This is a genomic window from Pseudoalteromonas sp. T1lg122, assembly GCF_002964825.1.
In the GTDB taxonomy this organism is placed as follows: Bacteria; Pseudomonadota; Gammaproteobacteria; order Enterobacterales; family Alteromonadaceae; genus Pseudoalteromonas; species Pseudoalteromonas gelatinilytica.
This window is the reverse complement of sequence record NZ_PQCG01000034.1, coordinates 331664-389334: the sequence shown is the minus strand read 5'-3', so window position 1 is coordinate 389334 and position 57671 is coordinate 331664. Positions and strand designations below refer to the sequence as shown.

Here is a 57671-nt window from a genome sequence, read left to right as displayed (position 1 = left end):
TAAAGCACCTAGCTATCAGCAACAACAACAACCTGAGTATGCACACGCTCCTCGTTTTCAACAACAAGCAGCGCCTCGTGTGCAAACTCAAGCACATAGCTTAGGTTTTGATGACGACTTAGATTCTGGTTTTGATGATTTAGATTCACCTGCAGAGCACAAAAGCGCTGCGCCAGCTAATCAATCAGAAATGACGACCATGCGCGAAGAAATGAACGCGATCCGTCAATTACTTGAACACCAAGTTTCTGGCTTAATGCAACAAGACATGGCTCGTCGCGATCCGACTCGTGCGTGTATGATTGACCGTTTAGCAGGTATGGGCATTGAGCGTGATGTAGCAGAGCAAATGGCGTGTTTCATTCCTGACGATGTATCTCGCCAACAAGCATGGCAAGCATTACTGCAAATGGTTGAAAACCAAATGCATACAACGAATAACGAAATATTGCGTCAAGGCGGTGTATTTGCGTTAGTGGGTCCAACAGGCGTTGGTAAAACTACCACAGTTGCAAAACTAGCTGCATTAGGTGCGCAAAAATATGGCGCCGATAAAGTGGCGTTGATCACTACTGATACTTACAGAATTGGTGCCTACGAACAATTGGCGACTTATGGTCGTATTATTGGCTGTGGCGTAAAGCAAGTAAAAGATGCGAATGAATTAGCAGAAGTGTTATACCATTTACGTAATAAGCGTCTAGTATTAATAGACACAGCGGGTATGAGCCAACGCGACTTACGTTTAACTGAGCAATTAAACACCCTAATGCGTAATCAGCGTGTTGATATTCGTAGTTATTTAGTATTAAGTGCAACAGCACAGATTAATGTCTTGCAAGAAACCGTAAGACACTTTAAAAAGGTTCACCTAAGTGGCTGTATCTTCACTAAATTGGATGAATCTTTAAGTTTAGGTGAGATTATTAGCATAGCGATTCAAAATCGTCTGCCAATAGGGTATCTTACTAACGGTCAGCGCGTTCCTGAGGATATTCGCGTAGCGAATGCTGAAAAACTAGTGAAAAAAGCTGAACAATTGTATTTAAAACGAGCAAAAGCACAACATTCAAGACGTCAAGCAGTAGCGTCGAACACAGTAGGGATGTATGATTAACACAGTATTAGATCAAGCAAGCGGCCTGCGCAAAATGAATCAAAATAATAATAGTGGCGTTAAAGTTATCGCTGTTACTGGCGGTAAAGGTGGTGTGGGTAAAACCAACGTTTCACTCAATACCGCAATTGCATTAGGTCAGCTAGGTAATCGTGTATTAGTATTAGATGCCGATTTAGGTCTGGCAAACTGTGACGTAATGCTTGGCCTTCGTGTTGAACGTAACTTATCTCATGTTTTATCAGGCGAGTGTGAGCTTGATGAAATTCTTGTTGAAGGCCCTGCAGGCATCAAAATTGTACCAGCAACGTCTGGCTCACAAAGCATGGTGGAATTAACACCTTCAGAGCATGCAGGCCTTATTCGCGCTTTTAGCGAGTTAAACACCGAGTTTGATATTTTAATTGTCGATACCGCCGCGGGTATTTCTGACATGGTATTAAGCTTTTCTCGTGCAGCCCAAGATGTTGTTGTGGTTGTATGTGATGAACCTACCTCAATTACCGATGCTTACGCACTTATTAAAGTCCTGAGCCGTGAGCATGGCGTATACAAATTTAAAATCGTTGCCAATATGGTGCGCAGTATGCGTGAAGGGCAAGAATTATTTGCTAAACTTTCAAAAGTAACGGATCGTTTTTTAGATGTTTCAATGGAGTTAGTAGCAACCATTCCTTATGACGAGAACATGCGTAAATCAACGCGTCGTCAAAAAGTGATTGTTGAATTATTCCCGAACTCACCGGCAGCGGTGGCGTTTAAAACATTAGCAACAAAAGCAGTTAAGTGGCCGATCCCTAATCAACCGTCTGGCCATTTAGAATTTTTTATTGAAAAACTAGTAAACGGCTAACTATGACAACATCGGTGAATAAAGCGATGGGATATCAATCAGCACAGAATCTGAATGCGATTGTTGAAAAACATGCCTCTTTAGTTAAAAAAGTGGCGTGCCATCTAATTGCTCGTTTACCTGCCAGTGTACAACTCGATGATTTAATTCAATCAGGTATGATTGGCCTGATTGAAGCGTCAAAAAACTTTGATGCAAGCAAAGGTGCAAGCTTCGAAACTTTCGCAGGTATTCGTATTCGTGGTGCGATGTTAGACGAAATTCGTAGAGGTGATTGGGCTCCTCGCTCAGTTCACCGCAATGCCCGCCTTGTGGCTGAAACCATATCTGAATTAGAAAGTACGCTAAATCGTGAACCAAAAGACACTGAAGTAGCTGAAAAACTTGATATTACACTGGATGAGTACCATCATATTCTACATGATGTAAATTCGAGTAAAGTATTAGGTATAGAAGACTTAGGCGTAGATGAAGACGTCATCACACCAGTAGGTCAGGATTTAGGACTAGACAAACCGTTTAATAACGTTAAAAATGAGCGGTTTAACCAGTCTCTATTAACGGCAATCCAATCGTTACCAGAAAGAGATGCTCTTGTTTTGTCTTTGTACTACAACGACGAAATGAACTTAAAAGAAATAGGACACATACTCGATGTTAGCGAGTCGCGTGTGAGTCAAATACATGGTCAGGCGATGATTAAGCTCAAAGCAAAAATCAATGACTGGATTAATTAGTAGTAAGTAAATAAAGGTTCAAACCTCACCGGAGGATGTTTTGGATAAAAACATGAAAATTCTTGTTGTTGATGATTTTTCTACAATGAGACGTATCATTAAAAATCTATTAAGGGATTTAGGTTTTACCAATGTGCAGGAAGCTGACGACGGTTCAACAGCATTACCAATGCTACAAAATCAAGAATTTGATTTTGTTGTAACAGATTGGAACATGCCTGGTATGCAAGGTATTGATTTGTTACGCGCAATTCGTGCTGATGATAGCCTTAAGCATATTCCTGTATTAATGGTGACAGCTGAAGCGAAAAAAGAACAAATTGTTGCTGCTGCTCAAGCAGGTGTTAATGGCTATATCGTTAAACCATTCACTGCTGCGACACTTAAAACCAAATTGGAAAAAGTGTTCGAACGTTTAGGTTAATCTAAGGGGAGAGGCTTATGTCAGCACTTGCTGCGCCTCAAATAAGTTTAGAGCAAGCTCGTCAACTTGTTGAGTATCTTGAAAATGGTGAACAAGAAAAAGCCGATAAGCTGATTCTTGAAGCTGCATCGAAAGAACAATCAGAGTTGTTTGCTGAAGTCGGTAAATTGACGCGTCAGCTTCATGAAGCGTTAAAAAACTTTGACTTAGATACTCGTCTCGCCGATTTAACTACCGAAGCGATCCCAGACGCTAAGCAGCGCTTAAATTATGTTATGGAAATGACAGAAAGCGCCGCAAATAAAACCATGGATGCGGTTGAAGCAAGTTTACCGATTGCACAACAACTTGCTGATGAAATCGCAACAATAAAACCCACTTGGGATCGTTTAATGAGCCGAGAAATTGAACTCGGTGAATTTAAATCGTTATGTCATAGCTTAGATAAGTTCATGAATAACTCGCACACCAAAACCGACGAATTACAAGGTTTGATGACTAATGTGTTGATGGCTCAGGACTATCAAGACTTAACGGGGCAGGTTATCCGCCGAGTTATCGAATTAGTGCGTGAAGTAGAAGACAGTTTAATTAATCTCTTAACTGTGTTTGGCAGTCAAGAAGATGGTCATCAACAACAAGAAAAACAGGCCATAGAAAAAGCACCTGCGACCAGTGATACACTAGCAGGTCCTGAAGGGCCGATTATTGATAGTGAGTCTCGCGATGATGTTGTCTCAGGACAAGATGAAGTCGATGACCTATTATCAAGTCTGGGCTTCTAAGAGGAGAGTAGCTGCATGAGCTTTGAAGTCGATGAAGATATATTACAGGATTTCCTTGTTGAAGCAGGGGAAATCTTAGAGCTTTTGTCAGAGCAATTAGTCGAGCTTGAAAATAACCCAGAAGACAAAGATCTTTTAAACGCCATTTTTAGAGGCTTTCACACTGTAAAAGGTGGTGCAGGCTTCTTGAGCATGACAGAGCTTGTTGATGCGTGTCATGGTGCAGAGAATGTTTTCGATTTATTACGTCAAGGTGTGCGTACAGTTACACCTGAGCTGATGGATGTAATCCTACAGGCCCTCGACACTATCAATGAAATGTTCGCTACGATTCAAAATCGCGAACAACCAGAGCCCGCAGATCAAGCCCTATTAGATGTTCTTCATAAATTAAGCCAGCCACCTACAGCAGAAGAGCTCGCTGGTGAAGATATTTCTGTAGCAGGCGATGTTGCAGTTGCACCTGAAGAGCCTGTTATTGAAGAGCCAGTTGTCGATACGCCTGACGTTACAGCTGATATCGCGACAGATAATATTGATGAAGATGACCCATTTGCTTTCGACATGTTGTTTGATGGCGGTGGTCTTGCAGATAGCAAGCCTGAATCACAGAACATTGACGAAATCACCGAAGATGAATTTGAAAGCCTACTTGATGAGCTTCATGGCAAGGGGCAAGGTCCTGCTTCAACCACGCCAGATGTAATTAGTAGCGACAGTGACGACATCACTGATGACGAATTTGACAGCTTATTAGATGAGTTACACGGCGTTGGCAATTTCGGTGAAGTAAAACAAGATAAAGTTGCTCAGCCAGAACCTGTTAAAGCTGCTGAACCTGTTGCACCAACACCTGCTGCAGAAGCAACAAGTAGTGGTTCAGACGATGAAATTAGCGATGACGAGTTTGAAGCCTTACTTGACGAATTACATGGGAAAGGCAGTGCGCCACAGTCTTTAGAAACGGCAGCGCCAGAAAAAGCCCCAGAAACGCCTAAAGCGGAGCCTGCAAAACCTGCTCAACCAGCAGCTTCAAAACCTGCGGCTCAACCTGCACCAGCAGCAAGTAAACCAGCGCCAGCTCCAGCAAAAGCACCGGAAAAAGCTCCCGTCGCTGCAGCAGCGCCAAAGAAAGCGCCACCACCACAGGCTGAAACAACCGTACGTGTTGATACAAAACGCCTTGATGAAATCATGAATATGGTGGGTGAGTTAGTATTGGTTCGTAACCGTTTGGTAAGCCTTGCTAATAACAGCAACAGCGAGTCAATGGGTAAAGCTATTTCTAATCTAGATGTGGTGACAGCAGACTTGCAAGGTGCGGTTATGAAAACCCGCATGCAGCCAATCAAGAAAGTCTTTGGTCGTTTTCCACGCGTTGTTCGTGACTTAGCGCGTAGCTTAAGAAAAGACATCAACTTACAATTAGTTGGTGAAGAAACCGATTTAGATAAAAACTTAGTAGAAGCTCTGGCCGATCCTTTAGTGCACTTAGTGCGTAACTCGGTTGACCATGGTATTGAAATGCCTGATGTGCGTGAAGCTGCAGGCAAGCCGCGTACAGGTACTGTAACCCTGTCGGCTTCGCAAGAAGGTGATCACATCCTACTTACTATCCGCGATGATGGTGCGGGTATGGATGCAGAGAAACTGAAGAAAATTGCGATCACCAAAGGTGTTATCGACCATGACCAAGCAAGCCGTTTATCAGATACAGAAGCATATAATCTAATTTTTGCGCCAGGTTTCTCAACGAAAGAAGAAATCTCTGATATTTCAGGCCGTGGCGTGGGTATGGATGTAGTGAAAACTAAAATCACCCAATTAAACGGCTCAGTTAATATTCAGTCTGAATTAGGTGTAGGGACTGCACTTGAAATCAAGGTGCCGTTGACGCTTGCGATTCTACCAACCTTAATGGTTATTGTTGGTGAGCAAACATTTGCTTTACCACTTGCTGGTGTAAGCGAAATATTCCATCTTGATTTAACGAAAACAAACGTAGTGGATGGTCAGCTGACAATTATTGTACGTGAAAAAGCGATACCGCTTTTCTACTTACAACATTGGTTAGTAAAAGGAGCCAACCGCCAAGAGCGCAAAGCAGAAGGTCACGTGGTTATTGTTCAAATAGGCACTAAACAAGTGGGCTTTGTGGTTGACTCGTTAATTGGTCAAGAAGAGGTGGTAATTAAACCTCTTGATGCATTATTGCAAGGCACACCGGGTATGGCTGGTGCAACCATCACGTCTGATGGGGGTATCGCACTTATTTTAGACGTACCTAGCATGCTGAAGCACTACGTTGGCTAATAATAAATAGTAAAGTGCAGCGCTCAAGCTGCACTTTCAATGAAATAAAACAAGAGAGTGCCAATGGCAGTCAAAGTATTAGTTGTTGATGATTCAAGCTTTTTTCGCCGTAGAGTGAGCGAAATTTTAGAGCAAGACAGCAATATTCAGGTAATTGGTTTTGCCGTAAATGGTCGTGAAGCGGTAGATAAAGCCCGTGAATTAAGACCTGATGTAATTACTATGGATGTTGAAATGCCAGTTCTTGATGGCATTAGTGCCGTGAAAGAAATAATGGCAGCAACACCGACTCCTATCTTAATGTTTTCATCACTCACCCGTGATGGCGCAACAGCAACCCTAGATGCACTGGATGCTGGGGCGTTAGATTTTTTACCGAAAAAATTCGAAGATATTGCCCGCAATAATGAAGATGCAATTGCGCTTTTACAAAATAAAGTAAAAGAAATTGGTCGTCGTCGACTTTCTCGCTTTACGCGTCCAGCGCCAGTGACCAGAACAACACCGACATCTGCGCCAACTCGTAGCACAACGACCAGCAGCGGTATTGTTCAGCCTGATCGTAGCTTTAGTCGTACTGCGACAGCGCCTGCTAGTTCATCTGCTGGATCGTCTTCATCAGTGAGTAGTATGCGTGCCTCCGGTAAAAAATATCAGTTGGTTGCGATTGGTACTTCAACTGGTGGGCCTGTGGCACTGCAAACAATTTTGACTCAGTTGCCAGCTAACTTCCCACACCCTATTTTGCTGATTCAGCATATGCCAGCGGCGTTTACGCCAGCCTTTGCTGCAAGGCTTAATGGCCTATGCAAAATCAATGTGAAAGAAGCGCAAAATGGTGACCGTTTAGTGCCAGGGACAGCTTATTTAGCACCTGGTGGTCAACAAATGCTGATTGAAGGGCGCGGCGGCTCTCGCACATTACGTGTGTTTGAAGATGACAGCCCGCGTATTACCTACAAACCTAGCGTCGATGTCACCTTTGCGAGTGCCGCAAAAACCTTTGCCGGTGATGTGCTGGCGGTAGTCTTAACTGGTATGGGCGCAGATGGCCGTGATGGTGCACGCATGCTCAAGCAAGTGGGTGCAACCATTTGGGCGCAAGATGAAAAAACCAGTGTGGTGTACGGTATGCCACAAGCTGTTGCAAACGCAGGATTAGCGAGCGAAAGCCTCGCACTCAATGATGTTGCAGCGCGCTTAACTCGTGAGACTGGCTGTGGATAAGCTCTCGTTTCTTGGCTTAATCGTTGCCTTAGGCGCCATTGCTTTTGGTTATGCACTTGAAGGCGGTGTTGTCAGTGCATTATTCAATGGTCCGGCGCTGATCATTGTTTTAGGTGGGACACTCGGGGCTGTGATGCTACAGACTCCTGGTAGTGTCTTTACCAAAACGCTTAAGATCAGTCATTGGGTGTTCTTCCCTCCGTATCATGATATTGAAGCTGCTATAGAGCAAGTGAAGCGTTGGTCACACAAGGCACGTCAAGAAGGTTACTTAGCACTAGAATCTGAAGCATTATCTCATTCAGACCCGTATGCGGCAAAAGGCTTGAGTCTACTTGTTGATGGGATTGATGAACAAAAACTCAGAGATACCCTTGAGATTGATTTAATGCTAGAACGCGAACGCTTACTCGAGGTAAGCCGAGTTTACGAAGCCATGGGCGGTTATAGCCCTACAATTGGTATTCTAGGTGCGGTACTCGGGTTGATTCAGGCCATGCAGTTTATAACGGATCCTGAAAAACTGGGTGCGGGTGTAGCAACTGCTTTTATCGCCACCATTTATGGTGTTGGTTTAGCCAACTTACTCTTTTTGCCAATGGCGAATAAGCTTAAGCAGCAAATTGAACAAAAAATGCTGTATCATGAATTACTTGCTGAAGGCATTATTGCTATTTCGCAAGGTGAGAGCCCACTAAATATCGAACTAAAACTTGAGGCGTATCGTGTAGAACGTCCAAGCTTAGTTGACGAGTAATTTAACATGATGCGCCGTCGCTTGCGTCATAACACGTCAAAAAACCAACACACCGAACGCTGGCTAGTTTCTTATGCCGATTACATGACCATCATGTTTGCTTTTTTTGTGGTCATGTATGCAATCGCAATTAGTAAGAATGAAGACTTTCAAATTCTCTCAGACTCTCTTGAACAGGTGTTTGAAAAGTCTGCTCGTCAGCAACAGCAGGTGGGCACAGGCGTTAACGGCACGGGCATATTAACTGACAGAGTCAGCACCGAGAACGATATTTTGTACGGTGAGAGCATTCGTAAAGAAGAGCAAGGGCCTGAGTTACTCGATGGGCAAAGCGAAACCAGTAATATTGAGAAAAAGCATCTTGGTAAGCCCCTCGACAGCTTACTCACGAAATTGCAGTCTGCACTGATTGATGAAATTCGTGATGGTGAAGCGAGTTTAGAGTTACATCAAGACTGGCTTATCATTGAATTAAGCTCTGGAATGCTTTTTTCATCGGGCAGTGCCGTTGCACAGCAACGAGCCAAGCAAGTCGTTGGCTTAGTAAAAGATATTATTGCCCCTGTTGATAATTACATTCGCGTGCGTGGTTATACCGATAATGAAGGTATTCGTAATGAGATGTTTCGTTCTAACTGGGAGTTATCGGTAGCGCGGGCTACATCGGTACTCGTCGAACTTGAAAGTTTGGGTATCAATCCAGCGCGTATGGCAATTGAAGGTTACGGACAATACTCACCATTTGTGAGTAATGATACCGAGCAAGGACGTGCTGAAAACCGTAAAGTGGTGGTCGCGTTGTCAAAGTATGGTCTACCACCTAAAGCGCCAGAAAGCTCAGAGCAAGAGCCACAAAATCAAGCACAAGATACAACTGAAATTGAGTTGCCAAGCAATGATAACACCATTAAAGTGATTCAATTACCACATGGTGGTATTAGGATTACCACGCGCAATGAACAATAATAAGGTGTGATGTGAAAGTTTGGACCGTAGCGAATCAAAAAGGTGGGGTAGGGAAAACCACCACAGCCGTTAGCCTTGCTGGCATTCTCGCTTTACAAGGGAAGCGCGTGTTACTTATTGACACCGACCCGCATGCATCACTCACTTATTACTTTGGTATTGATTCTGAAGATCTTGAAGTCAGTGTGTACGATATATTTGCACGCGGCAACAGTATGGCAAGTGAAGAAATTTTACAGGCTTTATGCCCATCAACACTTGAAAATCTTGATATTTTACCTGCGACTATGGCAATCGCGACGCTTGATAGAAGCATGGGTAATAAAAATGGCATGGGCTTAATACTGAAAAAAGCACTCGCCAAAATTAGCGAGCATTATGATTACGCGATTATTGATTGCCCGCCTGTTTTAGGCGTTTTGATGGTCAATGCTCTTGCAGCAAGCGAACGAATTTTAGTGCCAGTACAAACTGAATTTTTGGCTTTAAAAGGGCTTGATCGTATGATGCGCACCATGGAGCTGATGCAAACATCACAAGCCAAACAGTATCAATATACGATTATTCCAACAATGTACGACAAACGCACTAAAGCATCACTTGAAGCTTATAAGACTCTGCAGGATAATTACAAAGACAAAGTATGGTCAGGTGTCGTGCCTGTCGATACAAAATTTAGAGATGCTAGTTTAGCACAACAAGTGCCGATTCAATTTTGCCCGCGTTCACGTGGGGTATTTGCCTATCGCGCACTGCTTGATTACTTAGTTGCACAAGGTTAGAGATGAGTAAGCATTTATTTGCCAATGAAAAAGTGATGACCCAATATTTGGGCGCTTTGTTGTGTGAAGATGAGCCTACAGACCAAAACCTTGAGCCTGTCGCAAAGTTGTTAGAGCAGGTTAAAGAGCCAGAAACAAAGACAGAAGAAAAGCTGACGGAAATTCTGCCTACCCCAGAACCTGTTTTACCACCCCCTGAACCGACTAAAGAGCTTGAGAAAACCGAGAACCAAGCTAATATCAAAGATATAGTTGAAGAACCTAAAGCAGAACTGGTTGCAAAAACCTCGTCTGATCGCCAAGAAGACTATTTTGATGGTGAATTTCAGGCATTGTTCTTCGAAGTGGCGGGGTTAACGCTCGCCGTGCCGTTAAAAGCATTAGGGGGAATTCATCAACTGGCAGAGGTTAACCAATTATTTGGTAAGCCTAAATGGTTTAAAGGCGTGATGCTGAACCGTGAAGAAAAACTGAATGTTGTTGATACTGCACGTTGGGTTATGCCAGAAAAATATGATGAAAAATTAGAACAATCATTAAATTATCAGTATTTAATCACCTTAGGTGACAGTCAATGGGGATTGTTGGCTGAAAAGCTCGTCAATAATATTACGCTTCGAAAAGAAGATGTAAAATGGCGAACTAAATCAGGTAAGCGGCCTTGGCTTGCAGGTGTCATCAAAGAGAAAATGTGCGCCTTGATTGACGTTGAAAATTTATATCAATTGCTAGAGCAGGGCTTAGACAGCCGTGAGCAGTAACTATTTTTACGGAGTAATAGCATGAGTGGAGAAAGACTACTGTCAGCTAATAAAAATGCTGATAGCAACGATGAAGTGTTACAGTGGGTAACCTTTAAACTTGAAGAAGAAACGTACGGCATTAATGTAATGCAAGTACAAGAAGTACTTCGCTATACTGAAATTGCTCCTGTACCAGGTGCACCGTCTTATGTGTTAGGTATCATTAACTTACGTGGTAACGTTGTGACGGTAATCGACACGCGTGCACGTTTTGGTTTAATGGGTGCAGAAGTCACTGATAACTCACGTATCGTGATCATTGAAGCTGAAAAGCAAGTGATCGGTATTTTGGTCGACAGTGTGGCTGAAGTGGTTTACCTACGTAGCTCTGAAATTGATAGTGCGCCAAATATCGGCACAGAAGAAAGTGCTAAGTTTATCCAAGGCGTATCTAACCGTGATGGTGAGCTATTGATCTTGGTTGATCTTAATAAATTACTAAATGACGATGAGTGGGACGAGCTAAGCGCACTATAAGCGTTTGGAAATTATATGCTGTTATACTCTTTGTTTGGTGCCTCAATCTTACTTGTATTAGTGTGTTTGGGGCTTATTTTTGTCAATAACAATAAACAAGCGGCGGCAATTCAGGCCAAGCAAAAACAGCTGCAAGAAGCTCAACAGCAATTGAGTATTCTTCGTAGCGAAGTGGCTGAAATGCGTGCCGGCATGCTAAGTATTGGCAAACGTGTTGTCGCTGTTGAAGAAAAAAGTAAAGAGCTTGAACAGCTGCAAGATGCACAGAAATATGATGATCCGAATGCGAAAATTTATTCGCGAGCGGTTAAAATGGTTGAGCTAGGTGCTGATTTAGAAGAAATAATTCGTGAATGCGAATTACCCAGAGCCGAAGCTGAGCTACTCATGTCACTTCATAAACAAAAAGGCGCCCAATAAGGCGCTTTTTTATTTGAATCTGAGCACTAGGCTTGAATGTTGAGCTTACCCTGAAAATCGTGCCAACCCGGCGGAAATTTACCCCGCAATACGTACGAAAAAGCAATTAACTCAGCAATGACATAGTAAAGCTCTTTCGGTATTTCTTCACCTAACTCAAGATGAGACAGAGTTTGGGCTAAATCAGCATCTTGGTGTATCAGAATACCTTTTTGCTCGGCGAGCTTGATTATTTCTTCAGCCAATTCACCAAAGCCTTTACTGGTCACTTTTGGCGAGCTGCCAGCTTCGTAGAGTAGGCCTATCGCAGATTTATGCATCGCGTGTTCACTCATAAAAATTACACCTTAATGTTGATAATCGCATGCGATTTATAAAAAGCCTGATGGTTTGACACACCTTGCTGCAGGTTTAGTTCTCCCACATTTAAGCCATGGCTTGCAAGCTTATGACGTAACGTTTCTAAGTGCGGATGAGCAAGTGCGGTTACTTCTTGCGAAGAAGCAAGTAACTGACAATCAACCGCTTTATCCATCACCTCTGCGGTAATTTGTAACTTGCCAAGCTGTGCATAGTCAAAGTTTAACCGCACAAACCAAACATTTTTTGCTTCGAGTTTATTTTTACTTGGCTTTTTATACTGTCCTAAGCTGATTTCTGTTTGCCCTGTTTCAGGAGGTAACTTCATCGGCAAGAAAAACTGCGCCAAAGCACTGTTATCTTGTTGCTGATTGATTGGCGTTGTCTGCACTTGGGTCAGAGTCTGTTTGAGTTGAGATACTTCAGCGGCCATTGCTTGCATCGTTGGCTGTTGCAATTGCTCGAGTAACTTGCTGCCGTTAACGGCTTTAAAATTGGGCACTAACACTTGCAGTAATGCATCAAGACCTGTTTGATTATTGAAGCTAATACTCGTTGGTGCTTGATTGATAATGGGTGCTGCCAGTGAAGCCACCGCTAATTGCTCTAAACCTTGGCTAAAGCTCGCTTGCTGAGTTTGGCTAGGTAATGCGGTTGGTCTGAGAATACTTAAAAGCTCTCGCTCAATTGTTGTCGGGTGCATGTTTTGACTAGAGATCATGCGATTAAACGCTTGATTCACGAGTCGATTTAAATCTACCGAAGACGACGAGTTTTGCTCGCTCAGGGCTACAAGTTTTTCTGTTAATTGCACTGGCAGTGGCGTACTTACTAACGGCTTACTTTCCGGAAGTGGTAATAACTTAGCAATCAACGCGGCTTCAATGGGCCTTATCGGCAATAAGGGTTGAGCTAAGTTTGGCTCTTTCGCTGCTAAAAAGGGGGCATGCAATTGAGTTTGCTGCTGAGCAACTTTTTGTAACCCTTGAGCTTGTTCATTAATTGCTTGAGTCGCTAATGCGGTTTGTTTTATTGGCTCATTAGGTCCTGCTACAAGGTTTTTAGCCACAGTTTTTATAACTTGCTCAGCGTGTTGCTGCAAAGGTGATGATGACCCTTTTATCTCTGGCTTTACATTTTGCGTCAGCGAATTGGGTGCTGTGCTTAATGGCGTCTGTTTAGTTTGAGAGGCCGGCTCACTGGCATTGTTGAGTACTGAATTAGCAAAGTTACTTTTAACTTGAGCGAGTTGCTCTGAGGCTGGTTTGTCAGGTTTTATGGCAGTAACCGCGCTGTTAACCGCTTTGTTGTCTACAGGCGCTTTTTGCAAATTGTTATCTGTGCTCAGCAATGGTGGTTGTGTTTTGCTACTGTTTATTGCTGGTTGACTGGCCTGAGTTTGCGCACTAACAAGCGGCTCTAAACTGACTTTTATACGTTGCAATAATTGTATTAAAGGCGGCGCATTATTATAGCTCACGGGTAAACTCACTTGCTTTGCCGACTGAGTGGTTGTTAATGGTGAGTCTGCTTGTTTAGTTGCAGGTAATGGTCCATTCGTTGCAATTGAATCACTGGCTCTTGGGGATATGTGAGGCGCTGCTTGTTGGAGTGCGCTTTGCTGAACAGCGGCAAACTTTATTATATTGATCTTATTAGCATTAAAGCCAAGTTGGCTAATCGTATTTTTGCTCTCAATCAGCTGGTTTGTTGGCTGGTTAACTGCTGCTTTTGTGGTGGCAGGGAGCTTTTCAAAATAGCGTACAGCATCACTAATACGCGTTTTTAAATCAGCAAAACTGTCTTTTAGCCAGGAGCTGATTGGAGAGTGTGAGCTACTCGATGGCGCAAGCAACGCACTCTTAGGTTCAACTGCTTGGCTTTTTAACGCTTGAATGAATGTCTCTGACAGCGAGTTCTTCAACAACACTTGCTGAACTGGCATTTTATTTACTAGTTCTAATGTTTCTTTAACTGAGTGAGGGGTTACTTTTAGTGCGTGCGGATGAAATTGCCACTGCGCTTGAATTTGCTTAGCTTGCTTTGGTGAAATAGTTGATAGCGGCAATGTTAATTCGTTGCTTTGCTTGCTGGCAACGCTCAGCTGCACTTGTTGCCCAGCTAATTTTAAGTTCATTTCGGGGGTTAGCTTTGCCACCAACTCAGCCACTTTTTGTTGGCTAACACTTTGCTGATGGAGAGAGTCCCCAAAGCGATTAATAATGTTTAAATTAAAGCTATTTTGTTGGTTGGTCGCTGGGAGCAAAATGGCTTTAAGTGGTGCTTCAGCTTTTAAAAGAGCAACCAGGCTATTGTTAAGAGCAAACTCAGCTTTTAATGTTGGTAGTTGTAGTAAAGGTTTACTTGGCGCAATCTGAGCTGGGTGCGGCATATTTGTATTTGCACTCCCTTGCGTTAGCAAGTTCAGTAGTGCTTGTAATTGCTGGCTTTTGCCAAGTGTAATCGTCAGCGGTGCTGGTGTAATACTCAGTTGTTTACCATCACTACTTAATTGAATATTGGCCGCTAGAAAGCGCTCAGTTTTGAGGTTTTCTTGCTCTGTTGATAAGCGCAGTGTTTGCCATGAGTTATTGATTAGCACGTCCATTTGCACGCTTTGCTTACCAATCACAATATTACGGGCAGTCACGTTCTGCTCAGCCAGCATTTTTAAGGCATCATTGGATGAATGCTGTGATGCGCTGCTTATCGCTTTTGGATCAAGGTTAAGCTGAGTGCTGAGAGTCAACTGGCTTTGTTTATTCATTATTTTAGATCAAATATAAGTTAATCGTTTTAAAGCAATATTCGTATTACCCTATCATTATGGTAGACTAACGCCTAATTTTGGGTATAGAGAATCGTCATCTTGTTACACATTAAGGCCGTCACCTGCATCAAGCAAGATCGTTGTTTGTTTGCGGATCTTAATTTCAGCTTGAAATCGGGACAAATTATGCAATTAGCTGGTCCGAATGGGGCTGGTAAAACATCATTATTGCGTATTATCGCGGGTTTCGCTATGGCGGATGAAGGCGATGTATTTTTCCAAGAGCGTTCTATTTCAAAATACTATGATGAATATGCACAAGAGCTGCTGTTCATTGGCCATAAAACGGGTGTAAATACACAGCTTACCGCCCTAGAAAATGTCGCATTTTGGCTGAAAATTAATGGCTACGACAGCAAGCAAGACTTGTATCCAATCTTAGCAAAAATAGGCTTGGTGGGCCTTGAAGATGTGCCTGTTCGTATGCTGTCTGCGGGGCAACAGCGCCGTGTCGCTTTAGTAAGACTGTGGTTAAATAGCGCCAAACTATGGATCCTTGATGAGCCATTTACTGCACTTGATAAAAGCGGTGTTGCATTTTTGCAAGAACGTTTTGTCGAGCACTTAAATGCAGGTGGGGCGATTCTTTTAACCACTCACCAAGATTTAACAACACAATTTAGTGATCTAAAAACAGTGACTTTGGAGTATCGCCACTGATGGTAAAACAGCATTCGTATTGGCAATTATTCTCTGCGGTTTTTTCTAAAGATCTTAAATTAGCGTTTCGTCAGCGTGCTGAAATCGTTAACCCTATCTTGTTTTTTCTGATTGTTATTACACTTTTTCCGTTAGCAATTGGCCCTGAGCCCGGTCTACTTGCTCGTATGGCGCCAGGCATTATTTGGGTCGCTGCATTACTGTCAACCATGTTAGGCCTTGATAAGCTATTTCGCGATGACTATCACGACGGAACATTAGAGCAATTAATCGCGTCGTCATACCCATTACCGTTGACGGTGCTTGCAAAAGTGGCTGCTCATTGGGTGATCACGGGGCTGCCATTAGTACTGATGACGCCGGTATTTGCTTTGTTATTGAATTTAGAAAGTTCAGCGCTGTTAGCAACCGTTCTAACATTATTGTTGGGTACGCCATTGCTTAGCTTCATTGGCGCAATTGGCGCTGGACTGACTGTGGGACTGCAAAAAGGCGGTATTTTGATGAGTTTGCTTGTTTTGCCTTTGTATATCCCTGTACTAATTTTTGCAACCTCGGCTATTGATACCAGCTCTATGGAGCTTGCCTATAGCGGGCAGCTTGCAATCCTTGGTGCCATGCTAATCGTAGCGATTATAGCGGCGCCAATTGCCATATCGTCAGCATTGAAAGTGAGTGTAAGTTAATATGTGGAAGTGGTTACATCCCTACGCAAAAGCAGATCGTGCTTACCAATTGTGTAACACCTTACTGCCTTATTTCGCCGTCGTTACGGTGGTTTGTATGATTGTTGGATGGGTCTGGGGGCTTGCTTATGCCCCTGCCGATTACCAACAAAAAGACAGCTACCGAATTATTTTTATCCATGTGCCTTCAGCTATTTTATCTATGGGCGCTTACTCTTCTATGGCGATTGCAGCAGTGATCGCACTAGTATGGCAATTACGTAATGCAGAGCTTGCTGTGATTGCAATTGCACCCGTTGGGGCATGTGTGACAGCGATAGCATTAATCACCGGTGCAGCATGGGGTAAACCTATGTGGGGCGCATGGTGGGTATGGGATGCACGCCTTACGTCTGAGCTTATTCTGTTATTTTTGTATTTAGGCGTTTTATCGCTTTATCATGCTTTTGAAGATAAAAAAGCAGCGGGTCGCGCAGCGTGTATTTTAGCCATTGTTGGGGTTATCAACTTACCGATTATTCACTTCTCGGTAGAGTGGTGGAATACCTTGCACCAAGGTGCAACTATTACAAAATTTGATACTAAAGCCATTGATCCAAGTATGTTTTGGCCATTAATGGTGAACATTGTTGCGTTTGCAGGTTTTGTTGGTGTGGTGACCTTAATTCGCCTTAAAAACGAAATTTTACAACGTGAAAAGCACCGCCCGTGGGTGCGTGATATGCTTGAGCGAGGTTAATCATGCAGTTTGATTCTTTTGCAGATTTTATTGCCATGGGTGGCTATGGCTTTTATGTTTGGTTGTCTTTTGGCAGCTGTGCATTGATTTTACTCGGTATTTTATTTAGTTCGTTAAACGATACAAAACGTATTTTCTCTTCAGTAAAGCAGCAAGCACTACGTGAAGAGCGCATTAAGAAAGCGAAGCAAGAGGCAGGGCAATGAATCCAAGACGTAAAAAACGTTTATTAGCTGTTGTAGCCATTATTTTTGGTGTGGGTGCAACCATTGGTTTAGTGCTGTACGCACTGCAAGAAAACATTAATTTGTTCTATACCCCAAGCGAACTTGTTGAGGGTAAAGGCCCGAACAAAGAAAAACCGCATGTCGGTCAAAAGCTCCGCATTGGTGGTATGGTTGTACCTGGCTCAGTTGTACGTGACGAAGCAAGCTTGAAAGTGAGCTTCAAATTGATCGATAAAGGCCCTATGGTGACAATTAATTATCAAGGGATATTGCCGGACTTATTCCGTGAAGGCCAAGGGATTGTGGCACAGGGCGTGTTAGTAAAAGCCAATGAAATTGATGCCTTTGAAGTGCTTGCAAAGCATGATGAAGAATACATGCCAGCAGAGGTTGCTGAAGCTGTGAAGGGTATCAAACACGAGAAACCGACGTATAACTTAGATAGCGGCAATTAATATGATCCCAGAACTCGGTTATTTTTCTTTAACACTGGCCATGGTGCTCAGTGTTTTACTGTGTATTTTTCCTTTGTGGGGGGCGCATACCGGCAATTTACGTTTAATGCGCGCAGCCCCATCACTGGCAATTGGTCAGTTCGTCTTTGTGCTTTTATCATTTGCAGCACTTATTTATGCCAGTTTAACCGATGACTTTACCGTTTCGTATGTTGCTTATCACTCAAGTAGCACCTTACCTTGGTACTACAAAATTACCTCGACATGGGGTGGCCATGAGGGAGCAATTTTACTTTGGTTAGTGATGCAAGCGGGTTGGACAGCGGTTGTTGCAATGCGCTCGCAATCATTACCTTGGGTTTTACGTGCCCGAGTACTCGGTGTACTAGGCTTTTTAGGCGTTGGCTTTATGCTTTACACCTTATTAATGTCGAGCCCATTTGAGCGCCTATTACCGTATTTCCCAGTTGAAGGTCGCGATTTAAATCCGTTATTGCAAGACCCTGGCATGATTATTCACCCGCCATTGCTTTATATGGGCTATGTGGGTTTATCTGTGTCGTTCTCATTTGCTATTGCGGCACTACTTACCGGAAAGCTTGATAATACCTGGGCTAAGTGGTCTCGTCCTTGGACAATGACTGCATGGGGCTTTTTAACACTCGGTATTACCATCGGTAGTTGGTGGGCATACTCAGAACTTGGCTGGGGTGGCTGGTGGTTCTGGGATCCAGTTGAAAACGCATCATTAATGCCATGGCTTGTGGCAACCGCATTGTTGCACTCATTATCAACCACCGAAAAGCGTGGTGTCTTTAAGTCTTGGACGGTATTACTCGCTATTGCAGCATTCTCTTTGAGCTTACTGGGTACCTTTATTGTGCGCTCGGGTATCATTGTATCTGTGCATGCATTTGCCTCAGATCCTAATCGCGGAATGTTTATTTTAGCTTTCTTAGCCATTGTTGTGGGTGGTGGTTTATCGCTTTATGCACTGCGTGTATCACAGGTGAAAAGTGAAGGCCGTTATAAGTTTGCTTCGCGTGAAGTTGCGCTTTGGCTAAATAATATTTTCTTAGTTGTGGCAACGCTGATTGTATTGTTGGGTACATTATTGCCAATGATCCACAAAGAACTTGGCTTAGGCAGTATCTCGATTGGTGAACCATTCTTCAACAAGATGTTTGCAATTCTACTGGTACCGTTTGCCATATTAATGGGCATGGGCCCGCTATTACGCTGGAAACAAAACAAATGGTCGATGCTGCAAAATAAATTTGCACTCTCGGCCGTCGTAAGCCTAGTAGCAACAGCAGCATGGTTATATTCAAGCTACGATGTGATTGCACCTATTACCTTTATTGCAACAACATTAGCGGTATGGATTTTTGTTACTACTCTGGTTGATTTAGCGGCAAAAGTAACTATTCATAAAACCTTAGGTGAAGGCTTTAAACGATTAGGGTTAAGTTATTGGGCGATGGTTTTAGGTCACATTGGTTTAGCATTTGTGATTGCAGGTGTAACGCTAACCTCTGCTTACTCAGTTGAGCGTGATGTATCAATGAAGCCAGGCGAAACCGTGGCATTAAATGAATATCAGTACCGCTTTGATGGTGTTAAAACAATTCGTGGCGCTAACTATAGCGGCCATGCTGGTGTTGTCACCGTACTGAAAAACGATAAACAAGTAACCGTGTTACACGCTGAGAAACGTCGTTATGACATCGGTATGCAATTTATGACAGAAGCCGCTGTGGATGCTGGTTTTACACGCGACTTGTATTTAGCACTAGGCGAGCAATTAAGCCAAGGTGCGTGGTCGTTACGTATTTACCATAAACCGTATGTTCGTTGGATGTGGCTCGGTGGTATTTTAATTTCATTGGCTGGCTTTTTAGTGCTTGGTGATAAACGTTATCGCCAGAAATCGACTAAGCAGGAGGCATCAGCATGAACCGTAAACTACTCGCGCTAGCACCGTTACTGGTTTTTGTTTTACTGTGTGTGTTTTTATACCAAGGTTTGTTTGCTAATCCGCGTGAGCTACAAACAGGGCGTATTGGACACGCGATGCCTGCATTCAATTTGCCCGATTTGATGGATGAGTCAAAACGTTGGACAGATGCCGACTTAAAGGGTGAAGTGTACCTACTTAATGTGTGGGGCACATGGTGCCCGACCTGTTTAGCTGAGTTAGGTTACTTGACTGAGCTAAGAGAGCAGGGTGTTAAGATTGTTGGCTTATACTACGAGCAAGGCTACGACCCAGACTTTGATGGCCAGTTTGATATTAACGCACTACGCGAAGATGTCACCAGTATGCTTAATCGTGCTGGCGACCCGTATCAATTCAATATCTTAGATTTAAAACGCACATTAGCCCTTGATTTAGGGGTGTCTGGCGCGCCAGAAACCTTCTTAGTTGATAAGCAAGGCACCATTTTGCTGCACCATACCGGTGATATTAACCCACGTGTATGGCGAGCTAAATTCGCACCGTTAATGCAGGAGCTACAGTAATGAGACTCGTGATTTTTTTAGCAAGTTTGCTTATCACGTTTAGCGCATTTGCAGAGCAAGACAAATACCAATTTGATGATAAAGAGCAGGCCGTACGCTTCAGTGAGCTTACCAAGGAGCTGCGTTGTCCTAAATGTCAAAACCAAAACATTGCCGACTCAGACGCGGTTGTAGCCAAAGATTTACGCGATAAAGTGTTGGCACTGGTGAAAGATGGTAAAAGCAAAGATGAAGTCATTGATTATATGATTGACCGTTATGGCTACTTTGTACATTACGACCCACCTGTAACGCCAGCAACGTTAGTGTTATGGGTATTGCCAGTATTGATTGTGGTACTTGGCTTTGGCTTTATCGTTTTACGCCAACGTAAGGCATCAGTAAAACAAACATGGACAGAGCAAGACGAAGCGTTACTTGCAAAGTTAATTGAACAAAATCAACGTCAGGAGCAAAGCTAGATGGCATTAATGTGGGCTTCTTTTGTTTTACTCACACTGATTGCATTGCTATTTGTTGTCGTACCGTTTTTTAAACGCGAACGTATTCAACGCCTTGATCACAATGCAAACTCGGAATTAATCCGAATTTATCATCAACGTTTAGATGAGCTTAAAACTGAACTAGATAACCAACGTATTGATGCACAAATGTACGATGAGTCAGTTATCGAACAAAAGCGTCGTTTGCTCAATGAGTTGTCTCCAGAAAAAGCGTTAAACAGTAAAGGTAATAACCGTATTTTTGCACTTACTGGCGCAGGCTTTTTAATTGTTTTAACAGCCATCTTTTATGGTTATACGGGTAGCCAGCAGCAAATTAAAGGCTGGCATGACGCGATGGCAAATCTTAAGTCATATGGCGAGCGTGCCGTGATGCAAGAAGGTGAGCCGTTAACACCAAATGAGCTACAAGCGTTTGCGTTAGCACTGCGTACTAAGCTTGATCAAAGTGGTGATGACGAAGTGGCGTGGATGCTACTTGGTCGAGTTGCAATGTCATTAAATGAATTTGATATGGCAATGCAGTCATTTGATAAGGTTCTTAAAATGAACCCAGATAACAAGCAAGTGCTGATCAGCTACTCGCAAGTACTGTTAATGGAAGGCAGTGATGCGAATATGTCTCGTGCTGCGACGATGTTATCAAGAGTGTTAAAAGCCGAGCCAACTAATATTGATGCAATCTCATTATTAGCCTTGATTGCGTATGAACGTAAAGATTGGCTACAAGCTAAAACTGCATTTGAAGTATTGCTTGCAAGTATGCAGCAAAACGATCCGCGTTATAGCATGATTGCAGAGCGTATTGCTGAAATTGATGCCCACTTAAATAATGAGCAGCAAACAACGAATACAGAGTTAGCAAAAGCGTCAAACAGTGAAATTAGCATCACAGTTGATTTAGACCCGGCACTGGTTGATTCACAGCCACAAAACGGTACGTTATTTGTTTTTGCTAAAGCAGCCAGTGGCCCACAAATGCCATTGGCTGTGGTTAAAATGACCGAATACAGTTTTCCGCTAACCGTGACGTTAAGTGATACGAATGCCATGGTTGATGGCTTGAATCTATCGAGTGTAGATAAAATTATTTTAACTGCGCGTTTATCAAAAGATGCAACTGTGGTAACTTCTAGCGGCGAGTTGGAAGGCAAGTCGGATGTCTTAGAGCGTGCAAACGTTAAAGAATATTCGCTGCTAATTAATGAGTTAATACCGTAAGGATAGCCGATGTTTAGGCACAGTATATTTTTTATCTTTTTTGTAGTGCTTGCAGGATGCGCACAGATACCAGAAGAAAAAGTGGATGAACGAGATCCTCTGCAATCATTTAACCGTCCTATGTATGATTTTAATATGGACGTACTTGATGCGTATATTCTTCGCCCAGCAGCCGTTGGTTACATCACAGTAACCCCCGCACCGGTTAGACGCAGTATTGTTAATTTTACCGATAACATCACTGCACCGACTGACATGGTTAATGCTGGTTTACAGGGTAAACCGGGTAATATGGGCATTAGCTTTGCGCGTTTTTTAGTGAACTCGACGGTGGGCTTACTCGGCTTTTTTGATGTTGCTTCATCATTGGGTTTAGAAATCGTTGATGAGGACTTTGGTCAAACCCTCGGCGTATGGGGAGTGGGTGATGGTGCTTACTTAATGATCCCAGGTATGGGGCCAAGTACTGCACGAAACTTAACCGGTGATGTGGTCGATAACTTTGTGTTACCTGAAATCACCTTAACGACGCCACAGACTATATTGGTGTTTGCACTGAAAGCAGTTGAGGCACGTGCTTCATTAATGCCGCAAGAGAGCTTATTAAATGAGTCGCTTGACCCATATATCTTTATGAAGGATATCTACTTCCAGCGTCAATTGTATGAGCTATATGACGGCAATCCGCCAGTAGAAAAAGAGCCTGATGATTTTGATGAAGACTTTTTAGAGAATCTTTAAGATTATTCAACTCAAAAAAATGCCAGCAATTGCTGGCATTTTTTATATCTTTAAGCGAATTGGTATTAATCCCCAAACACACTCATTTGGTCATTAGACCAACTTAATGCATCGTGGTAAGCGTCTGGTACTTCTTCAGGCTTAAGACCCAACTGCTGTTGGATTTCTTTCGCTTTTTCCCAATCTGCTTGCTCATAAAATTTTACAAGGTTTAGATAGGTAGCGAGTAAGCCTTCACCTTTAAGCAGCGCATCTTTTATTTCGACGGTTAGCGGTAGCTTATTCATTACGCTTGGCATGTCTTCATCTAAGATAGCATCCATCAACGACATCATACCCGTTAAGAATGCCATACCTGTATCTCGCAATTTGCCGTGGCTGATTGCGAGTAATTCAGCAAACCGAGCACGGGTTAACGAAAGGCGAATAAGCTCAGCAGGTTTATCCGCTGAAACTTGAGCTGCAAATAGCAGTGACAAGAAACGTTTAATTTCTTCACTACCTAATACGATAAGTGCTTGTTTAATAGTGCTGATTTCAGCGCGACGTTTAAAGGCCGCTGAGTTTGAGTAGCGTAGCAACTTATAAGACAAGTTAACGTCACGTTCAAACACCTCAGTGATTTTTCTGAGGTTTAAATCAATACTCGATGTTTCGTATAGAAGCTCGGCAAGAGCCATCTCAGAAGGTGGTAAAGTTTTACTTTGTACCATCTCAGGTTTCGAAAAGAAAAAGCCTTGAAAGTAGCTAAAGCCCATTTCTAGAGCCAGCTGATATTTCTCGTATGTTTCCACTTTTTCGGCAAGCAACTTGATATGCGGATGAGGTTTGATTGCCTCAATAACCGCTTCAATTGACTCTTGATCGCAGGTTAAAAAGTCAATTTTGATCATATCGATATACGGATAAAAATGACGCCATACAGGTTGGTGTATGTAATCATCAAGTGCCAGTGTATAGCCTCGCTCTTTTAGATCTTTAACCAGCGCAAGTAAACGTTTACCAGGTTGAATAGTTTCAAGAATTTCGACAACGACTTGTTCTTTACCCAATAAAAGTGGGTAGCCTTTTTGGAGTGTCTCTAAAGTGAAATTAATGTACGCTGGTTTGTTATCCGTTAAATCTTCTAAACCAAAATTGAACTGACTACCTTCAATGAGTCGTGATGTTGCTTCATCGCCATCAATGTCTGGAAACACGTTATCTACGCCATCCCTAAACAGGAGTTCGTAGCCGACAAGTTTCTTTTCCTTATCTAAAATAGGTTGGCGTGCAGCGTAAAAATACATAGTCCTAGCATGTCCACTTCGGTTAATTCATTTATCCATGAGCAATATATGCCATTGTGCCTGAAATAGCATTAATTAAATGCGCGTATTTGAGGATAAATACTGATTTTGTTTTGATCTTAAGACTAGGATAAATTGTGATGAAATTCTATAACTTGCGATTAAATATCACATTTTTGTTATGAAAAGGTTGTAATTCTGTGCCATGTCACTCAACGGCTTGATTGGAGTTGTAGGGGGGAAGCGTGTTATAGTCATGGGTGATATCGGTTTTTACCCCAATAATGTCTTTAAATTAAATAACTTGCGAGTCATTATTCGGATTAAAAGCCAACATTAATCAATTATTGGAGGCTAATTTGGAAACAGGAATGATAATTTCGTTAGCATTGTACTTCATCGTTATGCTGGGGATTGGGCTATATGCTTATAAGCAATCCACAGATGATGTATCAGGTTATATGCTAGGTGGTCGTAATTTATCACCAAGTGTTGCAGCGCTTTCAGCTGGCGCGTCAGATATGAGTGGTTGGTTGCTGATGGGCCTACCTGGTGCAATGTACTTGTTTGGTTTAAGCAAAGTTTGGATTGCTATAGGTCTCGTATTAGGTGCTTGGGCTAACTACTTTTTAGTTGCACCTCGATTACGTGTGTACACAGAAAAAGCAAATGACTCAATCACCATTCCAGATTACTTCGCTAACCGCTTTGATGATAATAAAAATATACTGCGTGTTATTTCTGCGATTGTAATCATCGTTTTCTTTACCTTGTATACCTCATCAGGCGTTGTTGCTGGCGGCAAGTTATTCGAAAATTCATTTAATATGAGTTACGAGATGGGTCTGTACATTACAACGGGTGTTGTTGTTATTTACACCTTGTTTGGTGGCTTCTTAGCAGTGAGCCTTACTGACTTTGTACAAGGCTGTATCATGTTTATCTCGCTACTGGCAGTGCCGATTGCAACCTATACCATGCTTGATCAACCGTTTATGGATACCTTAGCAAATGCACGTTATGACTTACTGTTAAGTTCACCGAAAGACACTGAGATCCATGCCCTGAATATGATGGATTGGTTTGCCGGTGGCTCAACGATCGCCATTATCTCTGCTATGGCATGGGGCCTTGGTTATTTTGGTCAACCACACATTATTGTGCGTTTTATGTCGGTACGTTCTGTAAAAGATATGCCAACTATGCGTCGTGTGGGTATGTCGTGGATGACACTTTCAGCAATTGGTGCTGTATTAACAGGTCTTTTTGGTGCGGCATATATGCTTGAGAACCAAATGCCAATTGATGATAAAGAAACCATTTTCTTAGTGTTGTCTGAGCTAATCTTCCATCCTTTGATTGCAGGCTTCTTATTAGCAGCAATTTTAGCCGCCATTATGAGTACCATCTCGTCGCAGTTATTGGTGTGTTCAAGCTCACTTACAGAAGATTTTTATAAAATCTATTTAAACCGTAATGCATCGCAAAAAGAGCTTGTTTTAGTCGGCCGTATCAGCGTAATGCTGGTAGCAATTCTTGCTATTTACCTCGCTTATGACCGTGATAGCTCGATTCTTGATTTGGTTAGTAATGCTTGGGCAGGTTTCGGTGCTGCATTTGGCCCATTAGTGCTGCTTAGTCTTTACTGGAAACGTATGAACTTGCAAGGTGCGATTAGTGGTATGGTGGTCGGTGCTGCAACAGTCCTGTTTTGGATTTATGCGCCAATTACTATTAATGGTCAAACGCTGAGTGCACTCCTTTATGAGATTGTCCCGGGCTTTGTTTTATCGACTATTGCGATTGTCGTAGTGAGCCTGATGACGGCTGAGCCGAAAAAAGAAATTACAGATTTATTTGATGAGGTAGAATCATCACTGTAATTTTTGATTGAGTACAAAAAAGGGCAACTGATGTTGCCCTTTTTTATGATCTAAATTTGCTTTTAGCTAGCCGCTTTTTCTTTTATATCTGATACGTTATCTGCAGATTTTGCTTTTTTAGGTTTCGGCTCTACTTCTTTAGCGCCTTTAAGCACCGCCATAAACTGATCTTTTTCTTTTGCCATTTCAAGTGCCAGCGATTCAATTTGTTGTTCGCTTAATGGTACATCAACTTTTTCAAGCATTAGTTCTAATGACTCAGCAATGTCGAGCATTTTGTCATACGCATCAGCTTCTTTTTTAGTAGTAAACGTCATGCGCTCGACTCCGTTTCTTTCTACAACATATTTAACAACAACAGCCATGATTTCTCCTGCATTTAAGCGTGGCATTTGCAGCGTAAAATCGCCACCTTGATTACTGTTTTTATATACAGTAATGCTTCGCGCTTTACTTTGCAAGTAGCAAGCGAAAATATTTATTCAGCAAATTTGACAATAATAGGGACATTAGCTTTATTTAAAATGTTACCCAAAGTTAAACACAAGCGATGGAGTGAGTGTTGGGTAACAGCTAACTATCTGTCCAAGATGGACATCATGGAGGAAATTATGAAACTACTATCAAGTATTTTACTTGCCACTAGTCTTGCATTACTGCCAACGACACAGGCATCAGCCGAAACACCAACCGAAGCTACACAAGTTAAAATGCAAAAGCTGAGTATTAATAAAGCCAGCATTGAGCAGTTAACTCAGTTACCAGGAATCGGTGAATCAAAAGCGAAGGCGATTGTTGAACATCGTACTAAGCAAGGTCCGTTTAAATCGGTTGAACAATTAAAAGAAGTAAAAGGAATTGGCGATAAGCTATTTGCTAAACTTGAGGGAAAAATTACATTATAAACAGCAGGCTACACACCTAAACAGGGCGTTATTCGCCCTGTTTAAATTCATCGATAGCTTTGTCTAAATGCGCTAACGCGAACATGTTTTCGACAGGTGTTGTGATAAGGGGGTAACTTAAACCTGCTAACAACAACCAAGGGATGAGCATCCAGCCTTCAAAGTAAGCTAAACCTAAAAATAATGGTGCTAAAAAGGCAAGCTTGCACACCGATAAAATAATTTTTTTGCTCGGGCTTAAATGAGCCAAAGCAAGGGCAATAATTTGCTGACGTTGCCTTACTTTAAATGCTTTTAAAGCGGGGATTTGACTAGTAAAAAAATAAATCATTACAGCGACTTTTTGCTCACTAAACGGCTAACTACTACGGCTATAAATACCACTGAAAACGCCGCAAAAATAACTTCCATCCAGGCTGGCATACTCATAGAAGCAAACTGCCAATCGATATTGCCGCAATCACCTGTGGCTGCAAAGAAGCTAGGGATCCACTCATGCAGTGGCATAAAGCTTGGGAAGTTAGGTTCAAATGCACAACTAAATGCAAAAGGGTCTGTATTGTTTTGCATTGCAATATGTTCTTTAGCAATAAAGTAACCCCAAATTGCAGAGACGCCCCAAGTGGCAAATGCAACGAGTCGAAGAACCATATTTTGTGGGTTAATCGCACCGATAACACCCGCAGCAAGTAAGCCTAGAACAGCAGTACGTTGATAAATACACATAATGCAGGGTTCAAGCCCCATGTTGTATTGGAAAAATAACGCGGTGACTTCGAAAGCGAGGGAGATAAAGGCTAATAATAACCAAGGTGTTCTTTTAGTTGCTAATTCTGCTAACCAATTCATGAAAGATCCAATGTCTAATTGTTTTCAAGATTATGCTTAGACAGGGCAGTGGGTGCAAGTATCTAAGATGAAATTATATGAAAAAGGAGCCAACCTGCTCCTTTTCATTCATCTTATCTAGGCTGCTTATTACACACTAACAGCTTGCAAAGACTCGCTTTGATAACAGCCTAATACACGTGTGTACTGGGTGTGTTCTTTTAGTTCTTCAAGGGCTTGCTTAACGTGTAAGTCATCAAGGTTTGCTTCAAGGTCAACATAAAACACTTCTTCCCATGGGTTACCTGGAACTGGGCGAGATTCTAATTTTACTAGATTGATTTGATGATGCTTAAAGATCATTAAGGCATCAGCCAACGAACCTGCTTGTTGTTTGGTGGCCATAATTAAACTGGTTTTAGTTGGAATTTGCTTTGATACTTGCAGCGGTTTACGCGCGACAACAATGAAGCGGCTGTGGTTTTCGCTTTGGTTTGCAAGGCCTGACTTAACGACTTCTAATCCAACGTTTTTACCTGCTTGCGCTGAACCGATAGCGGCGCTATTTGCAGTTTCTACCGCTGATTGTAATGCATGGAAAGTTGAATCACAGGTTTCATGTTGAATATCACCTAAACCCTGAATGAAGCGGCTACATTGAGCAAATGGCTGTGGGTGAGCAAAGATTTTATTAATATGAGAAAGCTCAGTCCCTGGCATTGCTAATAAACAGTGTTCAACGCTGTGAGTTACTTCACCAACGATTGAAACTTGCGCATGTTGTAATAAATCGAAAACTTCATTGATACTTCCTGAGCTGGTGTTTTCAATTGGTAGTAAGCCAAAATCAGCTTGGCCACTTTCAACCTTACCAGTGATTTGTTCAAAGCTTGAGCAGCCCATTTCAATGACTTTTCCAGGGCGGCGGCTGAAATATTTATGACAGGCTAATTGGCTATAAGAGCCTTGACCACCTAAATAAGCAACGCGGTGCGTTTCGCTCATTGCTTCTGGGTTAAGATTCTTTTGTAGCATGGCTTGTTGGTTTAAAACCGAATCTTCAAGAATGGTTTGGAACACATTATTAATGTAGTACGCATCCAGTCCTAGCGACTTACCATAATTGATAAGCTTTTCGAGTAATGCTTGTTCGCGAGCTTCATCGCGGATTGGTTTGTTATTAGCAATTTTATATTCAACTACGCTGTGGCTAATACGGCGTCTTTTAGCCAGTAACACCAGTAAGTCGGAATCTATTTCATTAATATCGTGTCGTAACGCATTTAATGTATCAATGCTCATGTTGGTTTCCTCATTCCAAAACAGTGCACAAACAAAAAAGCCTCCCAAGTGGGAGGCTTTAGCTATTCGGTGAATTTATCTCGCAAACAGTTAAGCCTCCTCTATCTAAAGAAGCTAAAAAACGAAAAGTAAGTGCGAGAGATAATTTGTTTCATTGGATTAATGTAAAAACCTTGTACGTAAAGTCAACCGCCGATCGCAGCTAATTTAGAAAACATAGGTGTTTACTCAGAAAATTCATTTATATTTATAAAAAATTTATAAATATAAAAATGATTCTGGTATATTTGTTTTTGCACAATAAATAATAACAATTATTAATAAGGTAGTCCTGTGGTGTATCGACGACCGCCATCACGTTTTGGTGTGAATTCATTAAGTATGAAATTGTCGCTGCTGATCTCTGCGATCTGTTTGATTGCGGGTATATGTGCTGCGGCTTTAATGCTTAAATCTGAAGAAAAACAGCTTGTTTTTGAAGAGCATGAGCTTTTAAAGCACTCTAGTGAACGCTTGAGTCGTCAGTTTAACCGCTTGATTGAAACCAAAATCAATATTGCTGAGCAGGCGAATAACGTTGTAAGCAGCCAACTCCTTCACAACGAATCGCATTTACAAAGTAAACGCAGCGCAGAACTCAAATTTGCCCTCGATGGCAGTATTCGTAGTACCTCAGAAGATGGCTTATCGGCTGCGTTTCTCCCTCAAGATAAATATTCTGAATTTTATAAACAGCTTATAAACGATTCTGAGTCACTCTGGAAAATTGTTTCACCGACCTTAATTCAAGATTTCTTTAATTTTTACCTTGTCACCAAAGATAACTTTATTCGTATCGCACCACCTAACTGGGCACTCAATGTACCTGGTAGTTTTGATTTTACCAAAGGCGAGACATTTAATTATGCTCAAGCGGCGACTAACCCAAGTCGAGAAGCGGTGTGGTCAAAAGTGTATTACGACACTATTTGGCATAAGTGGGTGGTTAGTGTGCTTGTGCCAATCTATCTTGATAACGAATTTTTTGGTGTCACGGGCAGTGATATCGCGCTTGAAACCTTATTGGCACAGCTGCCAATTGGCGACCGTGAGCAGCATTTGTTGGTGTTCGATGCAAAAGGTCAGCTATTAGCTCACCCAGATTTAGATAAAACAACGCTTGAGCAATATGGTCGTGAAGGTAAAAAATTACTCACCGAAGATTTTGTAAACCCTGATCTGCAAAAACTCGTGTCTGAAACCATTCGTTTAAAGTTACCTGAGTCGGCAAATTCATTCGTGCAAGATGGTGAAACCCACATTATCAATATCCGTAAAGTGGAAAACCTCAATTGGTATATTGGTATCTATAAAAAGCGCTCGTCGGCACTTTCGGCCCTTGAAGAGCTAAAAGTAAAATTCTTCGGCTTGTTTATCTTGTACGCTATTTTAGTTGCCTTGTTATTGCATCAAGCACTTTATCAACTGGTACTACGTCGTATTCATTCATTGGTTAATGCCGTAGTTAGTTTTGGCAAAGGGCAATTACAAACTGAGTTTCCAAAGGCCAATAAAGATGAAATTGGCACGCTAAATGGCTCATTTAGAGATATGGCTATTGAAATTCGAAAGTTGATTGATGGCTTGAACCAGCGCATTAGTGAAAAAGAAATTGCTGAAAAAGCGGCGAATCGCTTATCTAAAGCTGTGGCTTTCTCTGGCACCGGTGTGGTGATCACCAATCAAGATTTTGAGATCAAATACGTGAACCCGAAAATGGTTGAAATGACCGGTTTTGAGGAGCGTCACTTTATTGGCTCACCATTGATGAACATTATCTCGCAGGAAATGGCGATTTTGGTCGATGACATTGATATCGACTTACGCAGCCGAAATTACTGGCGCGGGGATACCTTATTACAAGCCAATGAACGTCAATCTGTTTGGGTTTCGCTAAGTATTTCACCAATTCGTGAAGATGGTGGTGAGATCACCAGTTACGTGGCATCAGCTCAAGATATTTCGTTCGTAAAAGAAAGTCAGCGTAAGATGGAGCAACTGGCTTACTTTGATACCTTAACTGGGCTTGCTAACCGAACTTTCTTCAGAATGCAGCTGCGTAAATCAATGGCACTTGCTGAACGTGGTCATTATGCATTTGCTTTATTCTATTTTGACTTAGATGAATTTAAACGTATCAACGATACGCTAGGGCATGATGCAGGCGATCAATTGTTAGTTGAAGTAGCCAACCGTTTGAAAAAGCGTTTGCGTACCGAAGATACAATAGCGCGGTTAGGCGGCGATGAATTCGCGGTCCTGTTAAGCGGTATTGAGCATCAAACTCATGCTATGGAAGTGGCGAATACGATTCAGCGCACGCTTAATGAACCAATCAAATTAGGCAACAATGAAGTGATCATCAGTGCCAGTATTGGTATCACGATGGCACCGTTTGATAGCCAAGAAGAAGATCAGCTACTTAAACATGCTGACCTTGCTATGTATGAAGCAAAAGCGAAAGGGCGCAATACCTTCCACTTCTATAGCCAAGAACTTAATGCCGCAGCAAACGAGCGCTTATTTATTGAAAATGAGTTACGTACGGGTATCCGCGAAGGGCAGTTTAGAGTTTATTATCAACCACAAGTTGATTGTCGCAATAATCAGGTCGTTGGCTACGAAGCGCTTATTCGCTGGTTCCACCCAAATGAAGGGATGATCCCACCGACTAAGTTTATTCCTATTGCTGAAGCAACCGGCTTAATTGTTGAGTTAGGTGCGTGGATCTTGCAAGAAGCGTGTGAGTTTGCAGCGCGTCTAGCAAGCCAAGACTTAAAGAATAATATTTCAATCAATCTATCGGCACGTCAATTTAAAGATGCGAACTTGGTGTCGACACTTGATAAAATCATCAAGCAAACCGGGGTTGAGCCTAAGCGCTTACACCTTGAATTAACTGAAAGTATGCTAATGGGGCATGTTGAAGCTGCGATTTTACAACTGCATCAGTTAAAAGCGTTGGGCGTATCAATTTCAATTGATGACTTTGGTACTGGCTACTCGTCACTGAGTTACCTAAAACGTTTCCCTGTTGATATTTTGAAAGTTGACCGCTCGTTTGTGAAAGATATTCCACAAGACAGTAATGATATGGAAATTACCGCTGCGATTATTGCTATGGCACAAAAGCTGAAGCTTAATGTTGTTGCTGAAGGGGTAGAAACCATTGAGCAGATTGAGTTTTTACAAAACAATAATTGCTATATCGTGCAGGGTTTCTATTACAGCCCACCGGTGTCTGAAGATGAACTGCCAGCGCTATTTGAGCGCTTAAAATTAAAGAACTAAAAAGGGGGGGCGATTAGCCCCCTGCAATTTTTACTTTAAATTTTAACCCTTCGAGAATCGCTTTTAACTTATCCCTGTCATCACCCTGAACCTCGATGATACCTTCTTTGACTGCACCACCTTGGCCCATTTTACTTTTAATGGTTTTGGCTAATTTTTTTAAGTCGTGCTGCTCGCTGTCGATACCAACAACTAACATCACGCCCTTACCTTTGCGTCCTTTGGTTTGACGTTCAATGCGTAAAAAGCCGTCTTTAAAAACTTTACCTTGGCTTGGTTTACTTTCTTTAGGTTGCTCAATGCGACCCGTTGCAGTTGAATAAACTAGATTGTTATCGCTCATGGTAGATCTCGTTATAGAAGCTTGGCTAAATGATAACAAATTTCATCCTAAGTGTTTTAATTTTTGGCTTATTTGTTTTAAGCGGTTATATTTAGTTAAGTATCAGGAAAGATTTGTTTATTAGGAGTTTATTATGAGTTTAACGCGCAGCACTTCTGCTGATGGCGCTATATTAACTGTACAAATCAAAGGAAAATTTGATTTTAATTTGGTGCAATCTTTTCGTCAGGCGTATGCCGATCTCAACGACAATATCGATAAAGTGGTTATAGACCTTAGAGAAACAGATTACATGGACAGCTCAGCGTTAGGCATGTTGCTGAACATGAAAAAAAACCTAACAGGCAAGGTTGAAACAATTCAAATTAGTAACTGCCAACCGCAACTGAAAAAAATCCTGCAAATCTCACGTTTTGATAAAAAGTTCGATATTGATTGATGCTTAATATTCTGGTTGTAGACGATCTTGCCTTAAATCGTCGCTTATTAACCGTGATGTTAGAGCAGCAGGGCTACCGTGTTTATACCGCTGAGAACGGTCTTGTTGCTTTAAATCTGCTCGAAGAACACACCATTGATATTGTGTTACTCGATGTCATTATGCCTGTGATGGACGGCTTTGAAACCGCAGCGATTATCAAAGAGCGCTTTAGCCAAGTTTACTTACCGATTATTTTTATTACCTCATTAGAAGACGAAGCGAGCTTTGAGCGTTGTTTAGCGGTTGGTGGTGATGACTTTTTGCATAAGCCGTTTCAAGAAGTGATTCTTAACGCGAAAATTAAAGCGCATAGCCGGATCCGTAATTTAAGCCAAAAGGCAAGAGAGCAAAATCTACAACTTGAATATCATCAAAATCAAGTCGAACGCGAACATGAAATTGTCGAACATATTTTTAATAATGCTCTTGAGAACCAACAATCTTTTCCTAAGCATTTAGATTTTCATTTATCGCCTGCGGCTATGTTTAATGGCGATATGTTTTTGGTCGCACAAAGCCCATTAGGTAGCTTATATTGCATGCTTGGTGATTTTACTGGTCATGGTTTAGCCGCTGCTGTCGGAGCTCTCCCTGCTTCAAGAGTATTTTATACCATGGTGAGTAAGGGCATGTCGGTGAGTGATATTGCCGCAGAAATCAATTCAGTATTAGGTAAGTTATTACCAGGCCACATGTTTTGTGCTGCAACCATCATAGAGCTTAGCAGTACCGGAAAAAGTATCTCGGCATGGCTAGGGGGCTTACCCGATACCTATATCATCAATCAAAGCGGTGAAGTTATTCGTACCCTTGAATCTCAACATATGGCACTGGGTATTTTAGAAGAAGATGAATTCGAACGTGCACTTATTCACATTGAAGTAGAAGACACATGCCGTATTGTCATGGCAACCGATGGTATCATTGAAACGACTAGTCCACATGACGAGTACTTTGGTGAGCATCGCTTTAAAAAAGTGCTAGCCTCAAAACCTGCTATTTCTACTGAGCAAGTACTTGAACGAGTCAATAAATTTGCCCGTGGTAGTAAACAACAAGACGACTTGAGCCTCGTATTATTAAATTGCTTACCAATGCGCGAGCCTGAGCAAAAATCAGAGCCGCTATCCGCATTACCTTTTAATTTTTCATTGAGCCTGAACTCAAAGCAAATCAAAAGTACCGATCCGGTGCTGGAAGTTGTTGATGTAATAAGCAAAGTAGCAGGGTTAAATGCACATCGTGCTAATATTTTTTTGATACTCTCAGAAGCGTATAACAACGCTTTAGATCATGGGGTGTTAGGTCTCGACTCAGAGGTCAAAAATCAGGAAGATGGCTTTTTAATTTATTATCAACAACGTGAAGAGGCACTCGCAAATTTAACCGATGCCTTAATCATTATTGATATTCGTTATTGCCCAGAAGAACTTGCTTTATATTTTACTGTTTGCGACTCAGGAAATGGTTTTAGTAAAGAACAGGCAAATCAACAAAGCCTTGCAAGAGAGCATGGTAGAGGCTTGTGCTTGCTTGGGGAAGTAGCTTCAAAAGTGACCTTCAATAGTGCAGGCAACCAAGTCGAAATTTATTATCAATTAACAGCAAGCAGTACTAGCTCACACTAAAATCGCATGTTATCATTCTGGCATTATAGATGTTTGGATGGCTAAATGATTTCTAACTACTTATCGACAGCTCAGCTTAAATTACCAGAAAATTTGGTTGCTGAGCAATTATCAAACCTTGAACATTATCTTGCAGAGTCAGCTTTACCAGCAGTGCGTTGGGAGTATCAAATTCCTGAGCTAGGCGAGGGTGGTGCATGTAGCTTATTTGGTTACTTACAAGATGAACCATTCAAATTAAACGAGTATGTTGCTGCTGATACAACGAATACAGAAAAGTTAGCGAAGCTTCAGCAAATTATCGATTTTGTTGTTGCTCAGACTCACGTTGATTGGTTCGGCATTTATCAAGCAACAGAGACAGAGGAAGGTCGTCAGTTACTAAAATTGGTTTATCACGGTGCACCGAGTCGTCCTTTATTCCCGCTTACTGAAGCGTTTGCTAAAGGCAGTAACAATGTTCAAGTTGCGCTTTCTAAGCAAGGCCGCGTGATTAATAACGTAGCCGATTACCTTGCACAAGGTGGTGAGTATTATACCTGCGATCCTAAAGTGAAAGCAGAGACGTGCTTACCACTGTTGTCAGACAAAAATGAATGCTTAGGTATTATAGATGCAGAAGCATTTAATAATGATTTCTTTGATCAGCAAACCCTTGCATTACTTGTGGCTTGTTGTATTAAAATTCCTCAACTCTTGGTCTAATTTAACTAGTAATCAGGCTGGGTTTTTATGTTAAGCTAGTGGCAACGCTAACCCCTATAAAAAGAGATAGTCAATGTTCTCAGAATTAAAACCATTACCAACAGATCCTATTCTTGGCCTAATGGCGGCCTTTAAACAAGATACAAACCCAAAGAAAATCGATTTGGGTGTAGGTGTTTATAAGGATGAGCAAGGCAATACGCCGGTATTAAAAGCGGTTAAAAAAGCGGAAGCGTTTCGTTTAGAAAACGAAACCAGTAAATCGTACATTGGCTTGGCAGGTAACCTAGATTACTGTCAAAAAATGGAAAACTTATTACTGGGTGAGCATCCAGCACTTTTAGCTAACCGTGTTCGCACTGCACAAGCACCAGGTGGTACAGGTGCATTACGTGTTGCAGCTGAATTCATCAAGCGTTGCAACAAAGATGCGACTGTATGGGTAACTACGCCAACGTGGGCAAACCACATTAGCTTATTTGAAGCGGCAGGCTTAACAGTAAAAGAATACCCTTACTACGATTACGAAAATAAAGACCTTTTATTTGATGACATGATTAACACCCTTAAGCAAGTACCTAAAGGTGATGTTGTGTTATTCCACGCATGTTGTCATAACCCAAGCGGTATGGATTTAAACGCTGAGCAATGGAGCACAGTTGCTGATCTTGCTGTTGAAGTTGGTTTCACGCCACTGGTTGATATTGCTTACCAAGGTTTTGGTTCAAGCCTTGAAGAAGACGCAGCGGGTCTTCGTAAATTAGCAGCAGCGGTTGATGAGTTAATCATCTGTTCTTCTTGCTCGAAAAACTTCGGTTTATACCGCGAGCGTATCGGTGCATGTTCAATCATTGCTAAAGATGCAGCAACTGCTGATATCTCTAACTCAGTATTATTAAGCGTTGTACGTAGCATCTACTCAATGCCGCCTGCACACGGTGCTGACATTGTTAGCACTATTTTAGGCAGCACTGAGCTGACGCAAATGTGGCATGACGAGCTTGATGAAATGCGTAACCGTATTAATGGTTTACGTACTTTAATCAAAGAAAGCTTAGCAGCAAAAGGCATTGACCAAGATTTCTCATTTATTGACCGTCAAAATGGTATGTTCTCATTCCTAGGTATTAATAAAGAGCAAATCGAACGCTTACAAAAAGAGTACTCAATCTACATTGTTGGTTCTAGCCGTGTAAACGTAGCGGGTATCAGTGATGCAAACATTGATTACTTTGCAAATGCAGTAGCAGACGTTTGTAAGTAACCTGCTTTATAGCGATAAAAAAACCGCAGTGACTGCGGTTTTTTTATGCCTGTATTATTACGGGTTGCTATTAATGCAGCCAGCGAATGGCATCATTGATCATACTGTTGTAGCTATCAAGCGGAGCGCCAATACTCGCTATTAAGATAGTATCCGCTCGCTCACCGCGGTTGATGTGACCCGCGAAACGCTCATCATTGAAATCGTCAGAGCCGGTACCAAATGGTTGCTCGTCAGAAGGCACAATGAATACCGTCATCGGGCCAAAATCAGACTCAAACACCAAGTGCAGACCTTTTTTGCCTTGAAAGTCACAAAACATTAAATAAGTTACTTTACCTGGTAGCTCATCTAAATGTCCGCCAATGGTGGCAAACTTTTCGTTCACATAGGCAAGGTCTATTGCTTCATGTTTATCTAGCGAGCCAATCTCATGGTAAAGGTGCGCAAAAGCATGCTCACCGACACTGTATAACGTATGTTGTTTGTTAGTAACAAAGAACACACTAATTGCCACTAAAAACGACGCTGCAGCGGCTAAATACAGGCGATTAAAGGCAAAGCGCGACTTAGCCTCTATAATGGTGTCTAGCGGCTGCTCTGAAGGCGCGTCTTCAGCGTCATAAGTATTATCAATAATTCGCTTCGCTAAATTTTCAGGCACAGGAATGTTAAGTGCCTTGCTAAGATCATCGTCAAAGGCACGTACATCATCAATAAACGCCTGTTTATCTGTGTCCTGCTCGGCAAACGCTTCAAGTTCCTTATCAATAGTGCTTGGCTCGGCGAGGATGCGGCGGCGAAACTCGAGTTCATCCATTAATTTGATGCTCCTCTAAGTTGGTCATCATCACTGCTTAAAGCCTCTTTAAGCTGGTTTCTGGCACGGAAAAGTCGTGTCATGACAGTATTTTTATTTAAATCGAGGATCTGGGCGATTTCATCGCCAGAGCAACCCATTACCACTTGCAGCAGCAAGGGCTCTCGATACTCTTCAGATAACTTTCCAATTTGTCGTTGAATCACTGTTTGTTCCATTTCAGCATCAAGAGTTGTACTTTGTTCATCTACAAGGGTGTCGTTTTCAACATCGGCGTAATCAAATTGTTTACGTTCAAAGCGGCGTGCATTTTCACGGCGTAAAATCGTCAACAGCCAAGGTTTTACCGCTTGTTGATCTTGCAGTGAATCGAGGGCACGCCAAGCCCTCAGGAAGGTTTCCTGCACTAAGTCTTCAGCAATGTTCTGATCACGACACAACCAATATGCAAAGCGAAAAAGCTCACTGTGGTAGACATGAACCAGCGCTTCATATCGCTTTTGTTTTTCTGTCATAGTAACTAAGACCTGCCTATCAGAAAAAAACTTTCTGAAATTATTATTTTTTTCTTAAAAAAACGGCTAATTCAAGATTAGCCGTTTATATTCAATCTATTAGATTAGTTGTTAATCGTAAAGATTTTTTAATTCAGTAGCATTACTTGTCGATTTAGCGTGCTTTGTTGCTTGGCTTAGCAAGTTGACGATTAAATTTAAATCAACGTGTTCTTCTGCTGAACTATAAAGTTTAGTGCGTAATTTAGCAATTTCATCATTAAGTTGTGTATTTTTCAGTGATGCTTGCAAACACTCGATGGCCGCAGCATTTTTACCTGTTTGCTGCTTAGCATAACGACTTAAGGCATTATAAAACGCTGAGCAATTATTTTGTTTTGCTAACTGCTTGAGCTCATTTAATGACGCCGACGACACGCTCGTAGGTAATGCTTCCGAGGTCGATTGTTGAGGGCGCTTTTTAATGTAAAGCACTAAGGTGATTAACCAAAGTCCATAGCCGACAATTGCCACGATAATAAGCCATAAAGGCGTAGTGACTTGCGTAACGGTTTGTACATCCGCAGGACCTTCACTCACCATGCTTGAACTATTGTTTTGCGGGGCAGTGATGGCAGGGGCTGTGGGAGTAAGTGGATTTGTACTTGGCACAACGGTTAATGTACGTGCTGGAATGGTGGCATAGCTAATACGATTGATTTTAGTATTAAACCAAGGCAGCTTTATTTCAGGCAATGTGTAAGTACCCGGTGTTTGCGGTAACAAAGCATAAGAAGCTGTTTGCTGAGAAATAACACGACCATCACGTACTAAGTGGTTATTTTCTTTCGCATCAGGGTAGCTTCTAAAGCCTTGCACCTGTGGCATATCGATATCTGGAAGTTGCTCTTTTGTCACACCTAACGCAGTCAAAGTAATGGTGCGAGTGATAGGGGTGCCAACTTCAACAGTGTCATCTTTTGGCTGCCATTGCTCATCAAGATTGACCAACTCACTCGGTAACCAAGCGCCTGTGTAGTTATCTGGAATTGGTTTAATTTCCACATCAACATCTTCGCCCATCGCTGAGACAGCCATTTGACGGTAGTTTTGACGAATACGGCCATTGAACACAGGAGCCGTGATAGTATTCACGCCACTTTTTTGTGGCTGTACTAAGTACTCACGGGTGATCACTAGATAGCGTTTACCATCAATTAACTCATATTCTTCAGACTGCTTGTTAATCGGTGTTAACTCAGCGTTCTCCATTTCTGGTGTAGTTAAGTTGCCATCCAGCAATTCTTTGTTGTTGTCTAAATACAATTTAACCGTATAAACACCGGCTTCTTGCACGTATAAGCTAGTTGGCTTGATGCTGGTTTTAATGAAGGCTTCTTTATTTTGTTCAGAGGTTTGGCTGCGTTTAGCCACCGTTAGCTCAATGGGTTTTGAACTAACACCGGCAACAGTAAAGGCAGGGATGGTATAAGTGCCTTCTTTACGGGTCATCAGCTTTACAGACCAGTTGGTTTGCTTGCTGATTTCACCATTAATAATATTGGTGCGAGAGCTGACACTGGTTGGCCCTACAACAAAGTCTTTTAATAACACCGAAGTGTCAGGTTGCTCGCTGTTAATAGAGTCGTCTGCTGAGATGGTTAAAACAAAAAACTCACCAGCAAGGACAGGGTTTTTATCAACACTTGCCTGTAACTGGGTGGCAGCCCAAAGCGGCGCTGCCGCGATTAGCAATAAACAACATAATAATCGCATTACCATGATTTTTCGGCTCCTCGTGGACGACGTTGATAGTTTCGTTTTTGTGCTTCTAATTGCATTTTATTTCTTAATAAGATCGCAGGATCATCGGGAACTTTGCGCAGCAGCTGGTTAAGTTGCTGAGCTTTCTCTTTCTCTTCATTAGTCAGTTCAGCAGCTTGTGCCTGCATGGCTTGTTGCTCTGCTTGCTGTTTAGCTTGTTCATCACTTTGCGAAGGCTGTGGCTGGGCATCTTGTTGCTCGGGAGCTTGCTCTGGCTGTTGTTCACCTGATTGTGACGACGTGTCTTTTTCAGATTGCATTTCAGGTTTGTTTTGCTGGTCACTTTCAGACTCGCTTTGTTCACCTTTTTGATCTGATTGCTCACCTTGCTCAGACGGTTGTTGGCCATCTTGCTGCTCACTTTGCTCAGAGTTTTCGCCTTGCTGGGAGTTTTCACCCTGTTGCTTTTGCTGGTTATCTTGCTGACCATCAGAGTTTTGTTGATCATTGTTTTGCTGTTGATCTTGTTGCTGTTGTTGTTGCTCTTGCTGCTGCAATAACTGTTCAACGAGGGCTTGGTTTTCTTTTGCCTCAGTGAAGTCATTTTTAAGCTGTTGGGCTTGCTTATACGCTTCTATGGCTTGTTCTAGCTCACCCGCCTTGGCAAGGGCATTACCGTAGTTGTAAAAGCCCGTCGCAGATTTATCTTCACTAAACGCATCCATGGCAGCTTGGTAATTACCTTGCTGGTAAAGGGCGGCGCCTTTAAGTTGCGTGTTTTCAGCTTGAGCGGCTTGTTCAAATTGATTTTGCTGGTAGGCATCAAGAGCGCGTTGGTCTTGGTTTTTAAATACCTCTGGTAATTCAGCGGCGTATACTTGTTGCTGAGGTAGGAGCATAACAAACAAAAAGCCAAGTACTAGGCTGCTACGGCGAATTAAAAATAGCGCTAACGGCAATAAAATAATCAGGCCGTAAATACCTGCATCAACTCGCCATAATGCTTGGCTTTGTTTCTCATCTTTGAGTACTTCAGCATTAGCAGTGGGGGCAAATGTTTGAATATCTTGATTACTGGTTTGATACAGTGCAAATTTGCCACCGCTATTACGTGCAAGCGCACTTAAGCGGCTGATATTTAGCGTCGGAATCACAATCTGCCCTTGCATATCTTTTAAAAAGCCACCTTCTGGTAACTTAATCGGCGCCCCTTGCTCTGTGCCGACGCCATAGACATTTAAGCGATAATTAGACTGAGCAGTAAAGCGGCTAATATCTTCTTGATCTAAGCTATCAACCCCATCGGTGACTAAAATAATATCACCATCTAAATAGCCCGCTTGTTTTAGTAAATCGTCGGCTTTTTCTAGGCCTTCAATAACATTTGAACCTTTGCTCGGCATGATATCAGGGCTTAGACTTGGGATAAGGTTAGCCAAGGTGCTGGCGTCATTGGTTAGCGGCGAAATTGTGAATGCAGAGCCTGCATAAGCGACCAATGCCGTATCACCTTCTTTGAAAAGCTCAATCATATCAAGTGCTTTAAAGCGAGCTTGAACTAACCGGCTTGGTGCGATGTCGGTACTGAACATGGAGTACGACATGTCCATCACAATGACCCGTGCATTCTTTGCTTGAAACACCGGGACTTGTTTCTTCTCAAAGCTTGGACCTGCTGTAAACACGATGGCTAACAGAGTAAATACAGCAACTAGCCAAAGCGGTTGGCTTTGTTTTTTATGATTGTCGCTCATTATAAACTGCGCCAAATGGGGCGCAATTAAATCAGCAGGGGCGCTTTTTTTGTTGCGTACCAACAGCACACTAAAAATAATCAGCGCGGGGATTAATAACCAAAGTAGGGCAGGGCGAATAAATTCAAAATCCATACTAGCTCTCCTGCTTAAATTGGCGAATAAAATTGACTAGCATTGCTAAACCGATAAATCCAAGTGCGACAAGCAGTGGAATATAAAACAATGAAATTTGTGGGCGGAACGTTTGCTCATCACTACTGATAGGCTCAAGTTTATCGAGCTCTTGGTAAATTTGCTGCAAACCGGCTACATCTTTTGCTCTAAAGTATAAGCCGCCAGTTTGCTCGGCAATGCGTTTTAGTAATGTTTCATCCAAGTTACCACCACTCATACCACCCATATTAAACAGGCTAAAGCCACGTTTACTATCTGAGCCAACCCCTATGGTATACACTTTAATGCCTTCTTCGCGGGCTAACAGTAGCGCATCTTCAGGGTCAAGGTTACCGGCGGTGTTTTGACCATCGGTTAATAGCACTACGATACGGTTACTTTCATCTTTATTAGCAAAACGTTTTACGGATAAACCTAACGCATCACCGATGGCTGTTGCTCTACCTACTAGGCCAATCTGCGCTTCGCTTAGCATTTGGCTCACAGTTTTAACATCACGTGTAAGGGGTGTTTGTAAAAATGCGGTATCGCCAAATAAAATAAGACCAAGGCGGTCACCTTGACGCTGCTCGATAAAATCACTGAGTACAGCTTTTACCATAGTGAGCCTATCTACATATTGATTATTTCGATACTCCATATCTTGCTCTGTCATCGAACCAGATAAGTCCACCGCAAGCATAATATCGCGTCCTTCATTAGGCAGCGTGATCGGTTCATCAAGCCAAGTTGGGTTTGCAATAGCGACAACCAAAGAGACCCAAACAGCCCATTCGAGAAACGAAACTTTGCGGCTATGTTGTTGTACTGCTTGATTATTTAAGCCAAGCTTAGCAAAGCCAGGAATACGTAAACGTAACTGCCCTTGTTGTTTTAAGGGCATGAAGCGGCTCAATAACCAAGGCAGTGGTAAAAGTACAAAACACCATGGCCAACTAAACTCAAACATTAATTGGCTCCTTGAGTTTAAAGTTGCTGATAGCACTGCGCAATTTAGCCCCAAGCTCAGCATTATTACTATGCTGTTGATAAAGCGGCATTAGTTCATCATAACTAAAGTTGTCGCCACTGAGCTTAGATAAACTTTCTGACCATTTAGCCAAAGGCTGAGAGGCAAGTTGGCTGTTGTAATAATGGCGAGTTAAGCGTTTTAAAATAATGTGCAGCTCTTGCGTATCCTCATCGCTGAGGGTTTTGCTTAATTTAATGGCTTGTTTTTTGGCTTTTTTAAACTGCTGGTTTTTATATAAAAGCACTAAGCCGATAATTAATAACGAACCAACTAAGGCGATGATCAGCCACCAAATTGGAGCAAGTGGCCACCATGCAACCTCGGTCGGTGCAATGACATCATGTAAGCCATCTAGCGGATTTTTTTGCATTGTTACTTTCTCACTAATTGCAGCTCAAGTGGAGTGGCTGCACTGAATGAAATTAAACTAAGCCCAGATTTTTGTAAGCGCTTTAATCTATTAGAAAACGACTCTTCGGCAGACTTAGCAAAGCGCTCGCGAAATTGCTTATCCATTAACGGTAACGCAAGCTCTTGGCCATTCGCCGACACGGTCACAGTTTGTTTAAAAGCAGGTAGCTGGTGCTCGAACGGATCGCTAATATGGCAACCAATCAATTCACAGTGTCTGCTGAGTATTTCAAGCTGTTTGAAGCTTGCTTCATCAAGCGCACTAAAATCCGAGACGATATAAACCAAGCTTCCTGGTTTTGCTAAATGATTAAGGCGTTTAAGGTTTTCGCTGAATAAGCTGGAGGCTGTTTGGTCGATATTAACCAGTGCTTGGCTGTGAATATCACATAAGTTGTGACAAAGCTTTAACACTGCTTTTTCACGTGAGGTCGGTTTTAATTCGTGATGACCTTGCTGATTAAACACCAGACCACCGATGCGATCACCTCGTTGACACGCTGACCAAGCAACCAATGCGCTGATATGCGCTGCTTGCACCGATTTTAACAGTAACTTTGAGCCAAATAGCATCGAGTTAGAAAAGTCGGTAAAGACAAAAACAGGGCGCTCTTTTTCTTCTTGAAACAGCTTAGTGTGGGTTTCGCCAGTGCGTGCAGTAACACGCCAGTCGATAGAGCGTATGTCATCACCGGCTTGGTAATGACGCACCTCGGCAAATTCCATACCGCGGCCTTTATGGGGCGCAAGGTATTGCCCAGCTAAGCTGTTTTTGATTTTTACTTTGGGCGCAAGTTCTAGCAAACGAGCTTTGGCTTTGTAATACATCAACTCTTTGAGTGATAAATTGACGCCTTGACTATGACTCGCTGCTAACCACGCCGCTGGATCAAATTGGCTCGACATAGCTTATGGTACTGCCACCAATTCTAAAATACGGCTGATCACATCGTCTTTACTGATACCATCGGCCTGTGCTTCGTAACTTAAGATAATACGGTGACGCAATACATTGTGCAGCACAGCTTGAATATCATCAGGCGCAACAAAGTCACGACCTTCTAGCCAAGCATGCGCGCGGGCACACTTATCAAGGGCAATCGTTGCACGTGGGCTTGCGCCATATTCAATCCAGCGACCAAGTTGCTCATCAAGCTCTGCAGCTTCACGAGTGGCAACAATTAACTGTACTAGGTATTTCTCAAGCGGCTCAGCTAAATACAAACCTAATATCGCTTTACGGGCAGCAAATAGCTCACTTTGACTAATTTGCTGTGTCGTAGCTTGCTTGTCAGAAATAGCCTCGCCACGGGTTAGACGTAGGATATCTAATTCGTGTTCAGCACCCGGGTAATCAATGCTCAAATGCAATAAGAAACGATCAAGCTGAGCTTCTGGTAGTGGGTAAGTGCCTTCTTGTTCTAGCGGGTTTTGGGTTGCCATAACCATAAAGAGATCAGACAGTGGATAGGTGTTTTTACCCACCGTTACTTGGCGTTCAGCCATGGCTTCAAGAAGAGCTGATTGCACTTTAGCAGGAGCACGGTTTATTTCATCTGCCAAAATTAGGTTATGAAATAACGGGCCTTTTTCAAATACGAACTCACTGGTTTGCTGGCGATAAATATCGGTACCTGTGACATCTGCAGGTAATAAGTCTGGGGTAAATTGCACACGTTGAAAGCTGCCTTCAACGCCTTTTGCTAAGGCATTCACTGCACGTGTCTTAGCAAGACCCGGAGGGCCTTCTACTAATAAATGGCCGTCTGCCAAAATCGCGATTAACAGTGCTTGAGTTAATTGTGGTTGGCCGATAATTTGCGTGTCTAGGTATGATTTTAATTGTGAAAATGCGTTAACTGCCATAATAAAAAGACTGTCCTAAAAGCGTGAGTCAAAAATTGTTTTTGTTATGCGCCAATACGTTACATTCAGTGCCGATAAATTCTTTTCGCGGTACCGTGATGGGGCGCCATCAACAAGTTATAAGGATTCAAAAGTTATAACACAAGTGTTAGACAGAAAATCCTCAAATAGTTCGTTATTTTTTAAGGATTTTTAGCCTACCATATAAATTCGGTGTTTTTTTGTAAATAGGCCGAAAAAAGCCTATGGTTGAAAACTTACTATTGGCATTCGTACACGGGTTGTTTTAGAATCAGGAAAAACAAACAGGTCAGACCTGTCAGCGGGAGAGCATAAATGTCTGAGCAAAATATACTTAAAACAGCAAAAGGCGATCGTATCGCTATCGTTAGCGGCCTGCGAACGCCATTCGCAAAGCAAGCCACAGCATTCCATCATGTACCAGCCCTTGATATGGGTAAGTTAGTTGTCAACGAAATGCTTGAGCGACTTAACTTCGATAAATCTGAAATTGACCAACTTGTATTTGGCCAAGTAGTACAAATGCCAGAAGCGCCAAATATTGCCCGTGAAATTGTATTAGGTACGGGTATGCCTGTTTCTGTTGATGCTTATTCTGTTTCGCGTGCGTGTGCGACAAGTTTCCAAGCCATTGCTAACGTAGCTGAGTCAATTATGGCAGGCTCAGTGCAAGTAGGTATCGCTGGTGGTGCTGACTCATCGTCTGTATTACCCATTGGTGTTAGCAAAAAATTAGCGGGTAGCCTTGTTGATTTAAACAAAGCACGTACGCTTGGCCAGCGTTTAAAGATTTTCTCTAAACTACGTTTAAAAGATTTACTTCCTGTTCCGCCAGCGGTCGCTGAGTACTCTACTGGTTTATCTATGGGTCAAACAGCAGAACAAATGGCAAAAACGCATAACATTAGCCGCGAAGATCAAGATGCTTTAGCACATCGCTCTCATACCCTTGCAAGCCAAGCGTGGGCAGATGGTAAACTGAAAGACGAAGTAATGACTGCCCATGTTGCGCCTTATAAGAGCTTTATTGAGCAAGATAATAATATTCGTCATAACTCAACAGTTGAAGGCTACGCGAAGTTAAAACCAGTATTTGACCGTCAACATGGTTCCGTGACTGCAGCTAACGCAACGCCATTAACCGATGGTGCCGCTGCGGTATTAATGATGAGCGAGAGTAAAGCTAAAGCATTGGGTTACAACATTTTAGGTTATGTGCGTAGCTTTGCTTTCTCAGCAATTGGTGTACATGAAGATATGCTAATGGGTCCGGCGCACTCAACGCCAATTGCCCTAGATAGAGCAGGTATCACACTAGCTGATTTAGATTTAATCGAAATGCACGAAGCATTTGCAGCGCAAACACTTGCTAACATGAAGATGTTTGCGTCAGATAAATTTGCACAAGAAAAGCTTGGTCGTAGCAAAGCGATCGGCGAAATTAACATGGACAAGTTCAATGTTTTAGGTGGCTCACTTGCATACGGTCACCCATTTGCGGCTACAGGTGCGCGCCTGATCACGCAAAGCTTACATGAACTTAATCGTCGCGGTGGCGGCTTAGCGCTTACGACTGCGTGTGCAGCGGGTGGCTTAGGCGCAGCCTTTGTATTGGAGAGTGCGTAATGACAGATTCAGTATTTAGTTTATCAGTGGCTGATGACGGCGTAGCCGTTGTAACCATTGATGTGCCGGGTGAAAAAATGAACACCCTGCGCAGTAGTTTTGCAGAAGATTTAAAAACCTTACTTAAAGACGCACAAGCGCAAGCGGTAAAAGGCATGGTATTTATCAGTGGTAAAAGCGATAACTTTATCGCTGGTGCTGATATTAAAATGCTTGATAGCGCTAATAGCCGTGAAGATGCATTAGCGTTAAGCGAAATGTGCCAGCAAGCATTTTTCGATATGAAAAAGCTGCCTTTCCCAACAGTGAGTGCCATTCATGGTGCGGCATTAGGGGGTGGTTTAGAGTTTGCTTTAGCTTGTGATTATCGCGTGTGTTCAGACAGCGATATCACTAAGCTTGGTTTGCCAGAAGTACAGTTAGGCTTATTACCTGGTGGTGGCGGTACTCAGCGCTTACCTAAATTAGTTGGTCTACAAAAAGCACTTGAGTGGATGCTTACTGGTAAGCAAGTACGTGCCAAGCAAGCGAAGAAAACAGGCTTAGTAAATGATTGTGTTCCACACAGTGTATTACTTGACGTTGCTAAAGAGTTTGCCCTGAAAGGTAAGGCAAAGGTCACGAAACCAAAGCTAGACCGTTTAAGCCAATTACTTGAGTCAAACCCATTTGGTCGCAATATTATTTTCAAAAAAGCACAAGAAAACGTACTGAAGAAAACAGGCGGTCACTACCCAGCACCTTTAGCAATTATTAAAGCGGTTCGTGCAAGTGTTGAACTTGATCAATTAAAAGCATACAAAACTGAAGCTGAAGGCTTTGCCACGCTGGTAATGAGCGATGAGTCAAAAGCATTACGCGGTATTTTCTTTGCAACCACTGAAATGAAAAAAGAGTGGCGCAATGATGATGCACCAGCAATCGCTAAAGCGGCAGTATTAGGTGGCGGCCTAATGGGCGCGGGTATTGCCCATGTTAGTGCTGTAAAAGCCGGTGTTCCAGTGCGCATTAAAGATGTGGCTGAAAAGGGCATCAGCAATGCAATGAACTACAGCTATAAAATTTTAGATAAAAAGCAAAAGCGTCGTATTTTATCTAAAGCAGAGCTACAACAAACCATGAACCGCATTACCGGTACTACCGATTACAGTGGCTTTAAACACATTGATATCGTTATCGAAGCAGTGTTTGAAGATCTTGCTTTAAAGCAAGGTATGGTGGCTGATGTTGAACGTGAATGCCAAGACAACACTATTTTTGCAAGTAATACCTCGTCATTACCGATTGCACAAATTGCTGCGGATGCAGCACGCCCAGAAAATGTAATTGGTCTGCATTACTTCTCACCAGTTGAGAAAATGCCACTTGTTGAGATCATTCCTCATGCTGGTACGTCTGAAGAAACCATCGCTCGCGTCGTTAACTTTGCCCGTAAGCAAGGTAAAACACCGATTGTGGTTAAAGACATGGCTGGTTTCTATGTAAACCGTATCTTAGCGCCTTATGTCAATGAAGCGGCTAATTTACTGCTTGCAGGTGAGCCGATTGAAAAGATTGACCAAGCTTTAGTAGAGTTTGGTTTCCCGGTAGGGCCTTTAGCGTTACTTGATGAAGTAGGGATTGATATCGGTTCTAAAATTGCGCCAATCCTTGAAAAAGAATTGGGCGAGCGCTTTAAAGCCCCGGATGCCTTCAATCGCTTAATCGACTCTAAGCGTTTAGGTCGTAAGACTGGCCGTGGTTTTTATCTTTATGACAAGAAAGATAAAAAAGTGGATGAGTCAGTATACGAGCTTCTTGGTGTTACGCCATCACCTCGTTTAAACAAGAGCGAAATTGCTAAACGTTGTGTTGCGCAAATGCTAAACGAAGCGGTACGCTGTTTAGATGATGGCATTATTGCAAGCCCGCGTGATGGTGATATTGGCGCAATTTTTGGTATCGGTTTTCCACCATTCTTAGGTGGCCCATTTAGCTATATGGATAAACTGGGTGCAGCACAAGTGAGCTCAGAAATGGCGACTTTTGCTAACTACAACCCAATTTTCACACCTTGCGATACGTTAAAAGCAATGGCTGAAAAGGGTGATCGTTTTTACCAAGAAGAAAGCGAAGAGCCGGCAGTAGCTGAAATCGCGCCAGTCGATCCGGTTGAAGTAACCAAAGAAGTGGTCGAAGACGAGCAAGCGTCAGAAGCCGCGGATACAGAAACGACCAAAAGCTAATTCTTTAAATTGATTAGTTAATATAAAAGCCCTGCTCATTGAGCGGGGCTTTTTGTTTCGATATTGGCCATAAGTGGTATTTAACTCGTGAAGTCGGTTTGTTATAACTAGGTTTATTTACAAAGCGATTAATCACCATGACTCTCACCACTGCGCGATTAACATTACGGCTATTAAATGCCGATGACTGGCCATTGTTTTATACTTTGCATAATGATGCCGAAGTTATAGCTAAATGCTTCGATAAGCCCTCAGAGGCGCAGTTACGTGCTAAGTTTAATGAACGTTTAAAGCCTTGGCAGCCAAATACGAATTCACCACTTTGTTTAGTTATTGTTGAAACCAGTACCGGTAAAGAGGTGGGTGTAACTGGCTTTACCTCATCAACAGTGCCAGATAGTCAAGAGGTTGGTTATTTGCTACTGCCTAATTTTCATGGTCGTGGCTATGCTACAGAGTCTTTGCAAGCAGTGCTTAATTACGCCACATCAGAGCATGCGGTGCGTGAATTTAAAGCGGTTGTCACCGAGGGTAATATCGGTTCGGAAAAAGTACTTGAGAAGTGTGGTTTTCAGTTAGTCGAGAAGCAGCTAGATGCGTATGCCATTGGCGGCGTTTTGTATACCGATCATCATTTTCATTTAAGTTGCACTGATCACAGAGTGTGATCAGTGCGCAATTTTACAGATGAAGCGCAATCGCTTTTCTGTCTTTTTCTGGCATATTCGCAACCACTAAATCAAACGAATTATCGATCATTCGTTCAATCTCTCCTTGTGGTACGGTGCCATCTAAAATAACCGTATTCCATAAACGTTTGTTCATGTGATAACCCGGGATCACCGACGGGAAAATATCACGCAGTGCTTGGGCTTCATCTGGATCGCATTTCAGATTTAGCCACCATACAAGATTACCTTCATCGTCTGTTTGACCTTCTTTGCCCTCGGCAAGGGTAGCAAACATTTTATGATTCACCTTGTAAACGTCGACATCTTGGCCAAATGGTTGGGTGATCATCACCAATGGCTTTTTCATTAAATACTCGTGTACTGTGTGTTGATTCATGATCCAATCCTTGAAGTCATTTTTCGTAGTTATAAACATAGCAGCTTTTTCGTAGTTTGGAGACAACTATTGTCATAATTTGCTGAAAAATCGAATAAATAACGGGCATGAGTGAAAACTGCAAATTTTTATTGAACAAAAGCCATTACGTGGTAAATTTCTGTCATCAAAAAACGATAGGAATACACCCATGCCTAAGGCAAGTGAAGTTAAAAAAGGCGCCGCTATCGAGCATAACGGCCGTGTTTTAGTAGTTAAAGATATTCAACGTTCTGTACCACAGGGTCGTGCTGGTGGTAGTTTATACCGCATGCGTTTATACGATGTAGTAACAGGCGGTAAAGTTGATGAAACTTTTAAAGACAGCGACATGCTAAAGCTAGCTGACTTAACTCGTCGTGAAGCAATGTTCTCTTACATTGATGGAGACGAATATGTTTTTATGGATAACGAAGATTACACGCCTTACAACCTAAATAAAGAAGCGATCAGTGAAGAAGTTTTATTCGTTAATGAAGAAACTCAAGGTCTTCACGTTATTGTGATTGATGGTGCTCCGGTTGGTTTAGATTTACCATCAAGTGTTGAACTTGTTGTAGAAGAAACTGACCCTTCAATCAAAGGTGCTTCTGCAAGTGCTCGTTCTAAACCTGCGCGTTTAACAACAGGTTTAACAATTCAAGTTCCTGAGCATATTTCGACAGGCGATCGTATTCGTATCAACACTGTTGAACAAAAATTTATGGGTCGTGCAGAAAAATAATTCTGAGGCTCTTAAAAACCGGCTTAATGCCGGTTTTTTTGTTTTATTTGTAACGTGCTCATAACAAAATTCATTGAAAAAGGAACGAAAAACGCGCATTATTATTAGCTTACGAAAACAATAATAAATACCAGTAGTAGATTAATGTTAAACCACGGATTGGAAAACAGAGAATACATCAAACTCCCCGAAGGCGTTGATATCGCCATCACTCCCGCCGGCGTTGTTGCGCGAAGCTATGCTTACATTATCGATTTTCTTATCCGTAGTTTGGTTTTACTTGCTGTGGGTACTGTATTGGCATTTTTTGGCGATGCAGGGCAAGGACTTATATTAATTGCTTACTTTTTAATTTCATGGGGCTATAACATCCTGTTTGAAATGGAAAGTGGCCAAACGCCAGGTAAAAAACGCCTTAAAATCCGTGTTGTACAAGACAATGGCTTACCAGCAAGCTTCTCGCAAATAGTGGTGCGTAACTTACTACGCCCTGCCGATATGCTGCCGATAGGCTACTTCTTGGGTCTTGTGGTGATGTTGTTTAACAACCGCTTTAAACGCATTGGTGATTGGGCGGCAGGCACCATGGTTATTTACGACGATGAGTTAGCCGCACGGCCTGAATTATCTCAAGGTGAAGTGCATATTCCGACCATTAGCTTAACCACCGAAGAGCAATTAGCCGTGCTTGCTTTTGCTGAACGTCATGATGAATTATCTGATGCAAGACGCCGTGAATTAGCTGCAATTTTAGCCGCTCCTTTTTCTGCCGCAGAGCATGAGATTGAGGCGCAGCTCGTTAGTTACGCACGCCACTTTGCTGGCCAAGTACAAAATAATAATGATTACCCACAGCCGGAGGGTAAACAATGAAGCAAACTCAATTTGTAAAATCAAATAGCCTCAGTTGGGACGAGTTTGAGGCGCTTTGTGAGCAAAATAGTGCAAAGTCTTTACCTGTTAATTTTCCTAATTTGTATCGCAAAGTCTGTAATGATTTAGCTATTGCCCAAAGTCGTCAATACAGCCCTGTGTTGATTGAGCAAATAAACAGGCTGGTGCAGTTAGGACAAAAGCGCCTTTATTTATCTCGAAATAATCAATTCTCTGAAATATGGCATGTGGCACGCACGGCATTTCCGCGTGCACTGTATGAAAATCGTTTCATGCTTGGCATTAACTTATTGGCATTTTGGGGATTGGCCTTAATTGCTTTTATTTGGGTGACAATCGACCCTGATGCCGCGTATACATTTTTAGGGCAAAGCACCGTTCTTAATATCGAACAAATGTATAACCCAAGTGGTAGTGTTCAATCAGCAGAGCGCGGTGCATCACAAGATCTGATGATGTTCGGGGTCTATATCTACAATAACATTGGCATTGCATTTCAGATGTTTGCAGGTGGCGTGTTGTTTTGTGTTGGCGCTGCTTTTTTCTTGTTGTTCAATAGTTTTTATTTTGGTGCCGTTGCGGCTCACATTGTGAATGTTGGATTTGAAGGGCCGTTTTTCTCGTTTGTGATCACCCATGGCTCGTTTGAGTTAACCGCTATCATTATTGCTTCAGCGGCGGGGTGTCAAATAGGCTACGGCTTGTTAAATCCAGGGCAGTATACCCGTGCATATGCGATGAAACAGGCTGCACAAAAAGCACTTCCGCTCATTGTTGGCGCATTTTTGATGTTAGTCATTGCCGCTTTTATCGAAGCATTTTGGTCACCTCGTGATATTGCTAACGAAATTAAATATTTAGTTGGCAGCGGTTGTTGGGCCTATGTCATTTTTCGCTTATACAGGGGAATGCGCTATGGAGCTTAATCGTCTTAGCTTCAATCCGCGCAAGCGCAGTGCTTACGAGACCTTTGATTTAACCGTGTTGTTAGTTAAGCAGCATGCTATGGCGTTGGTCTCTTTATATTTGATGATGGCCGTGCCTGTATTTCTGATTGTTAGCCTCTTAGTGAATTGGGGCATAGGTGGCTTTGTTGTTTGGTGGCTTAAACCTGTATTTGAGCGACCTTTACTCGATTACATGTCAAAAGCGGTTTTCAATCAGCCAGTCAACATAATGAGTAGCTTAAAGTCACTCAAGCAGTTAAAAATCGCTGATATGCTAGCGCATTTAACCGTTTTTAGGCTCAGCCCAAACAGAGCATTTTTAGCCCCTGTAGAACAACTCGAGCGACTATCAGGCGAGCGCAAAACTAAGCGTAAGCGAGTTTTATTTGCTTCAACTAAGCCAAAACAAACATTATGGATGCTGTTTTGTGTGCATTTTGAATTCATCATTTTAATGGGGATATCGGCGCTGACGATTGCGCTTGTGCCCCATTCATTTTCTGCACAAGAAGCGATGTATCAGCTATTCGAAGCGCCAATCTGGGTTGAGATAGCATTTAACTTTATCTATATCATCAGTATCTCGTTAGTCGCACCGTTATTTGTAACAGGTGGTTTCCTTGCTTATTTACACCGCCGTGTCGAACTAGAAGGCTGGGATATAGAGCTGGCTTTTAAAAATATTCGCACCCGTCTTGCAGGCGTCGTCAGTGCCGTGACGCTATTTATACTGACAACGTTTTCGTTACAGCCATCAACAAGCTATGCAGAGCAAATCGATAAGCAAGCGGTAAAAGAGCAAGTTACTGCTCTTTATAATGAGCCTAATGTCATTGAAACTGAGACCACGTGGGTGCCCAATATCGAAGCAAAAGACAGCTCATCAGAGAGTGATTGGTCTTGGCTTATCGATGTGTTTACTGCGATTGGTGAAGTGTTTGGCATATTTGTTTGGGTACTGGTCGGTTTATTAGTCATTTGGTTGGTTTATTACCTGATGCAAAAGCGCGGTTTTTTTGCAAATTTAAGCTTACCAGAACGTACTAAAGTAAATGAAGAGCCAGTGATCCCCACTTTATTTGCTGAAATTAAAAGCAAAGATTTACCGACTGATTTAATTGCCGCAGCAAAGCAGTGTTTTGAGCAAGGTGAGCACCGCTTGGCACTGGCATATTTGCTTCATCATGCGCTGAGTTGGGCACAGCAACAACATGAAGTGCGCTTGCACCGCTCGATGACTGAGCGCGAATGTAAACGTGCAATTGATGCAAGAGTGCCAAACCAAGGACAAGCGATTTTTGCCCGCTTATTTTCTGCGTGGATCACGGTTGCTTGGGGTCATAAAACCCCTGATATCGACTTTATCGAGCTGACTGAGCAAGTTACTACTATGACAGCAAAGACTAAGGAGCAAGCCCATGAAGCTTAAAGTTGTGCTCATAGCGGTGCTAGTGGTGTTTAGCTTATTTGTTATTGCTGGTATTGCTTCTTTAGATTGGCAGAAAAAAGAAATAGAAATTGGCTTTCATAGTGATGTGGCAAAAGATAACTTCACGATGGCTAAGCGGCTACTTAAAGCCAATGGTATCGATTGGAATAAAAACAAACGCTTGGCAGAACAAGCACAAAGTGATGAGTTAAACATTGACCCGCAAAGTATCTTAATTTTGGATGAGGCGGTGCTTGCTGACTCTTACCAGTTAGATGTACAGCTTGCTGATTGGGTTGGTGAGGGCGGACGTTTAATTTATGTATTAAACAGGCAGCGCGATGAGCTGGCGATTGATAGCACGGTATTTTTTAGTCAGCTTGGCATCAATGTAGAAAGCCAAGAAGATGTGTTTGAATATGATTTTGCGATGCTCAAAGAAGGGAATAAAAATAGTACGCTGTCAATCGATGAAAACACTCAGCTTGACCTTGAGCTAAGCCGTGCCTTTTTTATTGAAAACTGCCCAGGTGTGAGTACCAATAATGATAATGGCGACACCCTGATGTGTGACTTTGCATTTGGTCAAGGTCGGATCATCGTGATGCCCTCATTATTACCTTTTACCAATTATCGACTTCGCCATCTTGATCATGGCAGCTTATTACTTTGGTTAAGTAAAGGGGCTGAAAAAGTAACCTATGTACCTTATCTAACTTACCCAAATTGGTTTGCCAAATTATGGCACTGGAGCTGGCAATGTGTGGTGACGTTGCTGTTATTGATTGTGCTTGCAGTGTGGCATATCAGTAGTCGCATCGGCCGCTCTTATGCACCTGACTTTGACATAAAAACCAGCTTTAATCAGCATATCCGTGCAGTGGCGAGCTTTTATTCTGAGCATGGTCACGAAGCCGTGTTATTTGCTGCACTCAAGAAAGACTTTTACGCCAAAGTTGAATCGCGGGTACCTAATTTTAAAATGCTCAGTGTAGAAAAGCAGGCGCAGATCATCGCTAGTTTAACTCATTTTGAAAAACAACAAGTGGCTCAACTACTTGCTAGCAAGTTTCCTGAGTCAAAAGAACAACGAACAGAATATATAAAACGATTCAAACAATTAAGGAATGCCTTATGAGCACGGAATTGGACACTAATCGCATGAGCTTAGTTGAGGCAGCTGATGCAGTAAAACAAGTAAAGCATAACATTTCGCGTGTGTTAGTCGGTCAAGATGCCATTGTTGAAGATGTGCTTACCGTGCTATTTGCAGGTGGCCATGTGTTACTTGAAGGGGTTCCTGGGCTTGGTAAAACGCTATTGGTTAGAGCCCTAGCAAAAAGCTTAAATGTGGACTTCTCACGCGTGCAATTTACGCCGGATTTAATGCCATCGGATGTTGTTGGCCATAGTTTGTATGACATGAAATCAGGTGAGTTTAATATTAAAAAAGGTCCCGCTTTTACTAATATTTTGCTGGCTGATGAAATCAACCGTGCACCAGCTAAAACGCAATCAGCCCTCCTTGAGGTGATGCAAGAGCAACAAATCACCATTGATGGCGAGTCATTATCTATTGATTCACCATTTATGGTATTAGCCACTCAAAACCCATTAGATCAAGAAGGGACTTACCCACTGCCTGAGGCTGAATTAGACCGCTTTATGATGAAAGTGGAGCTTGGTTTTCCTTCTCATGAATCGGAAGTTGAGCTTTTAAAACTGAATACACAGATTGTTTCTAATGAAACCAAAGTAGAGCAGCTGCCAGCAGTCTTGGATGCTAAGCGTATTGCAGACATTAAACAGCTTTGTGCAGATATCTTAGTGGACGAACAAATACTGAATTATGCCGTCGATATCGTGCGTAGTTCACGAACGTGGCAAGGCGTGCTGCACGGCGCAGGGTTACGTGCCTCAATTAATATCATTAAAGCCGCAAAAGTAATGGCATTAATGAATGGCCGTGACTTTGTAACCCCAGATGACGTGAAGTCAGTGTCAGTGAATATTTTAAGACACCGATTAATTTTATCAGCTGATTTGGAGCTGGAAGGGGTGTCATTTGATGAAGTGATCAGTGCCATTTTAGCCAGTGTTGAAGCGCCGCGCTCATGAAACGCATCAAGCATAGACCTGCAAAACGCTTAGTGCAATTAACCGCTTTGTTGCTGTTATTCTTGCTTGTCTGTGCCATTGCATCGGTTGACAGCTTAGTGCTAACGGCCTTGTTAATAGTGCCCTTATTGGTCGCATTTGTCGATTATATGGCGGCGAAGTCAGAGCCTTTACTTGAAGTAAGTGCACAAACGAGTCTCAACATGGCTTTGTATCGACGCCAAGTATTGCAGGTCGTGATTAAAAATAAAGCGAAGCATGCGACGATGTTAGATGTCAGCGTTCATTTGAGTAATGCAATTGAGCTGCAAAAGCCACAGCAAACGGTGTTTATAGATGCTATGCAGCAAGCAAAGCAGAGCTTTAGTTTACGTGCTCACAAACGAGGCGATGCGCAGATCAGTGCCATTGAACTTAGGGTCGGGTCGCCATTTGGCCTTTGGCAAACAAACTGGTTAGCTGCGCAAGCGATTCAATTAAAAGTGTATCCCGATTTTAGCCGTGTTACCTCAAAGCAACATTTAAGTGGCGTAGTGAATAAGCCTATTTCAGGTTTAAAACTCACTAAGAAGCGCGGTGATGGTATTGAGTTTCAGCAGTTACGTGAATACCGCCAAGGTGATAGTGTTAGGCAGATAGATTGGCAGGCGACCAGTAAGCGTCGAAAACTCATTTCTCGTGAGTATCAAGAAGAGCAAAACCAACACGTCATTGTGATGCTCGATGCCTCCAAAAAAATGGCCATAGAAGCCAATGAGGGCAGCCACTTTGATCATGCTTTAAATGCATTATTACTGCTGTCGCACACAGTTTTAAAGCAAGGTGACTGGTTTAGCATGCAAAGCTTTAACCAAAACCTGCGCTGGTTACCCGATGTAAAAGGCGCACAGAATGTATCACGGGTAATGAATCACTTTTATGATCTATATCCAGATAAGAGCAGCAGTGACTATTTAGTGGCTGTGAACCAATTAATCGCTAAACGCAGTAAACGGTCTTTAGTGTTATTAGTGACCACCCTTGATGAGCAAAGTATTGATGAGTTGATGCCTGCAATTAAGCTATTACAAAAACACCACTTAGTTGCGCTTATTAATATTAACAATCGTGCCGTGAGTGAAGTGCTCGATGAGCCTATTGAAAAGTACGAAGATGCAACCAGCTATTGTGCAGCATTAGCGCTGTTAAATTCACATAAAGCCAATATGGCAAAGCTGAAAAAACAAGGGGTGATAGCCATAGACTGTAACCCTGAGCAGCTACTACCGCATGTGCTTAACACCTATTTAAATGTGAAGCACTCCGGGGCATTGTAATACTAGCTAGCAATAAAAAAGGCATTGAATTCAATGCCTTTTTTAATAAATAACGAAATCTATGAAACGATTATTTCTGATTATCAATAGCTTCGTTGATTTTGTATTGGAAATAAATAACGTTAAAGAAAAACGTTAAAATACCACCTAAATGAACTGGTTCATTGCTGCCTTCATTAATCAACTCTTTAATTGATGTACGAAGAGAGAAAACTAATACAATCCCAACAACAAAAGAAGCCAGCGAAACAAGCGCAGATAAACCTTCTGGAATAGATGTGAATGCTAAACCAATGTTAATTGCGTAGAGGGCAACATAGCCATAAACTAGGTTTTGACTTACCTTATGTTTAGCTAGCGTATTTGCTTGATTGGTCCGGCTTACTAGCCAGTATACGGCGT

The 57671-nt window shown here is 42.3% G+C and carries 57 protein-coding genes and 1 pseudogene (2 of these 58 running past the window's edge); 40 read left to right on the top strand and 18 right to left on the bottom strand.

The window, feature by feature from the left end; all coding sequences use genetic code 11:
- From flhF to C2M33_RS19880, 13 genes are all read left to right on the top strand, one after another.
- Positions 1–1117 carry the 3' portion of a flagellar biosynthesis protein FlhF gene (flhF, locus tag C2M33_RS19940; RefSeq protein ID WP_105175239.1) on the top strand. It extends 365 nt beyond the left edge of the window, so 1117 of the gene's 1482 nt are visible here — the last part of the coding sequence; its start codon lies off the left edge, out of view; the stop codon is at positions 1115–1117.
- Positions 1110–1970 (top strand): MinD/ParA family ATP-binding protein, encoded by an 861-nt coding sequence (locus tag C2M33_RS19935; RefSeq protein ID WP_036970099.1) that lies wholly within the window; start codon positions 1110–1112, stop codon positions 1968–1970. Before flhF ends, C2M33_RS19935 begins: the two co-directional genes overlap by 8 nt.
- Before the next feature lie 26 nt (positions 1971–1996).
- The gene (locus C2M33_RS19930) at positions 1997–2707 is read left to right on the top strand and encodes an RNA polymerase sigma factor FliA (protein ID WP_054562345.1); all 711 of its coding nucleotides are present in this window, start codon (positions 1997–1999) and stop codon (positions 2705–2707) included.
- Positions 2708–2747: 40 nt separating this feature from the next.
- The gene (gene cheY, locus C2M33_RS19925) at positions 2748–3131 is read left to right on the top strand and encodes a chemotaxis response regulator CheY (protein ID WP_016708035.1); all 384 of its coding nucleotides are present in this window, start codon (positions 2748–2750) and stop codon (positions 3129–3131) included.
- Between the two features lie 17 nt (positions 3132–3148).
- Positions 3149–3916, top strand: a complete 768-nt coding sequence (locus C2M33_RS19920) for a protein phosphatase CheZ (protein WP_063706616.1) — start codon at positions 3149–3151, stop codon at positions 3914–3916.
- A 15-nt stretch (positions 3917–3931) separates the two neighbouring features.
- Positions 3932–6229, top strand: coding sequence for a chemotaxis protein CheA (locus tag C2M33_RS19915; protein WP_105175238.1), 2298 nt, complete (start codon positions 3932–3934; stop codon positions 6227–6229).
- Between the two features lie 63 nt (positions 6230–6292).
- Positions 6293–7456, top strand: a complete 1164-nt coding sequence (locus tag C2M33_RS19910) for a protein-glutamate methylesterase/protein-glutamine glutaminase (protein ID WP_063706618.1) — start codon at positions 6293–6295, stop codon at positions 7454–7456.
- A complete protein-coding gene (locus C2M33_RS19905) occupies positions 7449–8213 on the top strand; it encodes a flagellar motor protein (protein ID WP_063706620.1) in 765 nt (254 codons plus the stop codon). The genes C2M33_RS19910 and C2M33_RS19905 overlap by 8 nt, the downstream gene beginning before the upstream one ends.
- A 6-nt stretch (positions 8214–8219) precedes the next feature.
- A complete protein-coding gene (locus C2M33_RS19900; RefSeq protein WP_105175237.1) occupies positions 8220–9179 on the top strand; it encodes a flagellar motor protein MotB in 960 nt (319 codons plus the stop codon).
- Between the two features lie 11 nt (positions 9180–9190).
- Positions 9191–9961 carry a ParA family protein gene (locus tag C2M33_RS19895; protein ID WP_063706624.1) on the top strand — a complete coding sequence of 257 codons (771 nt, stop codon included), beginning with the start codon at positions 9191–9193 and terminating at the stop codon, positions 9959–9961.
- Positions 9962–9963: 2 nt separating this feature from the next.
- A complete protein-coding gene (locus tag C2M33_RS19890) occupies positions 9964–10722 on the top strand; it encodes a chemotaxis protein CheW (protein WP_105175236.1) in 759 nt (252 codons plus the stop codon).
- A gap of 21 nt (positions 10723–10743) precedes the next feature.
- Positions 10744–11241 carry a chemotaxis protein CheW gene (locus C2M33_RS19885; protein WP_063706628.1) on the top strand — a complete coding sequence of 166 codons (498 nt, stop codon included), beginning with the start codon at positions 10744–10746 and terminating at the stop codon, positions 11239–11241.
- A gap of 15 nt (positions 11242–11256) precedes the next feature.
- Positions 11257–11661, top strand: a complete 405-nt coding sequence (locus C2M33_RS19880; protein WP_055020709.1) for a DUF2802 domain-containing protein — start codon at positions 11257–11259, stop codon at positions 11659–11661.
- Positions 11662–11687: 26 nt separating this feature from the next.
- On the opposite strand, the gene C2M33_RS19875 is transcribed toward C2M33_RS19880, so the two are convergent.
- Together C2M33_RS19875 and fliK are read right to left on the bottom strand one after the other, a co-directional pair.
- Positions 11688–11996, bottom strand: coding sequence for an EscU/YscU/HrcU family type III secretion system export apparatus switch protein (locus C2M33_RS19875; RefSeq protein ID WP_063706630.1), 309 nt, complete (start codon positions 11994–11996; stop codon positions 11688–11690).
- A gap of 5 nt (positions 11997–12001) precedes the next feature.
- Positions 12002–14788 carry a flagellar hook-length control protein FliK gene (gene fliK / locus C2M33_RS19870; RefSeq protein ID WP_233999281.1) on the bottom strand — a complete coding sequence of 929 codons (2787 nt, stop codon included), beginning with the start codon at positions 14786–14788 and terminating at the stop codon, positions 12002–12004.
- A 102-nt stretch (positions 14789–14890) separates the two neighbouring features.
- On the opposite strand from fliK, the gene ccmA reads away from it, so the two are divergent.
- From ccmA to C2M33_RS19820, 10 genes are read left to right on the top strand one after another with little or no spacing between them, the layout of a single operon-like run.
- On the top strand, positions 14891–15511 hold the full coding sequence (ccmA, locus tag C2M33_RS19865; protein WP_105175235.1) for a cytochrome c biogenesis heme-transporting ATPase CcmA: 621 nt from the start codon (positions 14891–14893) through the stop codon (positions 15509–15511).
- Positions 15511–16197: a heme exporter protein CcmB gene (gene ccmB / locus C2M33_RS19860; protein ID WP_054553246.1), complete on the top strand. Its 687-nt coding sequence runs from the start codon at positions 15511–15513 to the stop codon at positions 16195–16197. The genes ccmA and ccmB overlap by 1 nt, the downstream gene beginning before the upstream one ends.
- Position 16198: 1 nt before the next feature.
- Positions 16199–16936 (top strand): heme ABC transporter permease, encoded by a 738-nt coding sequence (locus C2M33_RS19855; RefSeq protein ID WP_063706635.1) that lies wholly within the window; start codon positions 16199–16201, stop codon positions 16934–16936.
- A 2-nt stretch (positions 16937–16938) separates the two neighbouring features.
- On the top strand, positions 16939–17142 hold the full coding sequence (gene ccmD / locus C2M33_RS19850; RefSeq protein WP_063706636.1) for a heme exporter protein CcmD: 204 nt from the start codon (positions 16939–16941) through the stop codon (positions 17140–17142).
- Positions 17139–17618 (top strand): cytochrome c maturation protein CcmE, encoded by a 480-nt coding sequence (gene ccmE / locus C2M33_RS19845; protein WP_063706638.1) that lies wholly within the window; start codon positions 17139–17141, stop codon positions 17616–17618. The genes ccmD and ccmE overlap by 4 nt, the downstream gene beginning before the upstream one ends.
- Before the next feature lies 1 nt (position 17619).
- Positions 17620–19575 (top strand): heme lyase CcmF/NrfE family subunit, encoded by a 1956-nt coding sequence (locus tag C2M33_RS19840; protein WP_105175234.1) that lies wholly within the window; start codon positions 17620–17622, stop codon positions 19573–19575.
- On the top strand, positions 19572–20141 hold the full coding sequence (locus C2M33_RS19835) for a DsbE family thiol:disulfide interchange protein (protein WP_063706642.1): 570 nt from the start codon (positions 19572–19574) through the stop codon (positions 20139–20141). Before C2M33_RS19840 ends, C2M33_RS19835 begins: the two co-directional genes overlap by 4 nt.
- A complete protein-coding gene (locus tag C2M33_RS19830; RefSeq protein WP_063706644.1) occupies positions 20141–20602 on the top strand; it encodes a cytochrome c-type biogenesis protein in 462 nt (153 codons plus the stop codon). The genes C2M33_RS19835 and C2M33_RS19830 overlap by 1 nt, the downstream gene beginning before the upstream one ends.
- On the top strand, positions 20603–21865 hold the full coding sequence (ccmI, locus tag C2M33_RS19825) for a c-type cytochrome biogenesis protein CcmI (RefSeq protein WP_063706646.1): 1263 nt from the start codon (positions 20603–20605) through the stop codon (positions 21863–21865). It abuts the gene before it with no gap.
- A gap of 9 nt (positions 21866–21874) precedes the next feature.
- Positions 21875–22606, top strand: a complete 732-nt coding sequence (locus C2M33_RS19820) for an MlaA family lipoprotein (RefSeq protein ID WP_063706648.1) — start codon at positions 21875–21877, stop codon at positions 22604–22606.
- A gap of 65 nt (positions 22607–22671) precedes the next feature.
- Here the strand turns inward: C2M33_RS19820 and C2M33_RS19815 are convergent, their stop codons facing one another.
- Positions 22672–23895: an EAL and HDOD domain-containing protein gene (locus tag C2M33_RS19815; RefSeq protein WP_063706650.1), complete on the bottom strand. Its 1224-nt coding sequence runs from the start codon at positions 23893–23895 to the stop codon at positions 22672–22674.
- A 371-nt stretch (positions 23896–24266) separates the two neighbouring features.
- Here C2M33_RS19815 and putP point away from each other — a divergent pair, with 371 nt between their 5' ends.
- Entirely contained in the window at positions 24267–25778 is a 1512-nt protein-coding gene (gene putP / locus C2M33_RS19810) for a sodium/proline symporter PutP (RefSeq protein ID WP_105175233.1), read from the top strand.
- 62 nt (positions 25779–25840) lie between these two features.
- Here the strand turns inward: putP and C2M33_RS19805 are convergent, their stop codons facing one another.
- Positions 25841–26143, bottom strand: coding sequence for a YebG family protein (locus C2M33_RS19805; protein WP_063707201.1), 303 nt, complete (start codon positions 26141–26143; stop codon positions 25841–25843).
- Between the two features lie 246 nt (positions 26144–26389).
- On the opposite strand from C2M33_RS19805, the gene C2M33_RS19800 reads away from it, so the two are divergent.
- A complete protein-coding gene (locus C2M33_RS19800; protein ID WP_105175232.1) occupies positions 26390–26683 on the top strand; it encodes a ComEA family DNA-binding protein in 294 nt (97 codons plus the stop codon).
- Between the two features lie 28 nt (positions 26684–26711).
- Here C2M33_RS19800 and C2M33_RS19795 read toward each other — a convergent pair whose 3' ends face one another.
- The 3 genes from C2M33_RS19795 to C2M33_RS19785 all read right to left on the bottom strand — a co-directional run bounded on the left by C2M33_RS19795 (position 26712) and on the right by C2M33_RS19785 (position 28813).
- Positions 26712–27014: a DUF6170 family protein gene (locus C2M33_RS19795; RefSeq protein ID WP_105175231.1), complete on the bottom strand. Its 303-nt coding sequence runs from the start codon at positions 27012–27014 to the stop codon at positions 26712–26714.
- The gene (gene dsbB / locus C2M33_RS19790; protein ID WP_063706656.1) at positions 27014–27532 is read right to left on the bottom strand and encodes a disulfide bond formation protein DsbB; all 519 of its coding nucleotides are present in this window, start codon (positions 27530–27532) and stop codon (positions 27014–27016) included. The genes C2M33_RS19795 and dsbB overlap by 1 nt, the downstream gene beginning before the upstream one ends.
- Before the next feature lie 129 nt (positions 27533–27661).
- Positions 27662–28813: a chorismate mutase gene (locus C2M33_RS19785; protein ID WP_063706658.1), complete on the bottom strand. Its 1152-nt coding sequence runs from the start codon at positions 28811–28813 to the stop codon at positions 27662–27664.
- 333 nt (positions 28814–29146) lie between these two features.
- Between C2M33_RS19785 and C2M33_RS19780 the strand changes: the two genes are divergently transcribed.
- Positions 29147–32143, top strand: a complete 2997-nt coding sequence (locus tag C2M33_RS19780) for a bifunctional diguanylate cyclase/phosphodiesterase (RefSeq protein ID WP_105175230.1) — start codon at positions 29147–29149, stop codon at positions 32141–32143.
- A gap of 13 nt (positions 32144–32156) precedes the next feature.
- Here C2M33_RS19780 and C2M33_RS19775 read toward each other — a convergent pair whose 3' ends face one another.
- A complete protein-coding gene (locus C2M33_RS19775; protein WP_063706660.1) occupies positions 32157–32486 on the bottom strand; it encodes a translation initiation factor SUI1 in 330 nt (109 codons plus the stop codon).
- 133 nt (positions 32487–32619) lie between these two features.
- Here C2M33_RS19775 and C2M33_RS19770 point away from each other — a divergent pair, with 133 nt between their 5' ends.
- From C2M33_RS19770 to C2M33_RS19755, 4 genes are all read left to right on the top strand, one after another.
- Positions 32620–32925 (top strand): STAS domain-containing protein, encoded by a 306-nt coding sequence (locus tag C2M33_RS19770; protein WP_054562148.1) that lies wholly within the window; start codon positions 32620–32622, stop codon positions 32923–32925.
- Complete coding sequence (locus C2M33_RS19765) at positions 32925–34595, top strand: ATP-binding SpoIIE family protein phosphatase (protein ID WP_063706663.1); 1671 nt, start codon at positions 32925–32927, stop codon at positions 34593–34595. The genes C2M33_RS19770 and C2M33_RS19765 overlap by 1 nt, the downstream gene beginning before the upstream one ends.
- A 45-nt stretch (positions 34596–34640) precedes the next feature.
- Positions 34641–35300: a GAF domain-containing protein gene (locus C2M33_RS19760; protein WP_105175229.1), complete on the top strand. Its 660-nt coding sequence runs from the start codon at positions 34641–34643 to the stop codon at positions 35298–35300.
- A 73-nt stretch (positions 35301–35373) separates the two neighbouring features.
- Positions 35374–36564 (top strand): amino acid aminotransferase, encoded by a 1191-nt coding sequence (locus C2M33_RS19755; protein WP_063706666.1) that lies wholly within the window; start codon positions 35374–35376, stop codon positions 36562–36564.
- Positions 36565–36634: 70 nt separating this feature from the next.
- Here C2M33_RS19755 and C2M33_RS19750 read toward each other — a convergent pair whose 3' ends face one another.
- The 8 genes and pseudogenes from C2M33_RS19750 to C2M33_RS19715 all read right to left on the bottom strand — a co-directional run bounded on the left by C2M33_RS19750 (position 36635) and on the right by C2M33_RS19715 (position 44862).
- Positions 36635–37384, bottom strand: coding sequence for a DUF3379 family protein (locus C2M33_RS19750; RefSeq protein WP_063706668.1), 750 nt, complete (start codon positions 37382–37384; stop codon positions 36635–36637).
- A pseudogene (locus tag C2M33_RS19745) lies at positions 37384–37938 on the bottom strand (sigma-70 family RNA polymerase sigma factor); the annotation flags it as partial. The pseudogene C2M33_RS19745 and the gene C2M33_RS19750, both read right to left, overlap by 1 nt.
- A gap of 72 nt (positions 37939–38010) precedes the next feature.
- Positions 38011–39660: a BatD family protein gene (locus C2M33_RS19740; protein ID WP_105175228.1), complete on the bottom strand. Its 1650-nt coding sequence runs from the start codon at positions 39658–39660 to the stop codon at positions 38011–38013.
- Positions 39654–41531, bottom strand: coding sequence for a vWA domain-containing protein (locus C2M33_RS19735; protein ID WP_063706674.1), 1878 nt, complete (start codon positions 41529–41531; stop codon positions 39654–39656). Before C2M33_RS19735 ends, C2M33_RS19740 begins: the two co-directional genes overlap by 7 nt.
- 1 nt (position 41532) lies before the next feature.
- Complete coding sequence (locus C2M33_RS19730; RefSeq protein WP_105175227.1) at positions 41533–42522, bottom strand: vWA domain-containing protein; 990 nt, start codon at positions 42520–42522, stop codon at positions 41533–41535.
- Positions 42515–42955 (bottom strand): DUF4381 domain-containing protein, encoded by a 441-nt coding sequence (locus tag C2M33_RS19725; RefSeq protein ID WP_063706678.1) that lies wholly within the window; start codon positions 42953–42955, stop codon positions 42515–42517. Before C2M33_RS19725 ends, C2M33_RS19730 begins: the two co-directional genes overlap by 8 nt.
- A 2-nt stretch (positions 42956–42957) precedes the next feature.
- On the bottom strand, positions 42958–43902 hold the full coding sequence (locus C2M33_RS19720) for a DUF58 domain-containing protein (protein ID WP_199776380.1): 945 nt from the start codon (positions 43900–43902) through the stop codon (positions 42958–42960).
- A 3-nt stretch (positions 43903–43905) separates the two neighbouring features.
- Complete coding sequence (locus C2M33_RS19715; RefSeq protein ID WP_054553219.1) at positions 43906–44862, bottom strand: AAA family ATPase; 957 nt, start codon at positions 44860–44862, stop codon at positions 43906–43908.
- A gap of 336 nt (positions 44863–45198) precedes the next feature.
- On the opposite strand from C2M33_RS19715, the gene fadI reads away from it, so the two are divergent.
- The 3 genes from fadI (at position 45199) to C2M33_RS19700 (ending at position 49402) form a co-directional block, all read left to right on the top strand.
- Positions 45199–46509, top strand: coding sequence for an acetyl-CoA C-acyltransferase FadI (fadI, locus tag C2M33_RS19710; RefSeq protein ID WP_063529462.1), 1311 nt, complete (start codon positions 45199–45201; stop codon positions 46507–46509).
- Complete coding sequence (gene fadJ / locus C2M33_RS19705) at positions 46509–48734, top strand: fatty acid oxidation complex subunit alpha FadJ (RefSeq protein WP_105175226.1); 2226 nt, start codon at positions 46509–46511, stop codon at positions 48732–48734. The genes fadI and fadJ overlap by 1 nt, the downstream gene beginning before the upstream one ends.
- A 137-nt stretch (positions 48735–48871) precedes the next feature.
- A complete protein-coding gene (locus tag C2M33_RS19700) occupies positions 48872–49402 on the top strand; it encodes a GNAT family N-acetyltransferase (protein ID WP_063706685.1) in 531 nt (176 codons plus the stop codon).
- Positions 49403–49415: 13 nt separating this feature from the next.
- Here C2M33_RS19700 and C2M33_RS19695 read toward each other — a convergent pair whose 3' ends face one another.
- A complete protein-coding gene (locus C2M33_RS19695; protein WP_063706687.1) occupies positions 49416–49802 on the bottom strand; it encodes an MmcQ/YjbR family DNA-binding protein in 387 nt (128 codons plus the stop codon).
- Between the two features lie 190 nt (positions 49803–49992).
- Between C2M33_RS19695 and efpL the strand changes: the two genes are divergently transcribed.
- The 7 genes from efpL (at position 49993) to C2M33_RS19660 (ending at position 57269) form a co-directional block, all read left to right on the top strand.
- The gene (gene efpL, locus C2M33_RS19690) at positions 49993–50565 is read left to right on the top strand and encodes an elongation factor P-like protein EfpL (protein WP_063706689.1); all 573 of its coding nucleotides are present in this window, start codon (positions 49993–49995) and stop codon (positions 50563–50565) included.
- 144 nt (positions 50566–50709) lie between these two features.
- Positions 50710–51438, top strand: coding sequence for an RDD family protein (locus C2M33_RS19685; RefSeq protein WP_105175225.1), 729 nt, complete (start codon positions 50710–50712; stop codon positions 51436–51438).
- Positions 51435–52385: a stage II sporulation protein M gene (locus C2M33_RS19680; RefSeq protein ID WP_105175224.1), complete on the top strand. Its 951-nt coding sequence runs from the start codon at positions 51435–51437 to the stop codon at positions 52383–52385. Before C2M33_RS19685 ends, C2M33_RS19680 begins: the two co-directional genes overlap by 4 nt.
- On the top strand, positions 52375–53835 hold the full coding sequence (locus C2M33_RS19675) for a hypothetical protein (protein WP_105175223.1): 1461 nt from the start codon (positions 52375–52377) through the stop codon (positions 53833–53835). The genes C2M33_RS19680 and C2M33_RS19675 overlap by 11 nt, the downstream gene beginning before the upstream one ends.
- The gene (locus C2M33_RS19670) at positions 53825–54973 is read left to right on the top strand and encodes a DUF4350 domain-containing protein (RefSeq protein ID WP_105175222.1); all 1149 of its coding nucleotides are present in this window, start codon (positions 53825–53827) and stop codon (positions 54971–54973) included. The genes C2M33_RS19675 and C2M33_RS19670 overlap by 11 nt, the downstream gene beginning before the upstream one ends.
- Positions 54970–55953, top strand: a complete 984-nt coding sequence (locus C2M33_RS19665) for an AAA family ATPase (RefSeq protein WP_063706698.1) — start codon at positions 54970–54972, stop codon at positions 55951–55953. The genes C2M33_RS19670 and C2M33_RS19665 overlap by 4 nt, the downstream gene beginning before the upstream one ends.
- Positions 55950–57269, top strand: a complete 1320-nt coding sequence (locus tag C2M33_RS19660) for a DUF58 domain-containing protein (RefSeq protein WP_063706700.1) — start codon at positions 55950–55952, stop codon at positions 57267–57269. The genes C2M33_RS19665 and C2M33_RS19660 overlap by 4 nt, the downstream gene beginning before the upstream one ends.
- 70 nt (positions 57270–57339) lie before the next feature.
- On the opposite strand, the gene C2M33_RS19655 is transcribed toward C2M33_RS19660, so the two are convergent.
- On the bottom strand, positions 57340–57671 hold the 3' portion of the coding sequence (locus tag C2M33_RS19655) for a DUF4234 domain-containing protein (protein WP_063706703.1). The gene runs 145 nt beyond the window's last position; 332 of the gene's 477 nt are visible here — the last part of the coding sequence; the start codon falls outside the window, past its right edge — the gene reads right to left on this strand; it ends in the stop codon at positions 57340–57342.

What these genes read in the sequence shown, in the direction of transcription:
- C2M33_RS19935 (WP_036970099.1), top strand. Translation starts at nt 1,110, where the DNA reads ATGATTAACACAGTATTAGATCAAGCAAGCGGCCTGCGCAAAATGAAT.
- C2M33_RS19930 (WP_054562345.1), top strand. Translation starts at nt 1,997, where the DNA reads ATGGGATATCAATCAGCACAGAATCTGAATGCGATTGTTGAAAAACAT.
- C2M33_RS19920 (WP_063706616.1), top strand. Translation starts at nt 3,149, where the DNA reads ATGTCAGCACTTGCTGCGCCTCAAATAAGTTTAGAGCAAGCTCGTCAA.
- C2M33_RS19915 (WP_105175238.1), top strand. Translation starts at nt 3,932, where the DNA reads ATGAGCTTTGAAGTCGATGAAGATATATTACAGGATTTCCTTGTTGAA.
- C2M33_RS19910 (WP_063706618.1), top strand. Translation starts at nt 6,293, where the DNA reads ATGGCAGTCAAAGTATTAGTTGTTGATGATTCAAGCTTTTTTCGCCGT.
- C2M33_RS19900 (WP_105175237.1), top strand. Translation starts at nt 8,220, where the DNA reads ATGATGCGCCGTCGCTTGCGTCATAACACGTCAAAAAACCAACACACC.
- C2M33_RS19890 (WP_105175236.1), top strand. Translation starts at nt 9,964, where the DNA reads ATGAGTAAGCATTTATTTGCCAATGAAAAAGTGATGACCCAATATTTG.
- C2M33_RS19885 (WP_063706628.1), top strand. Translation starts at nt 10,744, where the DNA reads ATGAGTGGAGAAAGACTACTGTCAGCTAATAAAAATGCTGATAGCAAC.
- C2M33_RS19880 (WP_055020709.1), top strand. Translation starts at nt 11,257, where the DNA reads ATGCTGTTATACTCTTTGTTTGGTGCCTCAATCTTACTTGTATTAGTG.
- C2M33_RS19875 (WP_063706630.1), bottom strand. Translation starts at nt 11,996, where the DNA reads ATGAGTGAACACGCGATGCATAAATCTGCGATAGGCCTACTCTACGAA.
- fliK (WP_233999281.1), bottom strand. Translation starts at nt 14,788, where the DNA reads ATGAATAAACAAAGCCAGTTGACTCTCAGCACTCAGCTTAACCTTGAT.
- ccmB (WP_054553246.1), top strand. Translation starts at nt 15,511, where the DNA reads ATGGTAAAACAGCATTCGTATTGGCAATTATTCTCTGCGGTTTTTTCT.
- C2M33_RS19855 (WP_063706635.1), top strand. Translation starts at nt 16,199, where the DNA reads ATGTGGAAGTGGTTACATCCCTACGCAAAAGCAGATCGTGCTTACCAA.
- ccmD (WP_063706636.1), top strand. Translation starts at nt 16,939, where the DNA reads ATGCAGTTTGATTCTTTTGCAGATTTTATTGCCATGGGTGGCTATGGC.
- ccmE (WP_063706638.1), top strand. Translation starts at nt 17,139, where the DNA reads ATGAATCCAAGACGTAAAAAACGTTTATTAGCTGTTGTAGCCATTATT.
- C2M33_RS19840 (WP_105175234.1), top strand. Translation starts at nt 17,620, where the DNA reads ATGATCCCAGAACTCGGTTATTTTTCTTTAACACTGGCCATGGTGCTC.
- C2M33_RS19835 (WP_063706642.1), top strand. Translation starts at nt 19,572, where the DNA reads ATGAACCGTAAACTACTCGCGCTAGCACCGTTACTGGTTTTTGTTTTA.
- C2M33_RS19830 (WP_063706644.1), top strand. Translation starts at nt 20,141, where the DNA reads ATGAGACTCGTGATTTTTTTAGCAAGTTTGCTTATCACGTTTAGCGCA.
- ccmI (WP_063706646.1), top strand. Translation starts at nt 20,603, where the DNA reads ATGGCATTAATGTGGGCTTCTTTTGTTTTACTCACACTGATTGCATTG.
- C2M33_RS19820 (WP_063706648.1), top strand. Translation starts at nt 21,875, where the DNA reads ATGTTTAGGCACAGTATATTTTTTATCTTTTTTGTAGTGCTTGCAGGA.
- C2M33_RS19815 (WP_063706650.1), bottom strand. Translation starts at nt 23,895, where the DNA reads ATGTATTTTTACGCTGCACGCCAACCTATTTTAGATAAGGAAAAGAAA.
- putP (WP_105175233.1), top strand. Translation starts at nt 24,267, where the DNA reads ATGATAATTTCGTTAGCATTGTACTTCATCGTTATGCTGGGGATTGGG.
- C2M33_RS19805 (WP_063707201.1), bottom strand. Translation starts at nt 26,143, where the DNA reads ATGGCTGTTGTTGTTAAATATGTTGTAGAAAGAAACGGAGTCGAGCGC.
- C2M33_RS19800 (WP_105175232.1), top strand. Translation starts at nt 26,390, where the DNA reads ATGAAACTACTATCAAGTATTTTACTTGCCACTAGTCTTGCATTACTG.
- C2M33_RS19795 (WP_105175231.1), bottom strand. Translation starts at nt 27,014, where the DNA reads ATGATTTATTTTTTTACTAGTCAAATCCCCGCTTTAAAAGCATTTAAA.
- dsbB (WP_063706656.1), bottom strand. Translation starts at nt 27,532, where the DNA reads ATGAATTGGTTAGCAGAATTAGCAACTAAAAGAACACCTTGGTTATTA.
- C2M33_RS19785 (WP_063706658.1), bottom strand. Translation starts at nt 28,813, where the DNA reads ATGAGCATTGATACATTAAATGCGTTACGACACGATATTAATGAAATA.
- C2M33_RS19775 (WP_063706660.1), bottom strand. Translation starts at nt 32,486, where the DNA reads ATGAGCGATAACAATCTAGTTTATTCAACTGCAACGGGTCGCATTGAG.
- C2M33_RS19770 (WP_054562148.1), top strand. Translation starts at nt 32,620, where the DNA reads ATGAGTTTAACGCGCAGCACTTCTGCTGATGGCGCTATATTAACTGTA.
- C2M33_RS19765 (WP_063706663.1), top strand. Translation starts at nt 32,925, where the DNA reads ATGCTTAATATTCTGGTTGTAGACGATCTTGCCTTAAATCGTCGCTTA.
- C2M33_RS19760 (WP_105175229.1), top strand. Translation starts at nt 34,641, where the DNA reads ATGATTTCTAACTACTTATCGACAGCTCAGCTTAAATTACCAGAAAAT.
- C2M33_RS19755 (WP_063706666.1), top strand. Translation starts at nt 35,374, where the DNA reads ATGTTCTCAGAATTAAAACCATTACCAACAGATCCTATTCTTGGCCTA.
- C2M33_RS19750 (WP_063706668.1), bottom strand. Translation starts at nt 37,384, where the DNA reads ATGGATGAACTCGAGTTTCGCCGCCGCATCCTCGCCGAGCCAAGCACT.
- C2M33_RS19740 (WP_105175228.1), bottom strand. Translation starts at nt 39,660, where the DNA reads ATGGTAATGCGATTATTATGTTGTTTATTGCTAATCGCGGCAGCGCCG.
- C2M33_RS19735 (WP_063706674.1), bottom strand. Translation starts at nt 41,531, where the DNA reads ATGGATTTTGAATTTATTCGCCCTGCCCTACTTTGGTTATTAATCCCC.
- C2M33_RS19730 (WP_105175227.1), bottom strand. Translation starts at nt 42,522, where the DNA reads ATGTTTGAGTTTAGTTGGCCATGGTGTTTTGTACTTTTACCACTGCCT.
- C2M33_RS19725 (WP_063706678.1), bottom strand. Translation starts at nt 42,955, where the DNA reads ATGCAAAAAAATCCGCTAGATGGCTTACATGATGTCATTGCACCGACC.
- C2M33_RS19720 (WP_199776380.1), bottom strand. Translation starts at nt 43,902, where the DNA reads ATGTCGAGCCAATTTGATCCAGCGGCGTGGTTAGCAGCGAGTCATAGT.
- C2M33_RS19715 (WP_054553219.1), bottom strand. Translation starts at nt 44,862, where the DNA reads ATGGCAGTTAACGCATTTTCACAATTAAAATCATACCTAGACACGCAA.
- fadI (WP_063529462.1), top strand. Translation starts at nt 45,199, where the DNA reads ATGTCTGAGCAAAATATACTTAAAACAGCAAAAGGCGATCGTATCGCT.
- fadJ (WP_105175226.1), top strand. Translation starts at nt 46,509, where the DNA reads ATGACAGATTCAGTATTTAGTTTATCAGTGGCTGATGACGGCGTAGCC.
- C2M33_RS19700 (WP_063706685.1), top strand. Translation starts at nt 48,872, where the DNA reads ATGACTCTCACCACTGCGCGATTAACATTACGGCTATTAAATGCCGAT.
- C2M33_RS19695 (WP_063706687.1), bottom strand. Translation starts at nt 49,802, where the DNA reads ATGAATCAACACACAGTACACGAGTATTTAATGAAAAAGCCATTGGTG.
- efpL (WP_063706689.1), top strand. Translation starts at nt 49,993, where the DNA reads ATGCCTAAGGCAAGTGAAGTTAAAAAAGGCGCCGCTATCGAGCATAAC.
- C2M33_RS19685 (WP_105175225.1), top strand. Translation starts at nt 50,710, where the DNA reads ATGTTAAACCACGGATTGGAAAACAGAGAATACATCAAACTCCCCGAA.
- C2M33_RS19680 (WP_105175224.1), top strand. Translation starts at nt 51,435, where the DNA reads ATGAAGCAAACTCAATTTGTAAAATCAAATAGCCTCAGTTGGGACGAG.
- C2M33_RS19675 (WP_105175223.1), top strand. Translation starts at nt 52,375, where the DNA reads ATGGAGCTTAATCGTCTTAGCTTCAATCCGCGCAAGCGCAGTGCTTAC.
- C2M33_RS19670 (WP_105175222.1), top strand. Translation starts at nt 53,825, where the DNA reads ATGAAGCTTAAAGTTGTGCTCATAGCGGTGCTAGTGGTGTTTAGCTTA.
- C2M33_RS19665 (WP_063706698.1), top strand. Translation starts at nt 54,970, where the DNA reads ATGAGCACGGAATTGGACACTAATCGCATGAGCTTAGTTGAGGCAGCT.
- C2M33_RS19660 (WP_063706700.1), top strand. Translation starts at nt 55,950, where the DNA reads ATGAAACGCATCAAGCATAGACCTGCAAAACGCTTAGTGCAATTAACC.